This window comes from Bacillus massilinigeriensis (genome assembly GCF_900117315.1).
Lineage (GTDB): Bacteria > Bacillota > Bacilli > Bacillales > Cytobacillaceae > Bacillus_BE > Bacillus_BE massilionigeriensis.
The window spans coordinates 346027-401109 of sequence record NZ_LT630337.1 but is presented as its reverse complement, the minus strand read 5'-3'; the positions used below and the strand labels follow the sequence as shown (position 1 = coordinate 401109).

The 55083-nt window shown below is 35.0% G+C and carries 73 protein-coding genes, 1 pseudogene and 1 riboswitch (2 of these 75 cut by a window edge); of the genes and pseudogenes, 19 read left to right on the top strand and 55 right to left on the bottom strand.

The features are described 5' to 3' along the window. The 3 genes from BQ6100_RS01980 to BQ6100_RS01970 all read right to left on the bottom strand — a co-directional run. Window positions 1-360 carry the 5' portion of a hypothetical protein gene (locus tag BQ6100_RS01980; RefSeq protein WP_075980155.1) on the bottom strand. 285 nt of this gene lie to the left of the window's left edge, so 360 of the gene's 645 nt are visible here — the first part of the coding sequence; its start codon is at window positions 358-360; the stop codon falls past the left edge of the window. Between the two features lie 163 nt (window positions 361-523). After that, a complete protein-coding gene (locus BQ6100_RS01975; RefSeq protein ID WP_075980154.1) occupies window positions 524-757 on the bottom strand; it encodes a YczI family protein in 234 nt (77 codons plus the stop codon). 77 nt (window positions 758-834) lie between these two features. Next, a complete protein-coding gene (locus BQ6100_RS01970; RefSeq protein ID WP_075980153.1) occupies window positions 835-1308 on the bottom strand; it encodes a hypothetical protein in 474 nt (157 codons plus the stop codon). Between the two features lie 281 nt (window positions 1309-1589). Here BQ6100_RS01970 and BQ6100_RS01965 point away from each other — a divergent pair, with 281 nt between their 5' ends. Next, entirely contained in the window at window positions 1590-1850 is a 261-nt protein-coding gene (locus tag BQ6100_RS01965; RefSeq protein WP_075980152.1) for a hypothetical protein, read from the top strand. 64 nt (window positions 1851-1914) lie between these two features. Here BQ6100_RS01965 and BQ6100_RS01960 read toward each other — a convergent pair whose 3' ends face one another. From BQ6100_RS01960 to BQ6100_RS01900, 15 genes are all read right to left on the bottom strand, one after another. Then, on the bottom strand, window positions 1915-2346 hold the full coding sequence (locus BQ6100_RS01960; protein WP_075980151.1) for a DUF4279 domain-containing protein: 432 nt from the start codon (window positions 2344-2346) through the stop codon (window positions 1915-1917). Window positions 2347-2364: 18 nt separating this feature from the next. After that, window positions 2365-2586, bottom strand: coding sequence for a DUF5071 domain-containing protein (locus tag BQ6100_RS21800; RefSeq protein ID WP_084780184.1), 222 nt, complete (start codon window positions 2584-2586; stop codon window positions 2365-2367). Next, window positions 2559-2741, bottom strand: a complete 183-nt coding sequence (locus BQ6100_RS21795) for a DUF5071 domain-containing protein (RefSeq protein WP_084780182.1) — start codon at window positions 2739-2741, stop codon at window positions 2559-2561. Before BQ6100_RS21795 ends, BQ6100_RS21800 begins: the two co-directional genes overlap by 28 nt. A 51-nt stretch (window positions 2742-2792) precedes the next feature. Further along, window positions 2793-2960, bottom strand: coding sequence for a hypothetical protein (locus tag BQ6100_RS21405; protein ID WP_173719803.1), 168 nt, complete (start codon window positions 2958-2960; stop codon window positions 2793-2795). A gap of 27 nt (window positions 2961-2987) precedes the next feature. Beyond that, entirely contained in the window at window positions 2988-3593 is a 606-nt protein-coding gene (locus BQ6100_RS01950; protein WP_075980150.1) for a hypothetical protein, read from the bottom strand. A gap of 45 nt (window positions 3594-3638) precedes the next feature. Continuing rightward, entirely contained in the window at window positions 3639-3992 is a 354-nt protein-coding gene (locus BQ6100_RS01945) for a peptidylprolyl isomerase (protein ID WP_159433120.1), read from the bottom strand. A 146-nt stretch (window positions 3993-4138) separates the two neighbouring features. Continuing rightward, entirely contained in the window at window positions 4139-4858 is a 720-nt protein-coding gene (locus BQ6100_RS01940) for a hypothetical protein (RefSeq protein ID WP_159433119.1), read from the bottom strand. An 83-nt stretch (window positions 4859-4941) separates the two neighbouring features. Then, window positions 4942-5373: a hypothetical protein gene (locus tag BQ6100_RS01935; RefSeq protein WP_235816466.1), complete on the bottom strand. Its 432-nt coding sequence runs from the start codon at window positions 5371-5373 to the stop codon at window positions 4942-4944. A gap of 103 nt (window positions 5374-5476) precedes the next feature. Continuing rightward, entirely contained in the window at window positions 5477-6130 is a 654-nt protein-coding gene (locus BQ6100_RS01930) for a hypothetical protein (RefSeq protein WP_075980146.1), read from the bottom strand. Between the two features lie 36 nt (window positions 6131-6166). Further along, window positions 6167-6646 carry a hypothetical protein gene (locus BQ6100_RS01925; RefSeq protein WP_075980145.1) on the bottom strand — a complete coding sequence of 160 codons (480 nt, stop codon included), beginning with the start codon at window positions 6644-6646 and terminating at the stop codon, window positions 6167-6169. 12 nt (window positions 6647-6658) lie between these two features. Beyond that, the gene (locus BQ6100_RS01920) at window positions 6659-7726 is read right to left on the bottom strand and encodes a DUF1835 domain-containing protein (RefSeq protein WP_084780178.1); all 1068 of its coding nucleotides are present in this window, start codon (window positions 7724-7726) and stop codon (window positions 6659-6661) included. A 55-nt stretch (window positions 7727-7781) separates the two neighbouring features. Continuing rightward, a complete protein-coding gene (locus tag BQ6100_RS01915; protein ID WP_075980144.1) occupies window positions 7782-7955 on the bottom strand; it encodes a Fe3+ hydroxamate ABC transporter substrate-binding protein in 174 nt (57 codons plus the stop codon). Window positions 7956-8074: 119 nt separating this feature from the next. Continuing rightward, on the bottom strand, window positions 8075-8458 hold the full coding sequence (locus BQ6100_RS01910; protein WP_075980143.1) for a hypothetical protein: 384 nt from the start codon (window positions 8456-8458) through the stop codon (window positions 8075-8077). A gap of 165 nt (window positions 8459-8623) precedes the next feature. Then, window positions 8624-10045, bottom strand: coding sequence for a DUF4179 domain-containing protein (locus BQ6100_RS01905; RefSeq protein ID WP_084780176.1), 1422 nt, complete (start codon window positions 10043-10045; stop codon window positions 8624-8626). Further along, on the bottom strand, window positions 10029-10556 hold the full coding sequence (locus BQ6100_RS01900) for an RNA polymerase sigma factor (protein WP_075980142.1): 528 nt from the start codon (window positions 10554-10556) through the stop codon (window positions 10029-10031). Before BQ6100_RS01900 ends, BQ6100_RS01905 begins: the two co-directional genes overlap by 17 nt. 230 nt (window positions 10557-10786) lie before the next feature. Between BQ6100_RS01900 and BQ6100_RS01895 the strand changes: the two genes are divergently transcribed. Both BQ6100_RS01895 and BQ6100_RS01890 read left to right on the top strand, forming a co-directional pair. Continuing rightward, complete coding sequence (locus tag BQ6100_RS01895) at window positions 10787-11353, top strand: sigma-70 family RNA polymerase sigma factor (protein ID WP_075980141.1); 567 nt, start codon at window positions 10787-10789, stop codon at window positions 11351-11353. Further along, window positions 11350-12501, top strand: coding sequence for a DUF4179 domain-containing protein (locus BQ6100_RS01890; protein ID WP_075980140.1), 1152 nt, complete (start codon window positions 11350-11352; stop codon window positions 12499-12501). The genes BQ6100_RS01895 and BQ6100_RS01890 overlap by 4 nt, the downstream gene beginning before the upstream one ends. 359 nt (window positions 12502-12860) lie before the next feature. Here the strand turns inward: BQ6100_RS01890 and BQ6100_RS01885 are convergent. The 8 genes and pseudogenes from BQ6100_RS01885 to pdxR all read right to left on the bottom strand — a co-directional run. After that, window positions 12861-13076 (bottom strand): annotated as a pseudogene (locus tag BQ6100_RS01885) (transposase); the annotation flags it as partial. A 33-nt stretch (window positions 13077-13109) separates the two neighbouring features. After that, a complete protein-coding gene (locus BQ6100_RS01880; protein WP_075980139.1) occupies window positions 13110-13565 on the bottom strand; it encodes a hypothetical protein in 456 nt (151 codons plus the stop codon). Between the two features lie 176 nt (window positions 13566-13741). After that, complete coding sequence (locus tag BQ6100_RS01875; protein WP_075980138.1) at window positions 13742-14386, bottom strand: hypothetical protein; 645 nt, start codon at window positions 14384-14386, stop codon at window positions 13742-13744. Window positions 14387-14845: 459 nt separating this feature from the next. Next, on the bottom strand, window positions 14846-15037 hold the full coding sequence (locus tag BQ6100_RS21560; RefSeq protein WP_075980136.1) for a hypothetical protein: 192 nt from the start codon (window positions 15035-15037) through the stop codon (window positions 14846-14848). Between the two features lie 135 nt (window positions 15038-15172). Next, entirely contained in the window at window positions 15173-15337 is a 165-nt protein-coding gene (locus tag BQ6100_RS21400; protein ID WP_173719802.1) for a hypothetical protein, read from the bottom strand. 24 nt (window positions 15338-15361) lie between these two features. Next, window positions 15362-15559: a hypothetical protein gene (locus BQ6100_RS01860; protein WP_075980135.1), complete on the bottom strand. Its 198-nt coding sequence runs from the start codon at window positions 15557-15559 to the stop codon at window positions 15362-15364. 72 nt (window positions 15560-15631) lie between these two features. Beyond that, entirely contained in the window at window positions 15632-16081 is a 450-nt protein-coding gene (locus BQ6100_RS01855; protein ID WP_075980134.1) for a DUF4362 domain-containing protein, read from the bottom strand. 52 nt (window positions 16082-16133) lie between these two features. Then, on the bottom strand, window positions 16134-17531 hold the full coding sequence (gene pdxR / locus BQ6100_RS01850; RefSeq protein ID WP_075980133.1) for a MocR-like pyridoxine biosynthesis transcription factor PdxR: 1398 nt from the start codon (window positions 17529-17531) through the stop codon (window positions 16134-16136). Window positions 17532-17669: 138 nt separating this feature from the next. Between pdxR and BQ6100_RS01845 the strand changes: the two genes are divergently transcribed. The 4 genes from BQ6100_RS01845 to BQ6100_RS01830 all read left to right on the top strand — a co-directional run bounded on the left by BQ6100_RS01845 (window position 17670) and on the right by BQ6100_RS01830 (window position 20649). Further along, complete coding sequence (locus tag BQ6100_RS01845; RefSeq protein ID WP_084780175.1) at window positions 17670-18080, top strand: DUF2000 domain-containing protein; 411 nt, start codon at window positions 17670-17672, stop codon at window positions 18078-18080. 26 nt (window positions 18081-18106) lie between these two features. Continuing rightward, window positions 18107-19399, top strand: a complete 1293-nt coding sequence (locus BQ6100_RS01840) for an APC family permease (protein ID WP_075980131.1) — start codon at window positions 18107-18109, stop codon at window positions 19397-19399. 142 nt (window positions 19400-19541) lie between these two features. Next, window positions 19542-19724, top strand: a complete 183-nt coding sequence (locus BQ6100_RS01835; protein WP_075980130.1) for a hypothetical protein — start codon at window positions 19542-19544, stop codon at window positions 19722-19724. Window positions 19725-19824: 100 nt separating this feature from the next. Further along, on the top strand, window positions 19825-20649 hold the full coding sequence (locus tag BQ6100_RS01830; RefSeq protein WP_075980129.1) for a hypothetical protein: 825 nt from the start codon (window positions 19825-19827) through the stop codon (window positions 20647-20649). 158 nt (window positions 20650-20807) lie between these two features. Here BQ6100_RS01830 and BQ6100_RS01825 read toward each other — a convergent pair whose 3' ends face one another. From BQ6100_RS01825 to BQ6100_RS01815, 3 genes are all read right to left on the bottom strand, one after another. Beyond that, entirely contained in the window at window positions 20808-21305 is a 498-nt protein-coding gene (locus tag BQ6100_RS01825) for a hypothetical protein (protein ID WP_075980128.1), read from the bottom strand. 196 nt (window positions 21306-21501) lie between these two features. After that, window positions 21502-21861, bottom strand: coding sequence for an MmcQ/YjbR family DNA-binding protein (locus tag BQ6100_RS01820; protein ID WP_075980127.1), 360 nt, complete (start codon window positions 21859-21861; stop codon window positions 21502-21504). 22 nt (window positions 21862-21883) lie between these two features. Beyond that, window positions 21884-22636, bottom strand: a complete 753-nt coding sequence (locus BQ6100_RS01815) for an N-acetyltransferase (RefSeq protein WP_075980126.1) — start codon at window positions 22634-22636, stop codon at window positions 21884-21886. Between the two features lie 317 nt (window positions 22637-22953). On the opposite strand from BQ6100_RS01815, the gene BQ6100_RS01810 reads away from it, so the two are divergent. After that, the gene (locus BQ6100_RS01810; RefSeq protein ID WP_075980125.1) at window positions 22954-23406 is read left to right on the top strand and encodes an AraC family transcriptional regulator; all 453 of its coding nucleotides are present in this window, start codon (window positions 22954-22956) and stop codon (window positions 23404-23406) included. A gap of 106 nt (window positions 23407-23512) precedes the next feature. On the opposite strand, the gene BQ6100_RS01805 is transcribed toward BQ6100_RS01810, so the two are convergent. Both BQ6100_RS01805 and BQ6100_RS01800 read right to left on the bottom strand, forming a co-directional pair. Continuing rightward, a complete protein-coding gene (locus tag BQ6100_RS01805; RefSeq protein ID WP_075980124.1) occupies window positions 23513-23794 on the bottom strand; it encodes a hypothetical protein in 282 nt (93 codons plus the stop codon). 38 nt (window positions 23795-23832) lie between these two features. Continuing rightward, complete coding sequence (locus tag BQ6100_RS01800) at window positions 23833-24180, bottom strand: Holliday junction resolvase RecU (protein WP_159433118.1); 348 nt, start codon at window positions 24178-24180, stop codon at window positions 23833-23835. A gap of 927 nt (window positions 24181-25107) precedes the next feature. Between BQ6100_RS01800 and BQ6100_RS01795 the strand changes: the two genes are divergently transcribed. Continuing rightward, window positions 25108-25401, top strand: a complete 294-nt coding sequence (locus tag BQ6100_RS01795) for a hypothetical protein (RefSeq protein WP_141770128.1) — start codon at window positions 25108-25110, stop codon at window positions 25399-25401. A gap of 61 nt (window positions 25402-25462) precedes the next feature. Here the strand turns inward: BQ6100_RS01795 and BQ6100_RS01790 are convergent, their stop codons facing one another. The 3 genes from BQ6100_RS01790 to BQ6100_RS01780 form a co-directional block, all read right to left on the bottom strand. After that, on the bottom strand, window positions 25463-25891 hold the full coding sequence (locus BQ6100_RS01790; RefSeq protein ID WP_075980121.1) for a hypothetical protein: 429 nt from the start codon (window positions 25889-25891) through the stop codon (window positions 25463-25465). Next, complete coding sequence (locus BQ6100_RS01785) at window positions 25891-26220, bottom strand: hypothetical protein (protein ID WP_075980120.1); 330 nt, start codon at window positions 26218-26220, stop codon at window positions 25891-25893. The genes BQ6100_RS01790 and BQ6100_RS01785 overlap by 1 nt, the downstream gene beginning before the upstream one ends. 118 nt (window positions 26221-26338) lie before the next feature. After that, on the bottom strand, window positions 26339-26854 hold the full coding sequence (locus BQ6100_RS01780; protein WP_075980119.1) for a hypothetical protein: 516 nt from the start codon (window positions 26852-26854) through the stop codon (window positions 26339-26341). Between the two features lie 736 nt (window positions 26855-27590). On the opposite strand from BQ6100_RS01780, the gene BQ6100_RS01770 reads away from it, so the two are divergent. Both BQ6100_RS01770 and BQ6100_RS01760 read left to right on the top strand, forming a co-directional pair. Next, the gene (locus BQ6100_RS01770) at window positions 27591-27776 is read left to right on the top strand and encodes a hypothetical protein (protein ID WP_218921344.1); all 186 of its coding nucleotides are present in this window, start codon (window positions 27591-27593) and stop codon (window positions 27774-27776) included. 351 nt (window positions 27777-28127) lie between these two features. Then, window positions 28128-28433: a hypothetical protein gene (locus BQ6100_RS01760; RefSeq protein ID WP_159433117.1), complete on the top strand. Its 306-nt coding sequence runs from the start codon at window positions 28128-28130 to the stop codon at window positions 28431-28433. 68 nt (window positions 28434-28501) lie between these two features. Here the strand turns inward: BQ6100_RS01760 and BQ6100_RS01755 are convergent, their stop codons facing one another. After that, complete coding sequence (locus tag BQ6100_RS01755) at window positions 28502-29500, bottom strand: hypothetical protein (protein ID WP_075980114.1); 999 nt, start codon at window positions 29498-29500, stop codon at window positions 28502-28504. Between the two features lie 81 nt (window positions 29501-29581). Beyond that, window positions 29582-30019, bottom strand: coding sequence for a helix-turn-helix domain-containing protein (locus tag BQ6100_RS01750; protein ID WP_075980113.1), 438 nt, complete (start codon window positions 30017-30019; stop codon window positions 29582-29584). A gap of 258 nt (window positions 30020-30277) precedes the next feature. On the opposite strand from BQ6100_RS01750, the gene BQ6100_RS01745 reads away from it, so the two are divergent. Both BQ6100_RS01745 and BQ6100_RS01740 read left to right on the top strand, forming a co-directional pair. Continuing rightward, window positions 30278-30673 (top strand): hypothetical protein, encoded by a 396-nt coding sequence (locus BQ6100_RS01745; RefSeq protein WP_075980112.1) that lies wholly within the window; start codon window positions 30278-30280, stop codon window positions 30671-30673. Window positions 30674-30769: 96 nt separating this feature from the next. Then, window positions 30770-31096, top strand: a complete 327-nt coding sequence (locus tag BQ6100_RS01740) for a hypothetical protein (protein ID WP_075980111.1) — start codon at window positions 30770-30772, stop codon at window positions 31094-31096. A 109-nt stretch (window positions 31097-31205) separates the two neighbouring features. On the opposite strand, the gene BQ6100_RS01735 is transcribed toward BQ6100_RS01740, so the two are convergent. The 9 genes from BQ6100_RS01735 to BQ6100_RS01695 form a co-directional block, all read right to left on the bottom strand. Further along, window positions 31206-31586, bottom strand: coding sequence for a hypothetical protein (locus BQ6100_RS01735; RefSeq protein ID WP_075980110.1), 381 nt, complete (start codon window positions 31584-31586; stop codon window positions 31206-31208). A 211-nt stretch (window positions 31587-31797) separates the two neighbouring features. Next, on the bottom strand, window positions 31798-31947 hold the full coding sequence (locus BQ6100_RS21020) for a hypothetical protein (protein ID WP_235816465.1): 150 nt from the start codon (window positions 31945-31947) through the stop codon (window positions 31798-31800). Between the two features lie 165 nt (window positions 31948-32112). Further along, window positions 32113-32352, bottom strand: a complete 240-nt coding sequence (locus tag BQ6100_RS01730; protein WP_075980109.1) for a hypothetical protein — start codon at window positions 32350-32352, stop codon at window positions 32113-32115. A 14-nt stretch (window positions 32353-32366) separates the two neighbouring features. Then, window positions 32367-32579, bottom strand: a complete 213-nt coding sequence (locus BQ6100_RS01725; RefSeq protein WP_075980108.1) for a hypothetical protein — start codon at window positions 32577-32579, stop codon at window positions 32367-32369. A 348-nt stretch (window positions 32580-32927) separates the two neighbouring features. Further along, the gene (locus tag BQ6100_RS01720) at window positions 32928-33509 is read right to left on the bottom strand and encodes a hypothetical protein (RefSeq protein WP_075980107.1); all 582 of its coding nucleotides are present in this window, start codon (window positions 33507-33509) and stop codon (window positions 32928-32930) included. Window positions 33510-34313: 804 nt separating this feature from the next. Continuing rightward, a complete protein-coding gene (gene rlmD / locus BQ6100_RS01715) occupies window positions 34314-35696 on the bottom strand; it encodes a 23S rRNA (uracil(1939)-C(5))-methyltransferase RlmD (protein ID WP_075980106.1) in 1383 nt (460 codons plus the stop codon). Between the two features lie 159 nt (window positions 35697-35855). After that, window positions 35856-36605: a delta-lactam-biosynthetic de-N-acetylase gene (gene pdaA, locus BQ6100_RS01710; protein WP_075983396.1), complete on the bottom strand. Its 750-nt coding sequence runs from the start codon at window positions 36603-36605 to the stop codon at window positions 35856-35858. Between the two features lie 527 nt (window positions 36606-37132). Then, entirely contained in the window at window positions 37133-38677 is a 1545-nt protein-coding gene (locus tag BQ6100_RS01705; RefSeq protein ID WP_075980105.1) for a fumarate hydratase, read from the bottom strand. A 390-nt stretch (window positions 38678-39067) separates the two neighbouring features. Beyond that, the gene (locus BQ6100_RS01695; protein WP_075980103.1) at window positions 39068-39253 is read right to left on the bottom strand and encodes an SE1561 family protein; all 186 of its coding nucleotides are present in this window, start codon (window positions 39251-39253) and stop codon (window positions 39068-39070) included. A gap of 217 nt (window positions 39254-39470) precedes the next feature. Between BQ6100_RS01695 and yfkAB the strand changes: the two genes are divergently transcribed. Continuing rightward, window positions 39471-40595 carry a radical SAM/CxCxxxxC motif protein YfkAB gene (yfkAB, locus tag BQ6100_RS01690; RefSeq protein WP_075980102.1) on the top strand — a complete coding sequence of 375 codons (1125 nt, stop codon included), beginning with the start codon at window positions 39471-39473 and terminating at the stop codon, window positions 40593-40595. Between the two features lie 78 nt (window positions 40596-40673). Here yfkAB and BQ6100_RS01685 read toward each other — a convergent pair whose 3' ends face one another. Then, window positions 40674-41495: a YfkD famly protein gene (locus BQ6100_RS01685; RefSeq protein WP_075980101.1), complete on the bottom strand. Its 822-nt coding sequence runs from the start codon at window positions 41493-41495 to the stop codon at window positions 40674-40676. A 400-nt stretch (window positions 41496-41895) separates the two neighbouring features. Next, window positions 41896-42954: a calcium/proton exchanger gene (gene cax, locus BQ6100_RS01680; RefSeq protein WP_075980100.1), complete on the bottom strand. Its 1059-nt coding sequence runs from the start codon at window positions 42952-42954 to the stop codon at window positions 41896-41898. 274 nt (window positions 42955-43228) lie between these two features. Between cax and BQ6100_RS01675 the strand changes: the two genes are divergently transcribed. Both BQ6100_RS01675 and BQ6100_RS01670 read left to right on the top strand, forming a co-directional pair. Further along, a complete protein-coding gene (locus tag BQ6100_RS01675) occupies window positions 43229-44407 on the top strand; it encodes an MFS transporter (RefSeq protein WP_075980099.1) in 1179 nt (392 codons plus the stop codon). A 267-nt stretch (window positions 44408-44674) separates the two neighbouring features. Continuing rightward, the gene (locus tag BQ6100_RS01670; protein ID WP_075980098.1) at window positions 44675-46603 is read left to right on the top strand and encodes a heavy metal translocating P-type ATPase; all 1929 of its coding nucleotides are present in this window, start codon (window positions 44675-44677) and stop codon (window positions 46601-46603) included. 300 nt (window positions 46604-46903) lie between these two features. On the opposite strand, the gene BQ6100_RS01665 is transcribed toward BQ6100_RS01670, so the two are convergent. The 3 genes from BQ6100_RS01665 to BQ6100_RS01655 all read right to left on the bottom strand — a co-directional run bounded on the left by BQ6100_RS01665 (window position 46904) and on the right by BQ6100_RS01655 (window position 48687). Beyond that, window positions 46904-47734 carry a YihY/virulence factor BrkB family protein gene (locus tag BQ6100_RS01665; RefSeq protein ID WP_075980097.1) on the bottom strand — a complete coding sequence of 277 codons (831 nt, stop codon included), beginning with the start codon at window positions 47732-47734 and terminating at the stop codon, window positions 46904-46906. A 93-nt stretch (window positions 47735-47827) separates the two neighbouring features. Beyond that, window positions 47828-48190 carry a YtxH domain-containing protein gene (locus tag BQ6100_RS01660; RefSeq protein ID WP_075980096.1) on the bottom strand — a complete coding sequence of 121 codons (363 nt, stop codon included), beginning with the start codon at window positions 48188-48190 and terminating at the stop codon, window positions 47828-47830. Then, window positions 48190-48687, bottom strand: coding sequence for a low molecular weight protein-tyrosine-phosphatase (locus tag BQ6100_RS01655; RefSeq protein WP_075980095.1), 498 nt, complete (start codon window positions 48685-48687; stop codon window positions 48190-48192). Before BQ6100_RS01655 ends, BQ6100_RS01660 begins: the two co-directional genes overlap by 1 nt. Window positions 48688-48890: 203 nt before the next feature. Here BQ6100_RS01655 and BQ6100_RS01650 point away from each other — a divergent pair, with 203 nt between their 5' ends. Beyond that, window positions 48891-49115, top strand: coding sequence for a DUF1128 domain-containing protein (locus BQ6100_RS01650; RefSeq protein WP_075980094.1), 225 nt, complete (start codon window positions 48891-48893; stop codon window positions 49113-49115). Window positions 49116-49187: 72 nt separating this feature from the next. On the opposite strand, the gene BQ6100_RS01645 is transcribed toward BQ6100_RS01650, so the two are convergent. Together BQ6100_RS01645 and map are read right to left on the bottom strand one after the other, a co-directional pair. Further along, window positions 49188-50195, bottom strand: a complete 1008-nt coding sequence (locus tag BQ6100_RS01645; protein WP_075980093.1) for an HD-GYP domain-containing protein — start codon at window positions 50193-50195, stop codon at window positions 49188-49190. Window positions 50196-50309: 114 nt separating this feature from the next. Then, window positions 50310-51056, bottom strand: a complete 747-nt coding sequence (gene map / locus BQ6100_RS01640) for a type I methionyl aminopeptidase (protein ID WP_075980092.1) — start codon at window positions 51054-51056, stop codon at window positions 50310-50312. 299 nt (window positions 51057-51355) lie between these two features. Between map and BQ6100_RS01635 the strand changes: the two genes are divergently transcribed. After that, complete coding sequence (locus BQ6100_RS01635) at window positions 51356-51679, top strand: helix-turn-helix domain-containing protein (RefSeq protein ID WP_075980091.1); 324 nt, start codon at window positions 51356-51358, stop codon at window positions 51677-51679. 70 nt (window positions 51680-51749) lie between these two features. On the opposite strand, the gene sinI is transcribed toward BQ6100_RS01635, so the two are convergent. The 3 genes from sinI to motA all read right to left on the bottom strand — a co-directional run bounded on the left by sinI (window position 51750) and on the right by motA (window position 54514). Further along, complete coding sequence (gene sinI, locus BQ6100_RS01630; protein ID WP_084780173.1) at window positions 51750-51890, bottom strand: DNA-binding anti-repressor SinI; 141 nt, start codon at window positions 51888-51890, stop codon at window positions 51750-51752. A 34-nt stretch (window positions 51891-51924) separates the two neighbouring features. Further along, window positions 51925-52018: riboswitch (cyclic di-GMP riboswitch) on the bottom strand. 917 nt (window positions 52019-52935) lie between these two features. Then, a complete protein-coding gene (gene motB / locus BQ6100_RS01625; RefSeq protein WP_075980090.1) occupies window positions 52936-53724 on the bottom strand; it encodes a flagellar motor protein MotB in 789 nt (262 codons plus the stop codon). After that, window positions 53717-54514, bottom strand: a complete 798-nt coding sequence (gene motA, locus BQ6100_RS01620) for a flagellar motor stator protein MotA (protein WP_075980089.1) — start codon at window positions 54512-54514, stop codon at window positions 53717-53719. Before motA ends, motB begins: the two co-directional genes overlap by 8 nt. Window positions 54515-54940: 426 nt before the next feature. On the opposite strand from motA, the gene BQ6100_RS21395 reads away from it, so the two are divergent. Further along, window positions 54941-55083: the 5' portion of a hypothetical protein gene (locus tag BQ6100_RS21395; protein ID WP_173719801.1), read on the top strand. It continues 16 nt past the right edge of the window; the window shows 143 of its 159 coding nt (coding positions 1-143); the start codon lies at window positions 54941-54943; its stop codon lies beyond the right edge, outside the window.

The window sequence follows — 55083 nt, the reverse complement described above, 5'->3', positions numbered from 1 at the left end:
AACCATCCAAATTATCATATAAGATTTAGGGAAAAAACCAGCTACCAGAACTGTGTATAGATAATAACTTCCCACCATTCCTACAAAAAACAAAAAAACATTTATGGCAGACCTAATAGGTGATTTGCTATGCACAGATATTACAACCGAAAGAAAAATCCAAATTCCCATACGTGATAAAAAGTTCCTTAAATCTAATATTTCAAGGAAAAGGGGTAATAAATTACTTGAAGTTGTATCGAGCACCTTAGAAATTACGCCTAAAATAATCCCTGCGATAAATATTAAAGTTGAATATAAAAATTTCTTTGACAGCGATATTTTTATTGGACTACGAATCTTATTTAAAAAATTTATCATTTATTCCCCCCAACATAAATAATCTTTATTTCATTTTTTCTACTGGGCATTAATCCTCAATTTTATATCAGTGGATGAATACCTATTGTAATTTCTTATTGGATAAACCTACCCTACTCATTTAATAAGAAAATGCGATTACTTTATTTTGCAATCGCACCCGTCAACTTAATAAGAACCCTTCAATTGATACATATAACGAAAATAAGAATACAACAATTAGAAACCACCCCGTTACTTTACGTTCTTTTTTAAATTCTTCTAACCCCATAACCAGCATAGTTAAACCTAAGAAGAAAATCATAATATCCCCAAACTTAAAATCTCTCGTAATTACTCCATAAGAAGCAAATAAAAGAGTTATTACTGATAACACATAACGAAGAACTTTTAGCATAAAATCATTCCCTTTCTAATTTTACAAACTTGCTTTGTTACTAACGCACCCCCGATAGTTGAATATGTATCCGCCACTTAATTATTCGATAAAATCACAACATCATCACTTCTTATTACTTCAAATATCAAGTTATCCTTAATACTAAGAACTGAAGAAGAAGTCGCACCTTTTTCATTTTGGCTGGTAAAATATATCCCGTATCCAATATTTTGTGGATATCCATACAAATAACATACAACTTTTTCATCCTTCAAAAAAACAATTTGGTTCATTCCTTCACTTACTGTTTCACTGATATTATCCCATTTATAGCCAACTGTTTCATATATCGTATCTTTTGTTGTATATGGGTCAAAGGAATAAGCTACATCCCATTCAAATGGGGTTATATCGGATAAATTTATTGTTTCAACAGATTGTTCAATAGACAACACTTCTTCTTGCAATAAATCTGCATTAACATCCCATAAGTCCTTCTTTAATAGATTTACTAAAACAAATATAAACACAATAACAACCGCCACTATTGCTAATGTTTTTTTATTCATATCAACTTTCCCCCTCACGTCTTAAACTCTACTATCCGTTAGTTGAAGAAAAAACATAGCTTACATATGCAATATCTATCATAAAGAAAATCTCATTTCTCTTCCTTTCAATAAGAATCTTTAGGATATCTGCTATATAATAAAAGAAAACCATTTACAAGAGGTAATTAACTTGAACCTCCTTACAGTGTTTCCTGCCATCAGGCTCTGCCTGTAATGGTCCAATTTTTCTTTGGGGGACCTTTACAGGCTAAGCCATTTCCCAAGGAGTGTGATGGCAATTGAAACCGTATCAAAAAAATCGAAGTCGTGCCTATTATCGTCACCATCGAAACAGAGTCATTCAACGTAAAACAAAGATTGCAGAACAAACTGGATGGCAATCTCGCTTTACTGGATATTTTGCAAAAGGAAAGGTTCATTGTTCCTGCTGGATGTGTTCTCAAAAGACACATAGGAATGGATTCCCCCATTCACAAATCATTCAATTAGAACGCTTAAACAGTCAATTATATGATTACTTTAGCGAAGGGGAATTTTAATCGTTTAATGAGCAGGGTGATAGTTCTTCCCTGCTCTTTCATTATTTGTAGTCTTACGTCTCCATCAGCTATAAACATAAAGGTCAAAATCCGCCTCCGCCCCTATAGAATCAGCAAAATGAATAAATCTTCTATCTAAGTACATGGCTGGTTTTTCATTATTTTCAATCTGAATCACTATGACAAACCTATAAGCTAAATCATATTTCCTCTTTAATCTATTTAACTCTTCTGCCTTATCCTCCAATTGACTCAAAACGGAATTCAACTGTTCATTAATGTCCAGAGATTCTTCGTAATCCGTTCCTAATTCCCAACTGGTATGTAATCTGTAATGTGTTCCTTTAGATGTCACATTAGGATTAGATGGTCTCTTTACCGCCTCGCCTTTTCTATATGCTCTTGTAGGCTTGATTCCTAACTCATTTGTAAAATCCTCAATAGAAAAATCATCTGCCTTCACTGAAAAATAAACCTTTACATTCGTTTTCTCCATTCATAAGCTCCCTAAAATTCATTCAATCATCTGTAAAATCTCCAGTGCAATTTCATCAAGTTCTTCTAACTTTTCTCCTGCTGTTGGACTTTCAATCAGCCTAATTAAATCACCTTTAAATGACTTCCTTAATTCATTTGGTAATCTTTTGACCAAAATTTCCAAGCACCAATACTTCCAAACGTCATCATTTGTTGCTAAAACATCTTTAATCAGTGGAACAATTTCATTCGGAAGCATTCGTAGTAGCCCTCCCACTCCTCCGCTATCGGCCAATTCATATCGTGAACCCACCCCATTAAAGACCAAAGTTCTGTTTGTTCAACTTTCTTTAATTTAGACACTTTTTCAAAGTCATGCTTATTCCTTGGAGAGTATTCATCGCAAATATTCATTGTTTACCTCATTAATAATGATGACTCTAAATGGTCAATTTTAGGAAATCATCAATGTAACTTATCCTGATTAACTTTTAATATCTCCTTCAATGTTGAATGAATATTAGTAAGTGCGATTAAAATTGCCCCTAACATCACGAATGTTACAATTTCCCTTGTAAAAAAGGAAATAATGCCAAGAACAAAAAAATATAAGGTGTATAATCCATTTTTCATTTTCCTTCACCTTTCCATTTCCTCAAATTAATCCAAATGTACCTCTACCTCAAGACCTGTTGGTTTGTCTTTAAATGGCGTATGGTATTCTTTAAATAACATATCAATCCCTGCAATACTGTCAGGCAATGGTGGTGAAACAATAAAATTATAGGTAATATGTCCCTCAGAACCCCCACCACCAGTCATTCTACAGTCATATTCTTCGTTTTTAAACAATTCCCAAAACGCATGGTGATGGAGTCTATCATCTGCTGTATCATTCGTGGCATCCCAATCAATATTAAAGTTTACAACACTGGCATTCGCAAACTGCCTGACAAAAACGACAGAAAATAAATAACCATCATTCTCAACGGATTTTAAAATCGGGATATGCCTTTGAAATTCTTGTGGCTCTACCATCGGTTTAAACATCTCTTCATTCTTCAATTCCCCAAAAATACTCCATAAAAGTTCTTCGTACAGCTCGTATTTTTCTGCCCAATTGGTTATATACTCAAGTGGAGGAAAACCTGGATTATTATTTGAAATTTCCTTACGCTGTTTTATCAAGGCACAAATTTGTTCATCAATAACTGTAATTCGCTCGTCATAATGCTCGGTTGGTCTTTCAAATGGCATCTTTCTCATTAACCCCACTCCAATATTCTTAATATAGAAAGTACAGGAAAGACATTATAAACTTGAAACATTATCAATCGCTGTCGATTTCCCATTAATCAACACATCAATCACTTCATGTTCTGGGTCTAATGTTAATTTATAAACATGTTGTTCCGTTACATCGTCTTGTTTATTCGTTTCATCTAACTTTACTTTTAATTTATCGCCTTGTGTCTCAAGGTCAGTGGCAACCGTTCCCTTTGATTGATAAATAATATAAGCAATATCTTCTCCCTCATAAATTAGTTGTAGCTTATAGTTTGAATCAATTTTATCTTGTACATTATTTGGAACAATATCAAGTTCACTCATACTTAAAGTTGATGTATTACAGGCTACTAAAATAGCTGTTGTCACCATTAACAAAAGTAATATTTTTCTCAATGAATTGTCTCCTTCCTATAAATATCCCTTTATCTACTATTCAACTGAACTATTTATCTTAGAAAAAAAGCGTTCCTGCTCCATTACAGAAACGCATCTAATGGTTTAATGACCTTTGCTTTTTACAATCAACTAATGCCACCATTTTCATTACAATTAAACTCCACGTCTATCAAATGAGAAGAAGAAATACCGCTGTCAGAATATTTACCACCCACAGTAACCCTATATGAACGACCGTCATTTATTATTGAATAATCATATCCTGTTTGTTCCCAGCTTCCATCCCCCTCTACTTGAGAGGATATAGAGTTCATGCCTGAGAACAGTTGCCTACCATCAGGTGTATTTGAATTTAACTGTGTCTCAAAAGAACCTGAAAAACTAATCGTTCTTACACTTGACCCTATCTGAAATTCTGCTTTCTTTGGTACTAAATCAGGGGCATAAATATCAGTGTTCTTTGACACGATAATCTTAGCATTAGCCCTGTCTTTTGCCATCTTTTCAAAATCCTTTACTTCAATCCAATATTCATCAGTAAACTCGTCAATAGACTCAATTTCCAAGTTTGCGTCATACTCTGAATTTACTTTCTCAACAACAGTAACATACTCCTTGTAATAGCTTTCTTTTTGCTCCTGAGTTAAATCTAAGGGAGTTACTGACATCTCTTCTCCTTTAACAGTATCAGATACAGCCTCACCCTCTACTACTTGTCCGTTAGCTAAATCCTTCTTTATTTCTTCTCTTACTTGTCTTTCCGTTTCGTCATTTACATTACACCCTGCTAACACGACAGTTCCAAGCAAAATTCCTGCATATAAATATTTCTTCAACATTCTCACTCCGTATAAAAGATTGTTAAGTTATTACTGCTGTTAGTTTATATTACTAAGATTATTACATCCTTTCTGATTGAACAGAGATATCAAGTTTCATCTTCTTGCAGTTCTTGTTCTATATCAAAATTCATTTTCCCATCACGAAACGTGGCAAAAGGGTCATCTTCTTCGATAATCCATGCTTTTCCTTCCCAAATATCTACTGTTTCTGACCGTTTAAAACTTTCTCCATTTTGCTCAACATTAAGTGAAATTTCGAGGAAAAATGTATGCCCATCTTCATATCTAATGTTTTTAATTTCGTAATCCTTGATTTTATAATTTTGTTCCTTTAAATAATCGACCTTCTGCAAATAAAACTTTCTCGCCTCTTCCCTGCTCAATATCGTGCCATCAGTAGGATGTCTATCTTCTGTATAATCATATAAATACAGTTGTTTAAATGCTTCTTCATAATCTTCATCTATAAGAGCATTATAATATTTTTTAGCAACACTTTTTGCCTTTTGTTCCTCCATAAAATTACATCCAATTAACATAAGGCTAAGTGTAAAAAACAATATAATTAAAATAGACTTCTTCATGTCTCACCCCAACCGATATAACGCCTTAAACACTGACCTATAAAGTTCGTGTTTTCTTCCCCTCAATTAATTTAAAATGAATACCATTCGATGTTCCTCCGTCAATGTGTTTAGGAACATCTGATAAGTCAAGTAATTCTTTCAAATGGATAGACTTTTTACGGTTTGCTTCTATCGTAATATTGTATGGACCAGCTAAATTCATAAGTGACTCCATTCGTACTCCATCTTCCATGAAAAAGGAATCCAAAAATTCCAATTCAAATGATACGTCTTTACCGCTTCGATTATGTAACACAAAATTACATTCCCCATTCAATAAGTCTTCGCTTACATTCTCAAAATTGCAATTGCCCTTACCATCGTATGAGATAGCTTTAATGCCACTTGCTAATGTTTCCTGATACATTGTAATTAGAAAATTGGGTAAAACTGCATATATAATTGTAACTATAAAAATTGACCGAAGACGGTATTTCTTCATGCCATAGAAAAGCAAAATCATGGCGATTATAAACAAAATAGACCCAATTATACCAAGAGGAATAAATCCATCTTGATTGCGGATTGGAAATGACATGAATGCGGAACGTGCTTCCAACATGACATTATTAGGAAACGGGAAATATAAATACATACATATACTTAAAATAACAACTGAACTAATAAGTGCCACTTTACTTCTTATCATCATATTCCTCCTCTATTTAATTTCGTTTACAAACATTCATCTCACTTCCAAAACAAAGGCATAGAAAGCATCGCCATTTGATACATTAGCTTCTTTTTTGTCCATCCACCACACACCGTATGAATAATAATAGACTCCTTTTTCCATAGGTGCGGTAAAATGATTATCTTCCATCACTATCTCGGTTTCATTGTTCTCATTTATTTGTATAACATGAAATTCATTGGGTTTTGGTTCATAATCCATCTCAAACGTTATTTCTTCACCAGCTTTTACTTGGATAGGATTCTCGTTCTTTAACAGTTCGACTGGTCCAGCAGTATCGACACAGGTACTTTTGTTTCGCAATGTCCAACAGTACGAACCAAGTTTTGTTAAAAAGGTTTCCTCGCCAATCTTAATCATGGCTATGGGTGGTTTGCTTCCAGTCATCTCATTAGTTGAACTCTCACTTTTTGAACACCCAACAATCGTTATCACTATCAAAACGATAAAAGACAACAACCATTTATTCATTTGAATGCCTCCTTAGACCTTTGTCAACCTCACACTGTAATATCTCATAGCCTTCAAATTACCTTCCATCTCAAAAACACCCTTTTCTATCAACTTTCTTAGCCGATACTCGAAGAATTCATCCCCCATATATTGGTCTAAATGCCCTATTACTTCTCCTATTAATCTTGCGGATTTCATAAAAGGTTCAGGTTCTTGCTCACGTTCTCGCTCAATTTGAAGTTTTTTCGCCATATTTATCATATATTGGTCGTAATAATCCTCTTTGACATTATTAATCTTTCCATTTCTCCAGATACGCAACGTTTCCTTCGTATCAGCAAGAGCCATCCACTCTTCTTCAAGTTCCTTTCTTTCGTTTTCTGATAAAGATTTTGAATGGTCTTTCTCATATATAACTTGTAGTTTTTCTGGTGAGATTTCTCCTGTTGATAAGGGACTATATAGAATATCTGGTCGATTAAACTGTTCAGCATATGCCTTGGTTGTATTAATCACTTGGATTTCACTCGTTTTGTTCCGCAATAAATATAGAACAAATCTCAACCCTGTCTGCTCATGAGAATTATCAGCCACCCATATCGTAATTGGCACGTTCTCTGGGATAGAATGTATTTGATTGACGGTATTATAAAGCCCCTGTTGGTAATCTTGAAAATCACCATCTTCGTCATTCACAACTTTTTTCATCCATTGAAATCTTGCTTCTTCTCCATTACTTTCATGTAATCGCTCAATGGGACCAATCGAAAAGATATCCCAAAAGGAAATCACCTTTTCCACTGGATATACTCCCAATTCCTTTAAAGCCACTTTTAATGTTCCTGCACCAGAATCCCCAAACAGAATATGCACCTTTTGAAAATTTTCTTCTTCCTTCGCCTTCGACCGTTCTTTCGATAATTTAAATACCGTTTCGTATATATTTCCCAAGTCATTTATAAAATCTATCTCTGAATAATCCGTTTCTTTTACAAGATTCATCCGTAATAAAATATGAAACAGCAGTGACTTTACTTCATTTTCAGGCAGTTCATCAATGGATTTTTTCAGTTCCCCAATTTCCTGAATATTACTCATAATTATCCCCTTTATTCTTTTCAATCTATATAGCAATACGTCTACATGGGAAAAACTAATTATCCCTTTTATTAAAGCAATCCTCGCAAATTAGTTTCCCTTCATTTTGTAGATATGCTTTTATTTCCGTCATTCCTTTTCTTTCTGGGTAACGCATCTTTACAAAAACCACTTCATTTCCTTTAATCTCTTTTTCGCAAATTGAACATTTAGGCGTTATTTTGAACACAAATATTCCTCCATAATTTTCATTTGACTATTTGCATATTAATTAAAGCAAATCCGCATTAATCCTTTATCGACAAATAGCCATTTGTTTATATACGGTTGATTACTCGATAATGTTTCTTAAATTTCAATTCCTTCACTTATCGGAATCTGAAATATCACATACTTCCCTGTCCATATTTCGCTTTCAACAATTAATTCTTTACTTTGCTTTTGAAAAATGAATCCAGCACCCATTTGTTCTTTATATTTCCAACCCTTCTCTTCCATCATCTGTTTTAATTGCTCATATGCTTTTCCTTGATTCATTTTTGAAATGTACCATACGTAACCATTTTCTTCTGTCAGGTATATTATACTTTCATTCGAGTCATTTACTTTTTGAATAACCTCACGTTTGGATACTGAATCTATCGGTAAGGAAGGGTAATAGATTTTGGAGTAAAATAAAGCCCTCGATGAAATTGCAATACAAACTACAACAATGATAATCCATTTCTTCAACCGTTTGCTTCCTCCTCTCAAACAGTAATTATATAAAGTAAGAAAGACCACCCTTGTCCAGTAAGGTGGTCTTCTCGGTGAACCGCTTGAATATTCTATTCTTGTAGCTTCCATTATACCATTTTCTTTCTGGATAAGGATGTATTTGTCGAAAGACTCTTATAACTATCTCCATATATCTATAAAGTTAATTTCTAAACCATCGATATCGATTGATTCAACCTTTGAAATATCTAATGGCAAGGAAGATAAGAACTTAACTTTGACCTTTTCATTCTCACTAAAACTGAACATAGAATCAAATGTTTGAACACTACCGTCATTCATCTTAGCACTTACCACTATTTTACTCGAATTTTCAAACTCACCGTTACCATATAAAGTTACTCCTAATGGTGAAACGGTCATCCTCTTTGCTTTCCATGTACCAAAATCTTTACTAAAGGTTACACTTTTTTCTTTGCCAACAGACTGTATTTTAAATGTGGTATTCCAGTTACCTACTGTGTGATTACCATTAGAAACGAAATCACCCAATAATCTTAGCTCACTTAAGTTGTTATTTGCGTCAAAGATATATTCCCTATATTCGTTTCCATAATCAATATTACCTGATTTATCAATTCCAAAAGAAATATTAGAAGCGTGAATTTTATCTCCCGAAGAATTAACAAAATAAAAATTCCCATGACTATCAATATCATCCCCTGTCCACTTCGTTAGAATGTGAAGACGATTATCAATAAAACCCATATTAGAGATATACATAAAATCTATCTCTGGAAGGTAAAGTTTGTTTCCACCTGGCTTTAATACCTGAATTGTTCCTTGTTCTTTTAATTCGTTAAAAGACTTTCCACCGCCACCAGAAATGTTATTTAAATCTAATGATATGGTTTGAGGCGTGTTGTTTTTTACTTCCAACAGATTCGTATTGACCTTGACTGCTTCATATATTTGTTTATGACTTAGGAAAGAATTGATATGAAACTTAATTTTTTTATTATTAAAGCTCTCGCCTCCGTTGGCTTGAATTCGTAACGTAGCGGTTTTAGAAGTTTCATCGTAATCAACTATTTGGCTATTAAACATATGTCCTTCAGTCAATGAGTAATCATAAATATCAAGCGTTTCATCTATTCTATTGCCTGTTAAATCTTGCATAGTAACATAAATAACAGCCATTTCATCATCATTCATCGCCCCAATTACATTCATTTTAATGCCTTTATCCTCACTACTAACGTCTATAGACTGAAGAAGCAACGCAATTTTGGGACTAACAATTGATAATAAATGATTAATACCTGGAATGGTGGCCGCCCCTACTCCAACAGAAAACATCAGAAATAAAGATGCTACCAATGGAATCACTACTGTCTTTTTCATTTTTCTTCTTGAGCGTTCCGACTTCGCCCACTTTACATTAAGTTTTCCCTTATCTTGAAATCCTTGTGATTCTATTTTTTCAATATCAGTGAAGATTCGCTTTTTCAATTCATGTTTTTGATTTTTCCTCCACATAAAATCAGAATTCAATTTCTCTAAGGAACGCTCAAAATCAGTATCCTCAAATTGTCCTTTCATTCAAGTAACCCTCCTTTTTTAATTGTTTTTTCAGCACTGGGATAGCTCTAAAGAGTGTCGATTTGACTTTACTCTCTGACCAACCTAAGATGTTTGCTGTATCCTCAATAGAAAAGCCCTTTATTTTCCTTAGAATAATCACCTTTCTATATGTATCTTTGATTTTCCCTAACGCTTTATAAAGTTCATATGATTCCTCTTTAATTTGAATAATTTCTTCAGGTAATGGTCTATTATCTTTTTGCAAATGAAATATTTCCTTCATGAACGTGGTAGGTTTACGCTTCCTTAAAAAGTCAACCGTAAGATTATGCCCAATACTAAATAGCCATGTCTTTTCACTGGAATAGTGTTTAAAAGAATCATAATATAGATAGGCTTTAACAAAGGTATCGTGAGTTAAATCTTCTGCTTGTTGATAATCCTTAACCATTAATAAAATAAAACTTAAAACGGATTTACTATGTTCGTCATACCAATTTGCAATTTCTTCCTTTCTATCCCCTAACAATTAACCGCCCTCCTTTCTTGAATGTTCAATACTTAGACGTAATAACAAAATAAAAGTTGTGATATATTTAAAAATTTTACCACGCAAAAAATTGCCGAAAGATTTCTTTATTTCTTGCTATGATAGACTAATAAAATTTAAGAAATTTATATAAATTGCGAGAAAAAGTCTTTTTCAATTCGTTGTATAAGGTGTAAAGGCCTTTACAAAAAAATAAGGAGAATTGCTACATGACGTCAAATGAAACCAACTTTATACAGCGATTAAAGCGACAAGAAGAAGACGCATTGGAATTTATAGTGGATAAATATTTGCCATTAATCAAGGGGATTACTCATAAAGTCCTCAATCCCCTTGAAAACAAAGGTGTCATAGAAGAATGTATCAACGATATTTTTCTTTCCATCTGGAATAATGCGGACAAGTTTCATGGAGGTTCAAATGATTTCAAGAAATGGATTTGTGCAATTGCTAAGTTTAAATCTATTGATTATTACAGAAAGGTGACTAAGAAAATAGAAATCACCTCCAATGATATGGATTTGAATGTAGAAAAATCAGCAGAAGATGAACTCATAATGCAAGAAGATAGAGCCGAACTAATCAAATTAATTAATCATTTAGAACCAATTGAACGAGATATCTTTATCATGAGATTCTTCTTAGGATTAAATACTGAGGAAATTTCATTAAAACTTGGTTTGACCAAAGCCTCGATAGATAATCGGATATATAGAGGAAAAAAGAGGCTGAATAAAAAAGCTACCAACCTTAAGTTAAAGGAGAATGGCATATGAAGGACATTTATGAATTACTAAACGATATCGACATAGACGAAGATGAATTTGAAGAGATGGAAGTTAGTGAACTCGAAAAAGCTAAAGTAAAGAATACACTGAAAAATTCAATTAATAAAAAGAGAAAAAGGAAGAGTTGGAAAAAGAATGTTGCAGTAGCATCCATTTTAGTCGGCTTATCAGCTACAACATTGGGATTAACATTTCCAGCTTACGCTAAAAACATCCCTGTGATTGAAGATATTTTTCGATTTTTCGATAACGGAAGGGCTGATACCTCAATCCAAGGTCACACTTCTAAAGATAAAGAAAAGGAAAAAGGATTGTATTATAACTATAAGCAATTCTCGAACGAAATCAATCTTACGAAAGAGAGTAACGGAATCAAAATCACAGTAAATGATGCAGTTTTTGATGGAAAGACAGTATCTATAACATATTCAATTGAAAGTGAACAAGATTTAGGTGAACACGCAGGAACTTCTTTGCCAAAAATAGAAGGGATGAATGCACTGGGAGGAACGGATAGAACTACAAAAATAGATACAAATAAATATGTAGGCATACTAACGGTTAGTAATTTGGAGGATAAAACATTAGATGTTGCTAACATCAAATGGAATATTGACAGCATTCAGAACCCCGATAATCAGACGGAGATAAAAGGAGCTTGGAATTTTGATTTTAGTCTAAATGCTGTTGATAGCACAATGCAATTAAGTGACAGCAGTTCAGAACAAAATGGTGTGAAAGTAAGCATAGAAAAAATATCTGTCACCCCTATGTCCTTTATTGTTTATTATGACCAAATAGTTTCTGAGAAAGTACGAAATAAATGGGATGGAGTCGATGTTGAATTAGAAGTTAAAGACGATTTAGGTAATGTTTACTCAGGACAAGATAATGGTGGAAAAGGTACAGATTCTTATAATATAGGTAGGAGTAAAACATTTGAAAAGGTTGACCAGAATGCAACAAAACTTATCATGACTCCTCATATCACCTTACGAGATTACAATTCTGATAATTATGGTTCTGTAGAAATATCAAAAGACGGAGAAAAAAGGGAAATCACACTACCTGAGAAGTCAGGTAAAGGAAAAGAAGAATTTGTATTAGAAGATATCGTTATTGAATTAAAGAAATAACATAGTGGGCTCAAAGGACTGACCATTTTAAACATAACAGGTTCTCTTTTGAGGTGCAAAACACAAAAAATCATATTAATTAACAAAATAAAAGGCAGGGGAGGGTCTGCGTAAAATTTTGTGTAGGTAATATCCGACAATCTTCGCAAGGCAAGAAATAATAGGTATAGAAAAAACATCATTTGTCAAAAATATAATTGGCTTTTACCATAAAACAGGATAGGGCAATGCAGAAGTGCAACCCGAGCGGTTTTATGGTTTTTCCCTAAAACGGACGGATCTTTTCTGTCCGTTTTTTTAGTCCGTTTTAGGGAAAACAAAAGCGCTAAACTTCAGGGGTTTGGGGACAGAGTCCCCAATTAGGATGTTTGATTCAAAATCTCAAGCTGACTCAAGATCATGTCCCAATTCCGATAACGCATGGTCCATTTTTTCGTAATGTTTTGAGAGGCCAAGAAAAGCATTTTTCTTAGGCTATCATCATTAGGGAAAATGGACTTCGTTTTGGTTACTTTTCTAAATTGGCGATGCAGCCCTTCAATAATATTCGTCGTATATATTATTTTCCTNCAGGGGAATTCGTATATGAATTCACCCGCCATTCTCTTTTACTGAATAATGACATTCCCAACATACTGAGCATTTCCACTATCCGCATCAATGTCAACTACAAGCACATACTCGCTCTTTTCTTTTGGTAGGTTGAAGGATTGGTCATTTTTTTGATATTCCAAATCAATCTTGTTTTCTTTTTGCCAAACTGAAACGCTTATTCCGTTTGGGTTGAAATCTCCATCTTCCAGGGTAATTTCAACTCGCTGTCCAGAATTAAAGTACATTTTGTTTTGTTTTTTTGCTAATGATTGAATATCCTTCGTTTCCTTGTTATATTTTTTATCATAACTCCAATCTATGTTTGCTTCTGCTAATTCTTCCTGTTCGTTAATACCATTTGGAGTAAACAACGAAATAGTAGGTGGAGAAAAATCATAACTCTCCCCAAAACATCCTGTTAAAGATAAAACGAAAATCAATCCAACAAGCAGTTTCCAAAATTTGTTCATATAAGTTTCTCCCCCATACATTTTTCAATAATGCTTAATAAAGCAGACCATTTGCTGTATTTTTCTTTCATTCGTCTCCCTCCATACCCCAACGTTTCAACAAACTTGCTTTGTTAGTAAAAAAGCGACTGCCCTTTTTGAACAATCGCATCCTGTTAATAGGTGAAGATATCTAATTAAAACTCTTTACTCCATTCATCATCTAAAATAACACCATTTTCAGCGATAAATTCCATAACAACTGAACCATGTTGTAATTTATCTTCGCTTTTTAAATTATATATGAACTCACTAACGATTTTTTCATCTTTTTCGCTTCTTTTTCGAGGCACAGTAATACGGATGGTTGGTGAAATATCAAATTCTTTATAACTTCTGGGGTTAAGAGGGTCAATGCCCAATTCTTGACCAATATTTTCATCGAGAAAGAAAACGAAGAAATCAGTTGTTTCTCCAAAATTCTCTTTAATAAAAGGTCGCATTGCAGTTTCTAAATCATCCTCCCATTTATCAGCAATGTAAGTGTCAGCCATTTGGTTTGTTTCATCATCATGGTAAACTAAAAATTGTGTATTAGTTTTTTTATCTCTTACTTTGGCCGCATATTCAAACTCAAAGTTTCCCATATTATCATACAGAGTGTCATATATCTCGAAGTTATCATTAAATTTCTCTTCTAAATATTGCTCTGCTTGATTCTTTATCTTGTCCTCTTCGTCTTTATCAGGCTTCATTTCTAATATAAAGGTAACTACAAGTAGTCCAATTCCTAATATGATGACTCCTAAAACGCTAAGTGTGATTTTTAGAAATTTATTCAAAAACAGCTCCTCCCCATTAATAACTTACCATAAAAAAACAGAATGCCAATTATAGTAACCTTTTACGTTACCTCAATAAGATAAAACAAACCCCTATATAAGAGCCAACGGAAAAATTGAGAAAAAGGCTACTGGAAAAATAATAAAAAACCAATTGAATCCCTGTAAAATCCTTATCAAATAACTTGTATTTTTTTCTTTATATTCCCTAATGTATAAAAGAGAACCTAAAGCTATTATTGGTGCTAATAAAGCGAACGCCCCATAATTGGGCGGTGGGAGAATGTTCATCAAATCTACAAGCATATAAGAAATCAAAACAATATTAATCAAGAATAATATCAATGGAATCCATAATTCGAATTCTTTCGACTGATTAGTCATTTAACATTTCTCCTTCCTCTTAAATCATTCCAAAAGAGAAAAAGGTGTTTCTAATTATTCCAGAACGCCCCTCAATTAGTTGAAATATTTTACGCTTAAACTCATGTAAATCAATATTGAAATGACAATAAACCCTGAAAAAAATAACCCCTTGTTGAGTTTTGACCAGTTTTTCATCCAGCCCCATCTTTTCTTATCAACATCAAACCAAAAGCAGTCAGCCAAAACAGCTAATATAATGATGAAAAGTGCTATAAAAGGACTCATTTATATTCTCCTCCATTTAATTATATATACGATTTATTTAGAAATGGGTTTCACTTTATCTATAAATAAACTGCTTACGGTGGTACAAAGAAGTGATGGTTCAACAAGAACATTCGTACACATTACTTGGATGAATTATGGGGCAAAATTTTGTACAACATCCCTGATAAACATAAATCCACTAATAAGAAGCAAAATCAGTATAGCTGATAATATTAAGACTGCCTTTTTGTTCTGTCTTTTTAAAAAAATCAAAATGGTTAATGCAATAAGAACTATAAAAAATAATAATAGATACATATAACTCCTCCCCCTCGTATTTAATTAACAAGAGCCATCATCTACTTTTCTCAATTTAACCAAATTCCCAATAACCCCTATAAAACCTGTAACTGCAAATGCTATGGGAACAACTAATGAATTGACGGGGGCTGGAATTTCATTCACTAAACGATAGAATCCAAAAAGGCATATAATAAGAGAACCAATTAATCCAATAATCAATTTTGTCTTTTGTTTCATATCAATACCTCCAAATAACAACTCGTTTCCAACATATATAGTTCATTGTATATTTTCTAACCTAAATTCGATTTACCTGCCTTGAACTTCGTTTATCACTACACGAAAAAGAAAATGGTCTTGTTTTTTTGAACAACCACTAATCAAATATTCAACTTCATCTTGTTCATTTTCCTTTTCAACAATTTCTGTACAAACATCCGTCTGTACTCCCTTATCATTTCCTGCAAATTCATCATTTGAATTGTCATAACGATATTGAATGACCTTTCCATCAAATTGCAAATCCTGAAATATCGGGTCTCCTTCGTGCGTATAGCCAGTAACTCGTATCTTGTCCTCTTTGTTATTAGATAGGTTATTTAAGAACTGTTCAAACCTTTCTAAATTGATGACTTCATTCTGATAAACAACATCACCTCTTTTAATGGCTTCTTCTGACCCATATGCCTCATTTTCAGAACAACCAGTCACACTTATAACAAATAAACACGAAATGACAAGAAATAATAATTTGTCCAAACTATTCCACCCCCATTATTCAAGTATATAACCCTAATAAAATGATATTATTTTAATCTCTTAAAATTATTCTTGTTCGGCAAACCCCTTCTTCTATTTCTTCTTCTCTTAAATTGCCATAGCCCAGTATTACTTTATTTACGTGTCTGCCTTTTTGGATAGTATGGTGTTCTACGGGATACACCTTGACATTGCTTTGATAGAGTCTTTCTATTAACTTCTCTGTAAACCCAACCTCTTTAAATTCTGCAATAAGATGTAGACCAGTAGAGTCACCTAAAATATCCACTGATTGTCCAAACTCACGAGTCAATGCTTTTCTTAATACTTCCCTTCTCTTCATGTAAACTTTTCTCATTTTACGAATATGACGGTCCAGCAATCCTTCTTCAATAAAACGTGCAAGGAGCATTTGATTCAGTGATGGAGTGTGAAGGTCATGAAACCATTTAAGACTTCTGCAACGCTCAATGAGGGCTTGAGGAAGCACCAGATAGCCCATTCGTAAGGCTGGAGAAAGATTTTTGCTAAATGTTCCAACATAAATTACTCTTTCAGAATCCAAACCTTGAAGGGAACTGATGGGTTCGCCATCATAGCGAAATTCACTATCATAATCATCCTCGACAATATAACACTCGTTTGCTCTTGCATACTGAATGAGTTGAATTCTGCGTTGAATCGGCAAAATACTGCCTAATGGAAACTGATGGGATGGTGTTACAAAAATGAATTTTGGTTTTTCACCAACTGAAAGCAAGTCTGTTCGCATTCCTTGTTCATCAACAGCTATCGGGATTAGAGTTGCCCCAGTCGATGTAAAAATAGTTTGAATTTCATTTGTAATAGGGTCTTCAATAATAACCTTATCATCCTGAGAAAGCAGGAGCTTCGTTATCAAAGAAAAGGCTTGGGTCGCTCCTGATGTAATAACGATTTGGTCTGCATGGCATTTTACCCCTCTTGTTCTTCTTAGATATTGTGAAAGAATCTTTCTTAATTCCAAACGCCCTTCAGGATGGTCATATCCAAAGGTATAATCAGGAGCTTCTAAACATACTTCTTTTGCCAACCTCCCCCAATCCTTTTTTGGAAACATGTCTAAGGCAGGTATCCCTGACCGAAAATCAATCACACCTTTTTCCTGCATACCCTCTTCTGAAATTTCCAGAGTTGTTGTTTGTTCCTCCTGCATTTGCTCCAAAAATGTCCCTTCGGCTACAAAAGTACCTGAACCTTGATGCCCAACGATATATCCTTCCGCCAATAATTGCTCAAACGCCTCAATCACGACATTGCGTGAGATTCCCAACTGAGAAGCACATTCACGAGTAGCAGGTAGCTTGTCTCCCGCTTTTAGCTCACCATTTAAAATTAATTTTCGTATGTATTCATAGACTTGCCTCTTTAAAGGAATATCCAGTGTACGGTCAATTGGAATCCAAAGCATACATTTCTCTCCCCTCAAAATTGGTACTTAAAAAGTCATCCTAAATTGGCTCTTATTCTAACCATTTTATCATGATACCGTAAAGGAGAATCACAATTTATAAACAATTGAACAGATTATAGGAGGTACATAACAATCATGGAGAAAAAATGTGTAATGGTGATTGACTCAGAATTGCCACTTGGGTTAATTACCAATACTTCGGCAGTGTTAGCTTTAACATTAGGAAAGAAAATTGAAGGAATTATTGGCTCTGTTGTAGTCGATGGTGATGGTCACACTCATGAAGGGATTACAACCACTCCAATCCCAATATTGAAAGGTTCGGGAGTAATGATTAAAGAATTACGGGAAACTATAGCTTCCGATTATCCAGACTTATTTCTTGTCGATTTTTCCAATATGGCTCAAATGACTAAGAACTATGATGACTATATGAATAAAATCGCCTCTTCTTCTTCTGGTGATATTCAATATCTGGGGATTGCGGTTTATGGAAATAAAAAACACGTCAATAAATTAACAGGAAGTCTACCGCTTTTACGCTAATCTGATAATTAAAAGGAGACATTTGAATGCAGTTACAAAGGACATTAGGTTGGAAAGAAGCGACTTCTCTTGGAATTGGTGCAATGGTAGGAGCAGGGATATTTGTTCTTAGTGGAGTTGCAACAGGAAAAGCAGGACCTGCAGTTATGGTTTCTTTTATTTTAGCTTCCTTACTCGCCATATTATTAGGGCTATGCTATGGTGAATTAGCATCACGTTATCCAAGGGCTGGTGGTTCATATGAATATGCACGAGAAACGATGGGAGGTTTCATTGGAACAATTGTTGGTTGGGCATATTGGGGAGCTTGGTTGGCCGCCAGTAGTTTTGTCTCACAAGGCTTTGGTCATTATTTAAACGCTCTTACTGGTGCTCCACCAAAGTTAAGTGCAGTGCTTCTACTCCTTGGTTTAGGGTTATTAAATATAGTAGGAATTAAATTCAGCGGAAAACTGCAAGTTGGTATTGTATGTACAGTGATTGCTGTCCTCATTGGATATTTTATCCTGGGTATTAAGTGTGTTGACTTGTCATATTATCAACCTTTTTCCCCTTATGGGTTTTCTGGAATATTAGAGGCAACATTAGTGGGGTTTCTCTCCATTGTCGGTTGGGATGCGATTGTTGCTTCGGCTGAGGAAATACGAAATCCAAAAAAGACGATACCTTTAGCTATTTTTACATCAATAATCGTTGTTCTATTTCTTTATTTGGGGCTATTGTTTGTATCCATAGGGGTTTTACCTTGGCAAGAATTCGGAGCTTCTGATGTTCCTGTTGCTTTAGCCAGTCAACAATTTTTGGGAAACCTTGGCCCAATCTTTATTAGTCTGGTCATTGTTTTAGCGTTACCAGCTACATGTAACGCATTTATCATTACCATTTCAAGAACTGCATTTGCGATGGGAAGAAATGGCTTATTACCGAAGAAGATAGCCTATGTTCATCCACGCTTTCAAACCCCTATTTGGGCGATTACACTTGGAGTCGGTATTCAAATCGCCTTTACAATGATAAGTTCGATAAACATAGCTGTAACCGCTACAGGATTTTTATACCTATTAACTTTTATCTTTACAATGATTGCATTTTTCATCTCAAGGAAAAGAATCACCACAATAGATAAAGAGATACAATTCTACGTTCCGCTTTATCCTGTTATTCCTATTTTAGCATTAGTTATCTGTTTGGGCTTATTGATACCCGTTGGAAAGTCTGGATTCTTAACAGGGCTTGTATGGATTTCCTTTGGAATAGGTATCTATATATTAAGATTGAGAGCTATTACAAATACTGAAAAAGTTAGTCTCCATAATTGAGCAACAAATTCGTAGGCGGGTTCAAGTGTCAAACCTGCTTGTTTTCTACGTTTAGTCAAATTATTGACAAATAACCGAACTGAATCTTTCCCCAATATTTTCCGTATATAATATAAATAAGAACAATAAGGAGGGGCTGAAAATGTTTAAATTGAGAAATATTTTAATTGTATCAGGTATTCTTCTTATCGTTTTATCTGCAGTTGGTGCTATTTTTAACTTTTTGCCTGATAGTTTAGACAGTTACTATTTGGCAAGTACAGGGACAGTTTTTACCGCTTCAGGAATAATCATCAAGAAAAGAAAACCGCTTGATAGAAGTTAAATTACATTGAATAATCATTAAGCAGTTAATATCCATCCTCCTTCCACAAGGGAGGTTTTCTTATATATAAAATATACTGAATTGAAACGAGGACACTTCGATGACGAAAGTCAATTTGGCATTAACTCTGTTAGGTTTAATGGACTTGGTGCTGATAATTATGCATCTAACAGGCTATTTTATTCTTGTTTTGAAACCAACAGGGTATGTCATTCCTTTTGCGATTAATATTATTGTCTTATCTATAATCTGCTTCCGTAATTCCAGTAAGAAAAAATTTATGGTCTACATTGGCTTGTTCCTTTGTATTCCTATCATGTTGATACATAGTTTTATGGTTTGGTTAGCTGATTACAGCTACATAAAAGTTGACTCTCCACATAATCAACAATCTCTTGTCATTGAATATCGCCACTTCAGTCTTGGGGAAACGACATATTTTTATCATTTTTATAAAACAAAGTTCGGATTTATTGGCAAGTTTCTTGATGAACAATCGTTTAATATTATTGTCCAAGGTACGGAACATCCTGGATTTAGTGCTGAAGATATTTTAGGAATAAACAATCCAATATGGATTACTAAAGATATTGTTCGTTTTCAAACATGGAAAGGAATAAAAGATATATATTTAAATCCCTCTCATTTACCAGTAAATACAGAGGAGATTGAGGATTTCATAGATAAAGCAGAAAGCAACATTGATGGAGAAACAATTACCATCAACGGTAATCGTTTGGTAACACGCTATGATGAATTATCGGGTCAAAGTTGGATTGATGTTACAAGTGATAATGATGAAGGTGCTATTCCCCGACAGCAATGCTCCCGAATCGTACGAAATGATGAACGCAGGTATTATATGTTAGAAGAATGTACACATAAATGGGAATATCCACTGTATCCTATTATAGAGAACAAGTAACTTAACCTCTAAATTTTGGATAGGGTTCGCATTAGTTGGAGGGTTAAATAATTCAGAAAGTTTTACTATGGGCAGATTCAAATGTCGAACCTGCCTTTCCTTTCATTTCAAAGGGAAAATCCGAGTAACGATATTTATTATAGTAACTAATGAAAACATCAATTTATTTCAATAGACTTATCGCTTAAAGGAATGGCGGAATTCGTCAGAGTAGAGCCAAAAACTACTTTCCATTGTCCATTTTCTTTACCAACTGCATGATTTTGTGTAAGACTAAAATGTTCATGCTTGACCTCAATTTGTACAATAGCAAACATATCAGATATAACTTTTATTCCCTTTGCAGTGACCTCAGGAATTGGCTCTTCACTTAGAGCTTTAAAATGTTTTTCTAACCTATCCTGATTTGTTTTAGTGGGAATTATGATATATTTTTTTATCTCAGTTAAATCCCCTGATTTTAAGGCTGTAGAATAGCCTTTTATAGCCTTTTCTACTTCTTCCGTATTCTTGTCCCTATTCGACTTAGTTGAAAATTCAATATTAAGAGTGCTTGTTGTTTCTATCATAAATCCATTTATCGAATTGTCTTTGTATTTTTCGTATGTTCCTGCCGACCCTTGCTGGGCAACGTATATATTCTGTATCAGTTTCATAGCCAAATTCAATTTTTACAATCATTATTACAAACTCCTCATTCATTTATCCTTGACTTGATAATAACAGATACTTCAAAAGGTTCTAAGGACTGGCTCTTCTAAATATCAGCAAAAAAAAGAACCCATATGAGTCCTTTTAAAAGTGTCTAACTCAATAAAAAAAGGTTTAGCTCAATAAAAACAATAGATTCCTTTACGATGGACTAATCTCTCTTTGTATTTTCTTAGGTAAACTTTGTAAAACAAGTGAATATGAATGGACTATTAGTTTTTCAACTAACTCGCTTGATAAATTTGAATCAAAGTAAATTGAGTTCCAGTGTTTTTTGTTCATATAGTATCCAGGTATAATCCTATCATGATTCGCTCGTAATTCTTCTGAAAGATTTGGGTCACATTTTAAGGTTAAGATAGGTTTCCCTTCTGAATCACCACCAATCATTGCATACATTTTGTTTCCAACTAAAAAGCGAGTAGCTTCCCACTCTTTTTTATAATCTTGAATAGTTCCTGTCAGATTCAAACAAATAGTTTCAATGGAATTTTTATCCATAATTAACCATCTTCCTCTTTTTCTATAATAGTTTTGATAATAATCTATCAAATTTGTTTGGACTGATTATTTCGTGTGTAATGAATTCGCCATTATAAAACAAACCAAAAGTTGTCCATATTGTTGGTGCATTTTGTGCTTCTTCCTTAGTGGTTATCCTACAGGTTTTAAACGGGACACTTTTGTTTTCTGCTATTTTTCTTAGCTCTTCTAATATCCCAACTGCATAAGGACACTGTGCTGTATAATAAATGGATATGCCTTTATCATCTGTTAAAGTCTTTACCTGTTTTTTAAACGAAGGTACAACAACTTGTTCATTCCACTTCAATGCTACTAATTGAAAATACGGTTCTGCTTGGTCAACTATCTCAAATCCCATATATTCAAAGAAACGCTTTTCGCTTAAATACGGGTAATTTTTCTTACCAACAATATGTACAATCCCATCCATGCCACGATTGATTGCATCTTCTTGGCAATAATTTAACAATTGCCTTGCATATCCGTTATTTTTATATCTACCTGAAACCCATAAACAGTTGATATACATAAAATTTGGTGCTTGAATTGGAAGCCACGCCATTTCAGCAGGTAAGTATTCTATGAATACTTTTGCACGTTCATCTAAGCGATAAAAAACTAACCCTTCATCCATTCGTTCTGTAAGCCACTTCTTTTTCTCACTTACGGCATTTTCATATTGTTTTGCCCCCAATGCACAGCATATATGTTCAGTTTCAATATTACTTTTTGTGATTTGAACAAACCTCATTTCCTCCACCTCCAATTCGATTATTAAATTTTACTTTGTAAAACGGGCAAAAAGACGCTTAATAATTATACGTTCTGATAGATTCATAGGTTTCGTTAATTGGAAATAGACAGCCTTCCACAATCATTTTGCTGATATATGAAATGTTGCTTCTATGTTTAACAATATCCATTATTCACCCATATGGATTCAATTATTTACCTCGTTTGTTAGATAAGAAAATGATAGTTTTTTAAAAACTCAAATGTTTATATTTTTAAAGCATGTTACATTCAAAATGTACCAATTAAAAAAATAAAGAAAGGATGAAAGAATCTATGAAATTTAAAGTCGAAACACTTCCTAACTATCGAATCGCATATGTACGGGGAGTTGGGCCATATGGTCCCGCAAATATTAAAGTAATGGAGAAGTTAAAAAAATGGGCTAAAGAGAAAAATCTTTTTAAATCGTCAGTCATATTTGCAATTCCACAAGATAACCCTGAGACAACACTTCCTGAAAACTGCCGATATGATGCTTGTATTGTGATTTCAAAGGACTATCAAATCGATGATTCAATTTGCGAAAGTGAACTCTCTGGTGGAAAATATCTTATTCACCAAATCAAACATACAGCAGAAGATATTCAAAAAGCATATGCAGATATCTTTCAAGCTCTACAAAGCACTGGATATCAAATTGATAACAAACCCATTTTGGAAAGATACACTAATGATATGGTAAATAACGGTTATTGTGAAATATGTGTACCTGTAATACCGTTGTAGTTTGGAACTGTACACAAGCCGATATTAAAACATGGTGAAAGGCTCGGTAAATGCCGTAAATAATTCTATAAAGAAAATAGAAGCTCCTTCACAGGGGCTTCTGATACTATCCTATTTCTCTTTCATTTACATAATCAACTTCACCTTCATACTTCTCTTTCACCTTGCTAAAATCGCCTGTAAATGACTTTAGAGTAAGCCATACTTCCGTATGGTAGCATTTAAATTCTGTCAGCCTGTACATTTCCTCATTTAGCTTAATAACCCTTTCTTTTCTATACCAGCCTACAAATTCTGGTTTTTCGTCTACTTCCCTTTTAAGGATTGACCATAAATTATGATAAAACTCCTCTTCATAATTTCTTTCAATTTCAATTGTTTTTCCCACTTTTCCATTCCTCCGTTTCTTTAATATTCAGCTTAATTTTAACAATTTAATAGATTAAATAAATCATATTGATAGCGAGTTCTCTTTAACTTTTGTGGAATAAGAATCCCATTTTCCTTAGTCCATTCTAATGAAAAACTCTTGCGTTCACCGTTATGGTAGAACTGATAGACTGTTACCACATCTACGAAATAAGTTTCCTTTACATCTCTAAAGTTGAATACAAATCCTGCAACCACTCCATCCATCGAACTGTAACGATACAATGATTCAATTTGGTAAAGCTGTATAGCCCCGAAAGGAATTGATTTACCTTTATGGCTCTTTAGCTCTAACAGATAGATATTCGGAATCTTGTATAGAATAAAATCGCAGGGGTTTTTCACGTTGGCAAATCCTAAACTATCATCTTTCAAACGGTAAAAGAATACATCTGTTGGAACAGAAGCATAAAAGTCCTGCTCGAAACTTTTACCAGGATTTTGCCTTTTCTCCTTTCTCTTGGTTTCTTTTGTTACGGTTGCTATAAACCCTTCACTCCTTTCTCACAGTATCTCTATATGATAGAGATTCATTGATAGTATGATAATGATTCCCCTGCCTTACCACTGATTACATAATTTTGAGCCACCGCAATTACATGGTCGCATATCATTTACACTGATAGCATTAACAACTTCACCCGATACCTTTATTTTACCGCCATACAGCAGTTGCTCCAATATCATAACGGTTCTATGCTGTCTTACATAAAATTCCCCATTGCATATTTTCAGTTAAATCTTCAACAAATTGTTAGTACGTATAACCAGTGTTGTTGCAACTGTTTTCGTTAATTCTGTTGTTTATATATAACTGAGATTCTTCTATGAATGGGGTTGAAGCGATTGAATGGCTATTATCCTTTTGGCAGTGTTTTTCTTAATACGACTTTTCAAAAGAAATGTAGTCCAACCAACTGGTTTTGATTATATGTCATGATTTTAGAAACCATAGATTTATTTGGAAGGGCTTTTCTTAAAACAGCTTGGCTGTTGTTAAAAGTCCAAGGTTTTTTTGTAGTGTAATATCGACATTTTTAATAGACAGGGGTTTTGAAAAGTCCTTTGACATTTAAAAAGAACCTTTTATTTCATTTTGCAAATGAATTTCAGATGTTTTTTTAGACTATATAGGTTTATGTATTCCGAAAGTTGGTCGAGTGCAAAACCCTTTCGTATCATGGTTTGAAGCCTCTTAACGAACAAATTGGATTTTTATTTATAGATAAGATATAGTCATTAAAAACGGTCAAAAAAGGGAAGTGATACCAGTTGATTAAAGCAGGAGAGTCATCAAAGTTGTTTCTATTTGAATTGCACTACAGACCATCCGACATCTATTATCACGACAATAATCAGGAGTTCTGGACTGATTGGAGTGAATATTACCTTGCTCGAAAGGAGGAAGTGATTGCAAGAGGGAAAGTTACCGCCTATAACATTGCTAAAGAACGTGCCAATCAATATGCCAGGGAGTTAGGGACTCAGTTAAAATTTCGAGTATCAACAGATGATTCCGAGTTTTACTATACGAGTAATGAATATCTTACCAAAAAGTACGGATAATCCAAGTTCACTATTTCAATTTGAATATAACTCTAAAACACAAAAAGAACCTGTATGATTGCTACAAGTTCTTTTTAATATGCTGAAATCGTTTTTTATAATCAACAGCACGACCCCGATTCACCTTAGACAAAGCCACTTCCAGCTCCTTCTCGTTCTTTTCCTCCTGCCTTCTCTCCTGCTCTTTTTCCCTTGCTTTCATTCTGCTCTCAATTACTTGCCCACGTTTGCCAAGCCTCTTTCTATTAAACTCTGCCATCTTTCCGTACTTTCCCTTGGATTCCGCAAACTCCTTTACTTCTTTTGCCTGTTCAGGAGTAAATAATCGCTGACCGTTAATTACAAATGGTTCTGGTATCAATCGTTCTTTGCCATTATCAGAAAGTATATCGTTGTACTTGCACCATTGAGCAATTGTGGCAGGGCTACGATTTACATATGCTCCCAAATCGCCTGTAGTAAAGTACCTTTGCCCATCAATAATTCTCACTATTTCTCCCCTCCTTCTAATCTTGCAAGTTTTTTCCTCAATTCCTTATTTTCTTTTTTCAACTTCTGATAGGTTGTATGTTTTGTTTGGTATCCTTTTAAATCACCTCGTTTTAATCCTATAATCCCAGACCTAATCTCTTTTACTTGCGATTGCTTAAAATGTTGAACATTATTTATCTTTGTAGCATTGGGTAAGAAGCCATCCTCTCCGTTCTCTTTCATCTGGCGGTCTATCTTTATATAGTTGAACAGAGTTTGAGGGGAAAGGTTGATTAAATATGCAACCTCTTGAACCTTGTAATACAGCTCCCCATCTTTTCGTTTCAAAGTTACCTCCTCCTTCCTGTTTTTTGGATATGATAGGGTTTTGGTATTAAATTTAATACGGAAACTATTAGGTTTTCTTCATTTGGACAAAAGTTGGAAAGGTGTTTTAATGCCAGTTTTATAGGTTAATAGGGTTTTTATCTTTAAACTGTGCAATGATTTCATTGATTAATTGATTTTTCTTCTTGTTGTGAAAAACACAATACAGCTTGATATACATATCATTGTCTGGATAAAGAAAGACAGTTTGCTGAATCCTATCTATTCCATCATTACGTTTTTCCTTATTTCCTACAACCACTACTATTTCTTGGACTACTGTTTTTTTATCCTCTCTGCCTTTTTTAATTTCATAACAGTTTAAGCAATACGTATCGAAATATGCCCTTTCTTTTCCTGCATTGCACAGCTTGTACGTTTGGTTTATATCAATCCACGCCCCATCCTCTAACCTGTAAACGGAATGCCAATGATTGCAGGAAGAACAATAAATTTGAAGCTCCTTTAAATCCTCAACATATCGATGGTTCACGACTGTCTTCCCTCTTTTCTCTAAACTAATTTGATACGGGAAAGGCAACGAAAGTTCGACACCTTCAATTTGAACATCTTTATCTTTCAGTTTTAAATCCATTAGCTTTTATAACCTCTCTTTCAATTTTATTTTCTTATTATTATAGATTGTGATTAATCACTTATTCCTTAACACCTGTTTTAATACAATATTAGAACCCTATTTTATGGAGATTTTTATATTACTAAAATGATATTTCGTCACGAATAGAAAACTTCTGATAAGGGAAGGTAAGAACATTTTCATACTGTTTTCGTAATTGCTCCCAATAATTGCGGAACAAGTATGATGAATCAAGAACTGTTATGAAATTGTTTCGTACTTCTTTTGCAAACCTTCAGATATATTTATGTAATAAACACCATTTGGGCGTTCAGTTCCTGCAAAATTAAAGGAGGTAAAGGAGTCCGAATGAAAAACTGGGGACAAATCAGGAAACAGGGAAAGACACGTTTTATCTTCCTGTATGGATTGGTGATTTCATTGCCACTGCTGATGGACTATTACATCGTTAAATTTTTTCTCAACTCCTTCCGATTGGCATTCACCATTAAAGAATGCTTAATCGTCTGGATAGTTTGCCTGTTACCATCTATTTTTCTTGGAATATATGCTTGGAATAGGATGGAGAAGGATTGGAAAGTAAAATGATTTTTTATGTCAGAGATTTTGGTAATGATATTTCCGACTTCATATTCTTCATCTTTCAGGTTAGTATCGAAAAGCTCCTAAAATGAAACTAAATAAATTCTTGAACGTAAATACTTTAAATAAAAGTTATAGGGGGTTGATGAATATGAATGAACAGAAATGCTTTAAATGTGGCGGTGTTGAATTTGCAGAAGGAACTGATTTCATGCCTATTAAACCATTAAACAAAAAACTTTCATTTTCAGGTTCTAATAAAATATTTACTTTTTGCTTAAATTGCGGAGAAGTCATATCTACAAGAATCGAAAATCCGAGTTTATTCAAAAAATAGCATCTAACTCTCCAGCCAACAAATATTTATATGTATCTTGAAAGTTCTGGGGTTATTTCATCATTTTATTGAAATGGGTTGAGCCAAATGAAGGAAGGGTGGCATAGAAAGAAAAGCAAAAAGAGTAAACGTAAGACAAATAGCGATAATTACTCGATATTGGATTTCTTTCTTGATGTTTTACTTTGGATACCAGAATTAATTTTCTTGCCTTTTAGGTTAATTTTCTGGTTGCTTAGAGGCATAGGAAGATTCATTGGAGGTATATTTGATTTTGTATAATATGAAAAATGTGGCTTGTTTTTCTCCAATTATTCTTAAGATATGGGGATGTTTATCGTGAAGGTTAAAATGAAAAGATGTACGGATTGTAAAACTTTAGTGAGTAATTCTGCAAAGGTATGCTCCAAGTGCGGAAGTAGACAATTGGAAAAAGGCGTTTATACAGATGAAAAGAAACAAAGTGTCATTTATAATAAACACCAACATCTAATCATTGGTAAGCAGTCGAATAATGGTATTCGCAGTTGCCCAACATGTGGTGCAGGAGTTTCTACTACATCAGGATATGGTGAATGTAGTTTTTGTGGAGATGAATTATCAAGCGATGGTAGCTCATATTGCTTGGATTACATTGATAATTTATATGATAAATGAATCTCGCCATACTTATGCTTATACTAAAATAAGGCACTGGATTAACCCAATGCCTTGTTCCTGCTTATTTAAAGACTATATTCAAATTCCTCTTCCCACATATCCTGTTTTTCTTCCTCTCCGTATAGAACGTCATTTGTGAACCCCTGGATAAATTTTTCAGCAACCGTTACTAACCTATCAACTATTTCTTTCATATTTTGTCCTTTTGATTGAAAGGAGTAAGATATTGTGTGCTTATCATCCAAAAATTCGAGCTCCTCCCCAATGACTTTTCTCGCCTTTTCCTCACTTTCCTTAATTCTGTAATAGATTGGCGGACTATCTTCGGTAAATCTCAACTCTACGAAAGCACGATAACGCATATCTTCCACAGTTATCATCAACGAGACCCCTGATTTTCCAAATCCGCATGGAATAATTCTTAAACTATCAAGATTAGACTTCTGTCTTTGGAAGGATAGAAAATAAGGAATTTTCTCCTTTAATTGTTTTAACAAATAGTTGTTTACGTCTTCTCTCTTAGTAAAATCCCAACTATCTTTTTCCCTATATTCCTTATTACCATGAATCGGGTTAATAATGCTTATATCCTTTAGCAATTGAATAGGATTAGAGATTTCACTGAGAATATGAAGATTTTCAAAGACCTTTAGCTTATGTGTTCCGCTATTCAATAGGTCAATTCCCTGAAATAAATCAGGATTAATCGTTACAAAATAAAGGTTAATATCTTTTCCAGAATCCATTATTTTATCCCTTAACTGTTTGACGTACTTTTCTTTAAATGCCACAGCTTGATAAATAATAACCCCTTTATCTATTGCCTCTATCAATTTTAGAAGTCGATATTGATGCGAATAATCGGATTTCAACAATAGGTTCTCTACGAATACTTCCACTCCTAAATCCTGCTCAATACCGTACATGTCAATTTTTAATCCTGCAAATTTGGGTTCTAATTCAACTCCTGCCAATTTCAAATTCAGTTCTTTTTCTAAAACAGATGTGTTCTCCTTCAAGAACAAGCTAAAGATGAATTCACGTTCTGAACAATTTTTAGACATATTCTTTCTTTTCCCCCTTAAAATACAGAAAAAGAGAACCATAAAAAATTACAGTTCTCCTTTTCCAACCTTTTTGATGTACTATTTTTTCAGTGACCTTAAAAAAATATCAATCTTGTTTAATATTTCAACACTGTCCGTATGTTTACAATGTTCCTCCCAATCGCAGTCCAGCATCGTTTGGATAACCGATAATAAGTTTTCTCGCACCTCTGAAGAAGGTAACTTTCCTTTGATAAGATATTCTGTGAATACCAGCACCTCTTGAACACTACGCAACGGTTCATTTTCTGGTAATTCAATGTCAATAAGGTCTGTAATATCGACTTTTAGAGCAAATGCCAACTTCTGAAGGATTGGATATGAAGGAGCACGTCTAATTCCATTCTCCAATTTATTGATATATCCAGCATCAATCCCAGTAATGCGTTGAACATCCTTCAAAGAATATGACCTTTCAAGCCTATAGAATTTGAGTTTCTCTGCAAAGTTTCGAGACATGACTCTGTCCTTTCCCATATGAACTCCTCCTGTTCAATCTGTCTAATCCATTTCGATAGATTAGAGCTTCCTGTCTTAATAGTTTCTAAAATAGAATCCTTTTGTAGTTTATTAGAAACTTGCTATATTATAGTTTTAACCCTCTCAGAATATTCGATGATGGAGCATGATAAAACAGGATTAAACAATAAAACAGGTTAATCTTTGCTCTCTTGAATAATGCTATTAATGGAATTGCCTTATAGTATAATACTGGTAAAGGGGGATTATAAATCTATGAGAATTATTAGTACGTTCATGCTATTATTGCCTCTTTTTGTAATTACAAGTTGTTCGCAAAAGACAGTAGAAATGCCTGATAAAATTGTGATTGAGAGAATCAACAGTGAAAATGACACCTATGAAGTCATTAAAACAGTAACCGACAAAAAGGAAATAAGTGATATTATCCAACTGGCGGAAAGTACAAATTGGGAATATGGGCAAATGCAAGTAAGTATGGCACGACCAGCAGATTTTAAGATAAATGATACGGATTACTTCCTATGGATTAGTCCATCAGGTGATAGGTTTGAAGTGGTTAAAGAGGCAGAGAGCAAGTATGGGAAACTATCAAAAGGAAAATCAGAAGAATTGTACTTTCTAATGACAGGTGAAAAGTTCGATGAATAATCAATTAACTTTTTCTTAAAGCCATATCTTGGCTTATAAACTAAGCTAATCCCTCAAGCGACTAATATTTAACTTTATAGAAAGTAGGTTTGTTTTATGGAATTTGATTTAGTGGTAAATGACGAAACTATCGAGCGTTGTTTTTTAGTATATGATGAAGTTGGCTACGGATACGATGAAGATGAAAATGGGAACTATATTAATTTTGCAGAAGCCACCGTTTTAAAAGTGACCTGGTATAAAGAAGATGACGATTGCGATGTAGATGATATTGTTACAGTTAGGGTTGCAGAGGTCTATAATTTTCCCCTACCCAATGTAATTGTCGAATGGCATGACGAAAGTTTTAAGAATGATATTAATGCGGTTGGGCTTTTAAATGAGGCTAAATCCGATTTGCTAAATGAGTTTGAAAATAAATAGTTTCTGACCCTATGCGATTTCTGCTTTATTCAAGTCTTTCCATTCCTTTTTGGAATAAGAACGAGGGAATTAAAAGTTTTGTTCCAATTCCCTCATGTTTCAGAGAATATTAGTTCCCTTTATGTTTTTTTGACGTTTTTTGCTTTTCTTTTCGAGATTCTTTATATTTCGACTCATATTTCATGACATAATCCAAATCAAAAAGTTCAATTGGAATGTCTTCGCTGTATGTCTTAACCGTTATCCCCTTAAAGAAGTTTGGGTCGTGGTCTATTCCATCCTCTATTTTTGATTGGTCTAATTTAAACGCATTAATCCGAAAGCAAACAATATCTTCTGCATTGCTATTGCCTGTAAGGTCCACCCAATTAACGCTATGAGCCTCCTGGGTTGTAAAATAAATCTCTCCGCCTATTCCTCTTTTAACTACACCGTCTCGGATGATTTTATAGTAATTACTTAATTTTGTTGCATGGTATAGAAATATCATTTTTTAATCTCTCCTGTATAGTCTTTGATGTAAGTGTTTATTTCACTTATTTTATCGGCAATTTCCTATAATAAATTTAACACAAATATTCAAGCGAAAATTACCAATTATTTTAAATATATTCCTAAAACAGTTAGTCGAGAAATTTCCTCATTTCCTCGGATGTTAAATCTTTCGGCTCTACCCCACATTTTTCATACTGACAGTAATCTCACAAGGCTCTAACCTTAACCCTTGCTTGATTCGGGTTTCGAGGAACAGCAAAGGCATCCTCGAACTCCTCAATTTCCTTAACTAATTTTTCATCAGCTTTCATTTCCTCACCAACTTTTTTATTACAATTATTTTCCTTCGTTATCATTCATTATGTTATAATTTACATAACCTTCAGTATCTTGTCTGATGGGTTTTTAATGAGATGGAGAAGTGGGTTAGCCTCGGAAACCTCCCTCTTCTTCCTTTTTTGAAAAATCCCCCCTTTTAAATTAAGATAGCTGTTTGACTGAACTGTAAGAAATGGGTTTTTCTAATCTTTTTCACTCATTTCACTTAACAAATCTTCCAGTTCCTTAATGGACTCTAATGGGAGAATATCTAATAAATACCTCAATCCAAAACTTGTTAAATACGTCAGCAGTACAGCCCTTTTTTCACTCTCCATAAAAATAAATTCCCCATCAAACAATTCGGTCAATTTCTCTGGAAACTGTTCAATATCTGCATAAGTTATTTTTTGCCCCTTTGCTTTCGGAATTAGGTTCGGCATAGTCTCACTCCTTGTTATCGTTCCATTAAATAATCATGGGATATTTCATTTAGTATGGCTGAATACTCCTCTTCCCTGTCTACCTCGCTAAATCCGTAATCCTGTATTTGTGCCAACTGTGTTTGTTGCAACCATTCCCGAATATCATTATCCATTTCAACGTCATCCAACGATATAGCGTCAACCATTTCTAAAATATCAACATCATTATCTAATACGTTACTCATTTCTTAATCCTCCTATGGTCATTTGATGTTTGTCTTTAATTCCTTTTAGCCAATTCTTTATAAAGAGCATAAATTTTCATGCAATCACATCACTCCTTTCAATAGCGTTTGGTAACAAACAATATGAAAAACGCCCAGTCCTGTGACTGAGCGTTCGTTGTATGTTGTATGGAATTTTTAGCAAGAGCACTATATCTCTTCATATTGCACCAATCCCTATTTTTTAACTGACTATTATTTCAATTACATCATAACATTCTTTCCGTCTATTTCAAGATGGATGATAAGCAAACTTCAAATAATCAAAGCTGGTTCAAATAAAAAACAAATAAAACAAAGTTAAGTCATCTAATTTATTTGGTATTGTGAACCTATAAAGCCCTCAATATGTGCTTGTGTTATAAGAACGAATCTTTTTAAATCTTCATTTGAAAGAGGGACACGAACAATCTTCTCTGCTCTGTTGCCCACATATTTCGGAACGATTAAACCTGTTTCTGTTTCTTCTCCTGCTCCTTCTTCTGCTGATATTATCCAAGGTAATTTTTCACCTGGGGTTAATTTCATCTGTCGAGATAGGCTTTTCCCATCAGAACGTGCTTTGCCACGTTCAATCAATAACTTTGCGGATATACCACCTAAGTCTAACCAAATTTCCTTAGAATACTTAAACCCTTTCTTAATTTGCTCTTCTCTTGCCATCTTCCCTAACTGATTCATTCTGCCTGTTAATACATCATTTCCGAAAAGAAGTAACTTATCTATATCCACATAAATATTAATTTGTTGTTTAATACGGTTTCCTTTATCAGCAGTCACATCATATTCAATAAAATTAATCTGAACTTTCCCGATAACGAACGCACTGTTCATTACTTCCAGAAAGGTATTCCTTCCATCTAATCGAATGATTTGACTATGTTCTTTCATTTTGTTTCCTCTCTTTTTTCATAATGTAAGGCTACACTTTTAGTGTAACTAACATTAGTTTGCATTAATCCACCTTTCCTATACCAACCTAATAGTATTCTTCAACCGATGAATTTCTATGTAAATTATTTTTTACAAATCACTACTCCCACTATACATTTCATTTTTACCAACTCTCATGAAAATTTTGTTAATACATAGTGATGGAAATAAACAATAACACGTTACCCCCTCCTGCATTTCCCTTTCCCCTAAAACCTAAAAAAGAGAAACAGGAAGTTCTCCCATTTCTCATAAAAATTTTTGTTTTTTCTGTTTCTCTTGAAACTGTTCTAACTATGTTCAGAAATATTAATGTATTGCTACACTCATTTTCTCAAACCCTTGTCATTCCTGCATTCTTTTTTCCGAATATTCACCTATTTAAAATAAAATCCTGCACTAATCACTCATTTTCCCGATTTTTTTCTCCACTTTTTCTCCCACAACTTTATTTTAAATCAAAATAATGTCGTGCTAAAAGGACAGGAATTAGGTTGATAGGGACAAGGGTTTTCTCCTGCCTTTTTTCATGCTTTTGGGGTTCGTAAGAATCCCTCACACGTTCATTCAATCATTGATGGGGCAAGGTTTTACGTTTTTCCTCATGCCTTTTTTCGGGCAAAAAGGATGGGATTCCTGTTTTCACTCTCTTTATTCTTTCTTTTTTTCCTGCCTTTGTCCACACGTCTTTCACAGGCATATCAGAACTTTAAATTGATTTTGCTATGGATTTGTTTTGTGGCACAGGAGATTATTATTGGGTTACACTTTTAATTTTATCAACGCACAGCACTCCACGTGTGCCGTCTGCGGAAACATATCCACCGGCTGAATATACTTCACCTGGTACTTCTCGGAAAGCACTGCAATATCCTTCGCAAGAGTGGAAGGATTGCAGGATACATAGACAATTTTCTTTGGCTGAGATTTGAGGAGAGATCTGAGTAGTCCCCCGTCTAGTCCCGTACGTGGCGGATCGACAATTACCACATCTGGTTTCCAGCCTTCCTTTGCCCATTTTGGGAAGACTTCCTCTGCTTTACCAGTGACATAGTGAGCATGCTTGATTCCGTGCCGGGCTGCGTTTTTCTTCGCATCATCAATGGATTCACGAATCACATCCATGCCACGTATTTCAGCGGCTTGGTCAGCTACCCATAAACCAATGGTTCCAACCCCACAGTAGGCATCGACCACCTTTTCTTTTCCTTTTAGAGAAGCGGCCTTTTTCACTTCATCATAAAGCTTGATGGTTTGTTCAGGATTTAATTGAAAAAAGGTTCTTGCTGATAGCTCGAAGGATAAATCTCCAAGAGACTCTTGAATGTATTCTCTTCCTTCTAACGCAATCGTTTCCTTTCCAAATATTAGCGACGTCTTTTCTCCATTAATATTTTGAACGATTGATTTTACCTCAGGCATGCGCTTTTTGATTTCTACCACAATTTGATCCTTATGGGGTAGCTCTTTCTTCGTCGTTATTAAGACAATTTGCAATTCCCCGGTCTGCACACCAACACGAGTGACAATGGTTCGCACAATGCCCTTTTTCGTTCGTTCGTTGTAAATAGGAACATTTAATTTTTCGAGAATCTTTCTAACCTTCCCAGTAGCTTTAGTTGTTTTTGGATGCTGAACCGCACAGTGATCAATATGAATCAGGCGATGAGAGTTCAACCCGTAAAGGCCCGCCAACACTTTTTCATCTTTTTTCCCAACTTGAAATTGACTTTTATTTCGATAGTTCCACGGATCCTCCATTCCAATCGTATCCCTTATATCTAGTGATTCCACAGGTAATTTTGTATGCCTCTCCAAGGCCTGAATGACAATATCCCTTTTTTCTTTTAGCTGAATATCATAGCGCAGATGTTGAAGCTGGCACCCTCCACATTCCTCATAAACTGGACACGGTGGTTGAACACGGTATGGTGATTTTTTGCGGATGTTTTTGATTTTTGCCTCGGCAAATTTCGGGTGGATTTTTGTTGTTTCAACAACGACCTCCTCCCCAGGCAAGGCACCAGGAACAAAAACGACCTGCCTTTTAAAATACCCGACCCCTTCGCCATTGATGCCTAACCTCTTAATCGTAAGCGGAAAGGTCTGATTTTCTTTTATTTTAATCGATTGTTCGTTTTTCACTTTTTTCACTCCATTATAGAACTGCCTTATATAAGTTTCCCCGTATTATAGCATTTTTCCTCATTCTTTTACATGTGGGTCCTACATGTATGTTGCCTATGGTGACTGACACCCTGCTATCCAAAAACCCCGAACGTTGCCATTCGGGGTTAATCAATATTATTTTTTCCTGGTCTTCATATAGTCATCCAAGCTTTTAAATGTATAGCCCCTTTTTTTCAAATCCTGAATGACCTTTTCTAGAGCGTCAGCATTATCCTTTGAAACCGTGTGTAAAAGTAAAACCGCACCAGGATGGATCTGCTTCATGATATTGTCATATGAGTATTGCCACCCTCTTTGAGCATTTACATTCCAATCGACAAAAGCCAGTGACCAGAATACATGGGTATACCCGGCTTTGTTAGCTAATTCCATCGTTCTTTCACTAAATATTCCTCTTGGAGGACGTAGATAGGCCATCTTCTTTTGACCAGTGATTTCTTCTGTTTTCGCCCGAACCATTTCTAATTCATTCCATAATTTTTCATCGTTCACCTGTGTTAAATCTGGATGATGCCAGGAATGATTTCCGACGATATGACCTTCATCGACCATTCTTTTGACTAATGGAGCTGCACTGTCCAAATAATGTCCAGTCACGAAAAAGGTCGCAGGTACCTTTTCTTTTTTTAATACATCGAGAATTTGGGCTGTATATCCGTTTTCGTAGCCGTTATCGAAGGTGAGGTAGATATCCTTTTTCGTTACATCAGCCTTATAAAAAGCATTGTATTTCTCAAGTAAATCGTCCAGTTGTTTACCAGCTTCGGCGGGTTGTTCGTTTGCCCCTTTTTTCATGCCCCAATGAATAGGTGTATTTGGTGCAGCAAAACCGCTAGGAATTTGTAGAAAAAGCAAAATAACCATTATGTACAATACTCTGGAAGTCTTCAAACATACTCCTCCTAAATAACATGTTTTTCTTAGTTTTTGTGTTCAATAGGAAAACATTCTAATTGAAAGGAGGTAAAAAAAGGATAGAAGGAGGCTCTGCCCTTCTATCCCTTTGGAAATTACATAAAAAATGAGGCTTATTCGCGATTTTTCTACTTTTATTCGCGAAATTTAAAATTTATTCGCGATTTTACACTTTTTATTCGCGAAAATGATGGATTTATTCGCGAAATTATTTTTTATTCGCGAACATATGAGCTTTTTCGCGAAATCCCTGAAATATTCGCGAAAATCCAAGTTTATTAGCGAAATCCCTGAAATATTCGCGAAAATTCAAGTTTATTAGCGAAATATCAGAAATATTCGCGAAATCTCTCTGGATTTATTTGCAAACCAAGGAAGTCTTATCACAATATCTCGATTTATCCTCGAAACAAGCTTGTTGTTCACAATGACCTATCCACTATTCTCGACTACCCGAACCAAATGAAATCTATAAATTAAAACACTCTTTCCTTAAACTGAGCCAATTTTTCCAAAGATGACTGATCGACATCCTTATGCAAGCTGTTTCCATGAGAATCCATCGTCACAACTGCTGTGAAGCCTTCCACATTTAAATGCCACATAGCTTCTGGTACACCAAATTGCATTAAATCGACGCCATCTACAGACTTGATACAATCAGCATAGTACTGGGCTGCGCCACCAATAGCATTAAGGTAAACTCCACCATGCTCTTTCAATGCAGCTAGAGTTTTTGGTCCCATTCCGCCCTTACCGATAACAGCACGAATACCAAACTTCTTCATGATATCGCCTTGGTATGGCTCCTCACGAATACTTGTTGTTGGACCTGCCGCCTTCACATGCCATTTTCCTTCCTCATCCTTTAACATAACCGGTCCACAATGATAAATAACTTGACCATTTAAATCTACTGGGGCATCATGGTCATTTAAATAATGATGAATCGCATCACGACCTGTGTACATTCTGCCGTTAATTTGAACGACATCTCCCACCTTAAGGCTTCGAATTTGTTCTTCTGTAATTGGAGCTGTTAATGAAACGACACGATTTTCTTCCTTGTTTTCAGAGGCGGCAGCTGCTTCATTTTCAGCAGCAAAGTCAATCTTTTCTCCACCTTGATAGAGCCATTCATTAATCTCACCATTTTCCGGATTTACAAGAACCCCAAGGCGGCGATAAGCCCAGCAATTGTAGGCAACAGAAACAAAGAAGCTTGCTGGAATACGGTTCATTGCACCAATTTTACAACCTAAAAGGGTGGTTTCTCCGCCAAAGCCCATGGTACCAATTCCTAATTTATTTGCATTTTCCATAATGTATTCTTCTAACTTACGGAGGTCTTCATTTGGATTAACGTCCTCGACTTCACGGAATAATTGTACTTTTGCAAGGTCATATCCAGCGGAGCGGTCTCCTCCAATGCCTACTCCAATAAAACCAGCGCTACAACCTTGACCTTGAGCTTGATAAACTGAATGAAGGATACATTTACGAATACCATCTAAATCCCGACCTGCGCGGCCAAGGCCATCAAGCTCACATGGCAAGCTGTATTGAATGTTTTTATTTTCACAGCCACCGCCTTTTAAAATCAATCGAACATCAATATAATCCTTTTCCCATTGCTCAAATTTAACAACTGGAGTACCTTCCCCAAGGTTATCCCCGCTATTTTCACCTGTTAATGAATTAACCGAATTGGATCGAAGCTTCCCATTCTTTGTGGCAAGTGCCACAGCTTTTCTAATCGCCTTTATCATTTCGATTTGATTGGCGCCAATTGGTGTTTTAATTTTAAAAGTTGGTAAGCCTGTATCCTGGCAAATTGGTGAAACATGATCATCTGCCATTTTAATATTTTTTGTGATTGTTGCTAAGCTCATAGCTGATCTTGTTCCAGCATTTTCACGTTCCTTGGCTGCTTTAATTGCCCGACGAACATCTTTGGGCAAATTGGTTGATGTTTCAACAATTAGCTTATACATGCTTTCCTGGAATTTTTCAATATTCATTTTTCGCTCCCCTTTCCCATTGCACCCCGAATTGTTGATATCTATTTTGAATATTACAACTTTTTTCTCTAATCATTATACTCCTATCATGATTTGATGAAAAGACAAAGGTGTAATCGGTTGCAAGCTGATGATTGATTGCTGGTTTTGTTCAGTTTTTATTAGAGAATACACGTTTTTATTATATTTCTTGGCAAAGAGGGGGTTTGAGGCCACTAATCTAGAGTAAATTCCAATGTCCATTTTGAGTAAAAATAGTATATCCGCGGGTTTTGTGAATATTTCCGCAGTGAATGATGAATTGATTGCCCTTGGAAGCAAAGAACCGTCCCCACGCTTCCCCAACAGCGTTCACAACACACAAAAAAAGAGCCCCACAAAAAGGCTCTCCTATTCTTCACGATGATTAAATTCGCGGCATTTCGATTCGATTTCATCTATCATTTCAATTAAGCGATCAATGTCATCAAGATCTGCATTTTCTGGCTCAATTGCCTCTAATACTTCCATGAACATATTTAGTCGTTGCTTTAAAAAGACCACCTGTGTTTGTTTATCTGTAATTGGACTACCCAAAACTCTCTCTCCTTTCACTTCCGTAATTCATCCTACTGAAATATTCGAAATAAGGCAATGCTTTTTTCCTTTTATCATGTAATTTTTCAATTAACCCATACATATATTCGTTTAAAAGTATTCCCCCAAAATAGCACAACTACTAAATATTTAAATTGACAGAATTCTTCAGTAAGAGAATAATGGGCAAAGGAGAATAAGTGAGGAGAAAGTAGAAATGATTACGAAAAAAAAGACATTAATTACGCCAAATAATGACCCATGGGAAGCTTATTTTGACATGGAGCAATATGGTAGACATACCTTAACAAATATAGAATTCACTACGACATATTTGTGTAATATGCGCTGTGAGCATTGTGCTGTTGGATACACCCTGCAATCGAAGGACCCAGAGGCATTACCGATTGAATTCTTACTAAAAGGTCTTGATGATATTCCAACACTGAAGTGCCTTAGTATTACGGGTGGCGAGCCGATGCTTTCAAAAAAATCAGTCGAGAATTATGTTTTACCTTTATTACAATACGCATCTTCACGAGGGATACGGACCCAAATCAACTCCAATCTTACCCTGGATTTGGATAGATATCTAAAAATATCTCCATACTTGGATGTACTGCATATCTCTCATAATTGGGGAACGGTAGATGACTTTATTGATGGTGGATTTGCCATGATGGATAAGAAACCGACAAGAGAGCAAAGAGCCTCCCTTTTGTATAAAATTATTGAGAACAGTCAGGCTCTTGTTTCAGAAGGGGTCATAGTGTCTGCTGAGACCATGATGAATAAGCGCACCCTCCCGCATCTTGCAAATATACATAAGCAAATTACAGAAGAGATGAAGTGTCAAAGGCATGAGGTGCATCCAATGTACCCTTCCGACTTTGCTTCGAACCTTGAGGCATTATCATTGGAGGAAATTCGGTCTGCAATCCACCATCTTTTAGATATTAGAAATGAAGATGTTTGGATGTTGTTTGGAACTCTTCCATTCTATCCTTGTAGCGATAATCAAAAGGACCTTGATTTAATGGAACGTTTATATTCCGCAAAAAACGTTACCCTTAGAAATGATCCAGATGGTCGATCTCGATTAAATATCAATATCTTCACGGGAGACGTCATTGTAACAGATTTCGGTGATACCCCACCGTTAGGAAATATTAAAGATCGTTCATTAACTGAAATGTTTGATGCTTGGCTGGAAATGGATCTTGCCAAAAGCTTGAGCTGTCATTGTCCATCCGTTCAATGCCTTGGTCCAAATGTACTTGTGAAAAATAAATACTATCCACAGGAAGATTTTTCAAAAAGGAAAAGTAAGATTTGTAGATAAATTTGCTTTTCTAACCCTTCATAAACAAAGCCCCCTGAGCAATCAGAGGGCTCGTTCTTTTCTTAAGGGCTTTTCTTTTTATCTTGGACGCTCTGTTGCAGCAAATCCAAAAGAAACATGGTCTTGTACAGGAATCCATGCTCCAATTCCCTGAGATGTTACATTTTTAACGATGATCATTTTTTTATTCCCTTTTAACATTAAATACACTTCTCCGTAGGTTACCTTCCCCTTTTCGTTTACTGCCGGAGCATATCCAAATAAATAACCTAGTCTCTTAGGAGGAATGTTATAGACTTGATCTTTTTTCGTTCCACCACCGATGACCGTCTCAAAAGCAAGGGGAAGACCGGATTTCTCCATTGCCTTCAATAGCATCATTTTTTTCACATCATCCGCATTAGCGATTTTTGCCGTTAAGCCTCCACGTACGATTTTCTGAGTCTCCTGAACATAATGAATTTGATACGGAGACTTCCCACCGCGATTATCATAATAGTTTGTATTAACCTTTTGATACTCCCAATTTGGTGAGGTCTCACTAGACTCATAATGAAGTGGCCATTGCCCTAAATAAATAGTAGCTCTATACCCAATGGCAAAGGGGGTACTATTCACATTTGTTTCGTTTAACATTCTTATTAGTTCTGGGTTTTCAATTTTTACTTTCGACGAATCAATTAATTTCTGGGTTAGTTCGCTAGGTTGTAGCTTTGGTATATCCTGCGTTGGATTCGGATAAGTATTTTCCTTTGTTATGTTCATCACTGAGTTTGGTATTTTCACTTGTTGAGATGTTTGTGGTTCCTTCTTATCCTGTTGCTTCTCTCCGTATACATAAGTTAAAGAAGAGAGCATAAAAACAAAACCGACAATAAAGACGAAAACATATTTCTTCATGATGTCGAACTCCTTTCAGCTTTACAATATATGTTTCTAATATTTTTTTCGGAGTCCATAAAAAATATCCATTCAATGTAATTTTTCTCATAAATATTTACGTAATATTAATTTAATATTTAGAATATTTACAAATCTAATTTTTCGGTTTATAATAGGGATAATTAAAATAAAAGGAGGGCAGGATATCAATCGCTTTTATCAACGGATAGAGGAGGTAGAAAGTTTATCTTAATTGCACAACTCTCATTTCTTTATTGCAATTGATTTTTATTCGAGAGGTGGTTGATAAACTTATAAAAAGCGTTTGAAATCGAAGTTTTTTATATGATGAATAAAAAAGTATACTTATAAAAAATCGGATCTGATTAAGAATCACCAGATCCGATTTTTTGTTTCATTATAATAAATAAAATCCAATTCCCATAATCACATATGCAGCTAATAAGGTAGCACCCTCAAACCAGTTCGTTTCCCCATCATTTGATAAGGCAATGGTAAGTAGGACTGCTGTTATCATGGCAATTAACTCTGGCAATGTAAAGACGAGCGGCATAGACGTTGGCAAGAAAAGTGAAATTAGAACGAGTAGTGGTGCAACAAACATCGCAATTTGCAAGGTTGAACCAATCGCAATTTCTACTGCAATATCCATTTTGTTTTTAAATGCCATAAGTATTGCTGAAGCGTGCTCTGCTGCATTTCCGACAATCGCAACAATAATTATCCCGATAAATAACTCGGACCAACCAAATTGTTCGGCAACTGTTTCAAAGGTGTGAACTAAGTGCTCAGAAATATATGCTACACATAACGTCGCAACGGCTAATACAGCAATTGCAACTCCCTTACTCCATTCCGGTTCTTCTTCTTCATGATGACCTGTTTCATTCATATGTTGATATACCCCACGATGAGTAACGAGTTTAAAGAGTAAAGCAGCCAAATATAAGACAATAAGGATGATAGAAATCCCAACACTTAAAGAAAGTGTGTCATTATCATTCATAGTCATCGTGAAGACCTCTGGAATGACAAAAGCAAGAATAACAGCAAATACTAATAATCCTGAATTATGTCTTGCATCATAAACGTTAAAACTTTGACGTTTGAATTTCAATCCTCCAATAAAGAATGATAATCCCGCAACTAAAAGAAGGTTACCTAAAACAGAACCTGTTAAAGAGGCAAGAACCACCCCAACTAACCCTGCTTTAAGTGCAAATATGGAAATGATTAATTCAACAGCATTTCCGAATGTTGCATTTAACAAGCCACCAATTCGAGGGCCTGCAACAATTGCTAAACTTTCAGTTGCTCTCCCCATATAACTTGAAAGGGCAATAATGGTTAAACAATAAATTACAAATAGCATGATACTTGGCCAATGCATAAGCGAGCCAATTACGGATAATGGTACTCCAATAAAGGTAACAATCATAAATATTTTATTTGCCATTTTTGTTTGTTTCCTCACTTTCTTATTTGATAAAAATTAGACTTATGTATGTGTGCATAAACGATTGTCCACTACAAATCCCCTACATATAAATTTTCCCCTAAGCTTACTCCCGTGGCAAATCTTACCTCGAATGCCTTTATAGGGGATTATACTCTATTTCTTTATTAAGGGAAACTTGCCATTTCCATTAAAAACAAATCTGTTTCATTGTTCAATAAAAATAGGTATGATAGAAGAAATGAAATTTTGAATATAAATGAGGATTTAACAAATGAATAACAGTCAACTTCGTTTTTGGATTTTGGTAAGTATTGTGGCTATTTCTGGGTTTAGCCAGGGGATGCTTCTTCCTTGTATCGCAATTATCTTTGAACATAATGGATTATCCTCCTCACTCAATGGACTAAATGCTGCTGGACTATATCTTGGGATTATATTAATCTCCCCTTTTATGGAGCTTCCTTTGAGAAAGTACGGTTATAAGCCTATCTTGATTGTTGGGGGGCTTATAGTATTCCTGTCTTTAGGATTATTTCCGCTTTGGGAGTCTTTTTGGTTTTGGTTTGTTTTACGGTTAATGATCGGGATAGGTGATCACTCTCTGCATTTTGCAGCACAAACCTGGATTACCTCTTTTTCACCCATGCATAAGCTCGGACGAAACATATCCTTGTATGGACTATTTTTTGGAATGGGATTTGCTGCGGGACCACTAATGACCCCTTTAGTTAATACCAATCCTGCCTTACCATTTATCATTTCTTCTATTTTTTGTATGATTGGATGGTTATTTCTCTTTATTTTAAAAAATGAATTTCCTCATCAGGAGGTTAAAGAGGATTCCTTTATGCAAACGGCGAAAAGATTTTCCGAGGCTTGGAAATATGCTTGGGTGGCCTTTCTTCCTCCTATGGGTTATGGCCTGCTTGAAGCTTCATTAAACGGAAGCTTTCCTGTCTATGCTCTTAGGAATGGGATAGAAGTAAACAATATATCGGTTATGCTATCAGCTTTTGCCATTGGAAGTATCATTACACAACTTCCACTAGGTATGCTTAGCGATAAATATGGCCGAAGAAACATTCTGATCTTCGTCATTTTTTTGGGATTTCTTACCTTTGTAGCAGCCAGCTTTTTGGAATCGTCTACTTTCGGCTTACTTACTTGCTTTTTCTTTGCAGGATGCTTGGTTGGATCTACTTTTTCTCTTGGGATTTCGTTTATGGCAGATTTAACTCCAAAAGAACTACTACCAACAGGAAATTTATTATGCGGAATGTTTTTTAGCATCGGTAGTTTAGTTGGCCCTTTTATCGGCGGACTATTCATTCAATACTTTGATAATATTAGTTTCTTCCATATCATTAGCACGGTATTATTTTTAATATTTACCGCCTTGGTTTATTCAAGTAAAAAGGCACCCTATCAGTCAAAACAACCTATTTCTTAAATGGGAAAAGAACATTTTAGACAAAAATATTCCAGCCATTCCTTTATTACCGTTTGCAAAAAAAATGTGGTAATTTTGTTAACAACCTCTTTTAGCAATTTTAAGTGTGTGGTAAAATATAGGTAACATTGATTCGTTTATCCTTTACAAATAGTCTTTTCTTGCTTTCCTGCTGTCATCTTTATTGATGACAGCTTTCGTCATTTTTAGGGGGAATGACGATGATTATTTTTCTCAATTTTCAAACAAACAAAGGGGGGCCTTATTATGCTAGAAGAGGCCAAAATATTAGATAACGTTAAGGTTACTGAAAAAAACACCCGTTTTCTTCAGAATATTAAACCTTATTCTGAATTAATTGCCGCAATCATCTGCGGTATATTAATCACATTTGGGTGGCTATTACATCGGTTCAACATAATTGAATGGTCGATCGCCTCCTATATACTTGCCTATGTAATCGGGGGATTTGCCAAGGCAAAGGAAGGGATAATAGACACAATTGAAAAGAAAGAGCTCAATGTTGAGATGCTCATGATTATGGCCGCCATTGGTTCTGCAATCATCGGTTACTGGACTGAAGGAGCGATGTTAATTTTTATTTTTGCCGTTAGTGGAGCTTTGGAAACCTACACGATGAATAAAAGTCATAAGGAGCTCTCCTCCTTAATGGAACTTCAGCCAGAGGAAGCTTTACGGGTTAATGCGGGAAATGAGGAACGTGTTCATGTATCAGAGTTAGTCGTTGGAGATCTTATATTAATAAAGCCTGGAGAAAGAGTCCCTTCTGATGGAAAAATTATCAAAGGGCAAACCACTCTTGATGAATCGGCTATTACTGGTGAAGCCATTCCTGTTTCAAAATTTTCTCAAGAAGAAATATTTGCTGGTACGGTAAACTTAACTGGCTCGATTACGGTTGAAATCACGAAACCAAGTAATGAGACCCTTTTCCAGAAAATCATTCAACTTGTACAGTCCGCACAAAGTGAAAAATCACCTTCTCAATTATTTATTGAACGCTTTGAGGGAACCTATGTGAAGGTAATCCTATCGATTGTCCTTGTGATGATGTTTCTCCCACACTTTTTGTTGGAATGGAGTTGGAATGAAACCTTTTATCGAGCAATGATTCTTCTAGTTGTTGCTTCACCCTGTGCCCTTGTTGCTTCCATCATGCCAGCAACACTCTCAGCTATTTCAAACGGTGCTAAACATGGGATTCTATTTAAAGGTGGAGTTCACCTAGAAAATCTAAGCAACCTAAAGGCTATTGCTTTTGACAAAACTGGAACCTTAACCAAAGGGAAACCGACAGTAACAAATGTATTAATTCACGAGGAATTTTCCAATGAGGAGATACTTAGAGTAATTGCTTCAATTGAAAGCCATTCAAACCATCCATTAGCACAGGCGATTGTTCAATTTGCTAAAAATGAACTTCATTGTGAACTCTTTGATCCAGAGAGTATTGAGGATGTCCCTGGCTGGGGTGTGAAGGCCTTCTTTAATAATAGTGAATGGTTGGTAGGAAAGGCTGGTTTTGTTGGGGTTGAAGAAGCAGAGATCTTTGCGAATGGTCAGGCAAAGGAATTAGCTAGTGAAGGAAAAACGATTGTATTTCTAAAGAAGGATAATCATATTATTGCTTTAATCGCCTTAAAGGACGTTGTCAGAGAGGAAACAAAGCTTGCGATTGACCAGTTAAAAGAAAAAGGTATTTATACCATTATGCTTACAGGGGATAGTCAAAAAACAGCAAAGGCGATTGCCGCTGAATCCCATGTCGATGATTATGTTGCTGAATGCCTTCCAGAAAAAAAGGTAGAGGAACTTAAAAACCTAAAAAACAAGTTTAATACAGTGGCAATGGTGGGAGATGGAATTAACGATGCCCCCGCTCTCGCTACTGCAAATATAGGAATTGCCATGGGCGAAGGTACAGATGTTGCATTAGAAACCGCAGATATTGTGCTTATGAAAAATGACCTACCAAAGATTGCGGAAGCCATTCATCTATCAAAAAGAATGAATCGAATCGTTAAACAAAATATTGTTTTTTCCATATCCGTGATTATGCTTTTAATCTCATCCAATTTCTTGCAGTTTCTCGAGCTTCCTTTAGGTGTTATTGGACATGAAGGTAGTACCATCTTAGTTATCTTAAATAGCTTAAGATTATTACGGTCAAGATAATTATTAAAGGCTGTCTTTAAGGTGCTAGGCACCTATGACAGCCTTTTTTTATTATCTAGTGATATCCGTTAGATCCATTTTGTGATCCGGAGGTTTTCTTTTTAGGATTGCTCTTATTACCTTTTTGCTTTGTATTCCCTTTACCCATATGGTTTGTCTCCTTCATAACAATATAGTTTGCAGCCAGAAAAAACTTGCCACATGTATGGAGTCCCATTTATCCTAAATCAAAAAGTCTCCACAACCCATATTATTTTCGGGGCCATTCCTTTTTATCAGAGGAAACATTTAGAGATTATTTTAATTACAACTTTCATCCTTTAGCCTGCTTGAGAAACCGTTTATTTCTCCACCTAAGATGATAATCACACCTGTAATATAAAACCATACCAAAAGCACAATGATTGCCCCAATACTTCCATACATAGCTGAATAATTGCCAAAATTTCCGACATAATAGGAAAATCCTAAGGACGCCAGCACCCAACCTACTGTAGCAAAAATCGCACCGGGAAGAACGCTCAAGCATTTGATTTTTTTATTAGGGGCTATCCAGTATAGGCATAGAAAAACGATTAATAAAATAAGGGAGCTGACAACCCACCTTAAGGTATTCCAAATGACAAGAAATTCACTTGATAGGCCCAATTCTGAAAAAATAAAGATGCCAATCTTTCTTCCAAACACAGGCAATAATAAAACGACAATAAAGACAAAAAGCATGGCTAATGTAAGTAAGATTGACATTCCTCTGGCTAAGAGAAAAGACCTCGTCTCTTGGACATTATATGCCTTATTGAAGGCTCGAACGATTGCGTTAATTCCATTAGAACCTGACCAAATTGTTCCGATAATCCCTAAGGACAACAGCTTTCCATTTCTCCCGCTCATAATATCCTCTATATTCGTCTCTATAAGCTGAATCGTCTCACCTGGGGCGAAATCCTGTATAAACCCTAATAAATGAGTTTCAGTTATAGGCAAATAAGAAATAAGGGTAAACAAAAAAATCAAAAGCGGAAATAGAGATAATAGAAAGAAGTAAGCTAATTGGGCTGCTAATCCAAAAACATCGTCTTCTAAAATTTGTTTTAGAATTCTTGGAAAAGAGACTAATATGCTTTTACTCATTCCATCACCTCTTTTGATAAAAGAATATGAAGAACTACCATTTCGGTCTCAGTTCTCCTATTTATTTATTTTCTCTTTTATCACCAATATTTATTAAAAAGGTTTGTTTTCAGTTTCAGTTTCAATGTCATCACTAGTATGATGAAAAGCCTCTTGAGTATCTTTAACAATTTCTGTCACTGCAGGGGTCATTTCCTTTAATTCCTCTACCTTTTCAGCGATGAAGGATACATCATCACTCACCTGTTCTATCGTTGATTTTATTTGGTTTATTGTATCCTTTACTTGGTCTACAACCACATTTGGATTCTTTATGTAATAGGCCATATTACTTCCTGCACGTTTCACATTCCCTACAACCGTACTTCTCGTTTCTTTATCAAGTAAAGTGATTGCCCCTCCAACCATTGCTCCAAAAAATACTCCTCGAAAAAACCTTTTACTTTCATCTTTCATTATAAGTCAACCTCCCTTTTATCAAGCCTATATTTATTCTTTATCTCCTCTAAAAGCTGTTTACAGCCTTGCTCAACGAGTTCATACACCTCTTCAAAATTACCTGTAAAGTAAGGATCTGGAACATCCTTTACCTTGATATGATGGACATAATCAAGCAATCTCAAGACCTTAGTCTCTGTTATTGGCTTGTCCATCATAGCTTTAATATTTTTTACATTTTCGGAATCCATTGCAATAATATAGTCAAATTCATTTAAATCCTTTTTCTGAATTTGACGGGCAAACAGGTCGGAACCGTCGATTAAATATTTCTTTAATATTTTTCTTGTTCCTTCATGAGGGGGCTGACCAATATGCCAATTTCCCGTACCTGCAGAATCAACATGGATTACTTGATTGAAACCTTCCTTCATCACCAAATCACGGAACATAGCCTCTGCCATCGGGGATCGGCATATATTTCCTAAGCAAACAAATAATACCTTAACCTTCATATATGTATTCCTCCTTACAAACATTTTCTTCGATTACATATTCATCATGCAACAGTGATTTTGATTTTATCTTTGAGTGTCTATAAATAACATAGTACGCATATACTTAGGTAAAAAAATTATACCTTTTGTTCTCCATCTTATCATTGACTTTTAATTATGAACATGGAAAGATTAAACCATTGAAAAGAAAGGGTGACGGGATGAATTTAACTGAGAAATCGTCAGAAAATGTGGAGTTTATGATTGAGAAAATAAAAGAGAAATTAAAGGTTCTTAATCTTGGGGCAATTAAGCCTTCCCACTTTGATGAGAATATGTATGATGAATTAAAGGAAATATACGAGCTTGTTATGAAAAAGAATTCATTTAGTCCAAATGAAATGCAGGCATTAGCAGAAGAGCTTGGAAATTTAAGAAAGCTTTAGTTTTTACATAATAAAGGGGCTATCCCAAAAGTGAAGGTGTCTTGCACCTTGCTTTTGGAATAGCCCTCCCGATTAACTTTCCAAACTAAATAAATCCATTCCTCGATCTATCACTTTAGAAACTAACAATGTATGATGATTGGCAAGTGATATTTCTTCGCCGGAATCAAGGTAACGGATATAAGGTCTCTGAAGATTATCTATTATTTTTGTAACGATGGCTTTTCGATTATTGTTTAAAATAACTCCGGTTCCAGGTATATATAAAGGAACCCCTTGGACAAATTGATTTACCAAATCTGGTGAAAAGAGTGTTCCACTTTTCGTCATGATGTACTCCATCGCTTCATGTGGTGGCATTCCCTCCTTGGAAATAGCATTTTCATATACATTTGCGATGGCACAAATTTGTGCAAATAGATGTATTTGTTCCCCTTCTAAACCTCTTGGCCTGCCACTCCCATTTATGGCTTCATGGTGCTGAAAGCATACATGGGCAGATAACAAATTAACTTCCCGTATTTTTCGTAAAAAGTCAAAACCAACTCGGGGATGATCCTCCTCATCATTTGTTAACAATTTTCCAATATCATGCAAAAGAGTTCCCAATGCTAATTCCTTCAATTGCAACTGTGAAATATTCATTTTTTTTGCAAGCTGTAAGGATAATAAGGTTACATTGACCGCATGGGCATACATCCGTAGCTCCTCGGGGAGCGAACTCGAAGGGATAAGAAACAAGGCCTTTCTCTTCCCAACCTCATCAACTAGCTTGACTACAAGCCTTTGCAGCTCTCTTAATGGAAACTCCTCTTTTGTGGAAACATTTTTTAAAGCTTCCCTCATTACCTCAATAGAATCCATCCACGTTGGTACGTCCACCATCTCTTCCATAGATATACCAAAAGAAACAGCATCTTCAACAAATAAATATCGAATATCCATTGCCTCTAATTTTTTTAAATAAATGGGATGAATCCGTCGACCCGCAGCCAGAAGGACCCTTCTATGCTTATCAAAAACCGGTCTTGCTAGCTGCATAAGCTTTGGACTATATTCCTCAATACTAATTAATCTCATATGCGATCCCTCATTATTAAACAAGCAAAGAAATTGGTAAAAAAAACTAGCGTAGTTCACCTAAACCTTTATTATTAACGTATTACTTAATCACTATATAGTGATTATACTTTATTATTGTTCTGTTAAGATAACTGGACCATCTTTTGTAATCGCAATGGTATGTTCGTATTGAGCAGAATTTTTTCCATCAATGGTTCTCGCAGTCCAACCGTTATTATCCATTTTTGATTGATATCTCCCTACGTTGACCATTGGTTCAATCGTGAAGACCATTCCTTCCTTAATTCTTGGACCCTTTCCTGGAAGACCATAATGCGGAACATCTGGCTTTTCGTGGATGACTGCACCAATACCATGACCAATAAAATCTCTTACCACAGAGAACCCTTCCCCTTCAACATAGGTTTGGATGGCATGTCCGATATCACCAATTCTATTGCCTATCTGCGCCTGCTCAATTCCTTTATAAAGAGCTTCCTTCGTAACCTCCAATAATTTCCTTGATTCATCTGAGACCTCCCCAACGGCATAGGTCCAAGCTGAATCGGCTAGGGCGCCATTTAAGTTAACAACCATATCAATGGTAACGATATCTCCGTCCTTCAAAGGCTGCTTACGGGGAAATCCGTGGCAAATTTCATCGTTAATGCTAGCACAGGTTGCATATTGATACCCGTTGTAGCCCTTCTGTTCGGGGGTAGCACCATTTTTCTCTAAAAATTGATCAACAAACTGATCAATTTCCCATGTTGTAATTCCCGGCTTAATCATTTTTGCAATTTCTCTATGACAAGCTGCTAAAAGTTCTCCAGCCTCTTTCATTTTTTCTATTTCACGTTCAGACTTTAATACAATCATTTTGATCCTGCCTTTCCTTCATTTAATTACTAATTTCGTATCTCTCATAATATATATTATCGTTGATGAAGAGGTTTATCAAAAAAATTGTATAAAGAATTTCACTAACTACATTATTTCAGAGGTATAGACAAAAGGCTTGTACATTTTCAATCCAATTTTTACCTTCGATTTTAAAAAATACCATCGCGTAAATGATAATTCAGCCTTAAAATGAATTGTTCGAAATATGGAACATCTTTTTCATATTTGATATAATCATTTTGTTAATATATATAATAATAGGGTGTGGGGACCGAATGATTGGTGAAAGAGTTAAAAAACTACGTCTTCAAAAGAAATTATCAATAACAGAATTAGCTGATCAAGCTGGAGTAGCAAAATCGTATCTAAGTTCGCTTGAGAGAAACCTTCAAACCAATCCATCTATTCAGTTTCTTGAAAAAATTGCAATGGTCTTAAAAGTACCAGTTGATCAAATCATTCATGAACAACCGGATAAAGAAGATTTGGATTCTGAATGGTTAAATATTGTAAAGGAAGCTATGCAATCCGGGGTATCAAAAGAACAATTCCGCGAGTACCTGGAATTTAATAAGTGGAAAATAAAGAATAACCAATAATCTGAACTTATACTAATAATAAGGAGTATTCTTATAAATATTTGTAAGAACCTCCTTATTTTATTTGAATTCAAGGTTTTTCAATGTCTGGACCCTCTTCGACTTCTTGTCTTAAAAAGGTGAGTATATCTTCTTTGTTCATTCCTATTTTTTTTGCTTCTAATATCATTTCTATCCATTCATTGTCCAACTCATCATAATATGTATTCATCTTTTCTTATCCTCCCCAAAATACATTCAGTATTCCAGGCAATCCAGCCATCCTAGAAGGGTCATCAACCTTCCCTTAGATCTGTGACTTTGCGCCCTAATTTTTCAATTAGTTTGCCTTTTTCTGAGACTAATAGCACACATTATTTATTACTGTTTCTATAGAATAATTCTTTTTTCTCAAAAAAGGTGTAAATATTTGTCAACAAAAATTAATAATTAAATGATATTTTCTAACAAACTCTGCCAAAAGTCTACACAAAAAAAAGCTTATAAGTATAAATTTATCATTTTTTGTTTTCTTTGAATTCCCTACTAATTCAGGTGTAAATATCATTATTGAATATTGTGTATTAAATAATTCTCAGCAATTTCTTATACTTTCTCCTCCTTTTTTCCATTAATATTCAAAAGGCAGTAAATTATGCGTTTTTTTATTTGTCAATATATATTTTTGAATATTTTTTGAAAAATATTTGTCAATTTTGTGACCAATCAAATATAATAGTAACAAGATTCCTTCTGGAAATTTTTAGTTTATTTGATTGGAGGGTTGTTAAAATGACATTCTTTCATATCTTAAATTTTGCCGTACCTATCTGTTTCATTGTATTCGCAGGTTTCATGCTTGATCGGATGTGTAAACCTAATGAAACAAAACAAGAGGTTGAGTAAGCTCGTTGTAAGCGCTCCCATAAATACTTAACAAAAGGGGCTGACACAGTCACCCTCTTTTTTATGCATTTTTATTAATCGGTACCACAGTCATTACATCTTCACAAAACAGGTCCACTTACTTAAGCAAAACCAAGAATTAATAAAACCCATACGATGGGATGAAATTGACCGATTTTAAATTTTAAGTTTATTCATTCCCTGCCTTACTAGGTTCAATTCCAAATAATATCAAATTTCCATGACTAGAAAATGATTTTGTTTTGTATCTCTTTCCTAATTTAACATACAAAAAAACAGATTATCCTCCAAAGTGTTTGATCATTTCCTAAATGAATTCAAAACGCATTGGATTTGGATAATCTGCCTTTTTAAGGTTGATTTTGAGTTCCCTTTGGTAAAATCAGGATTTCTACACGCCTATTTTTAGCACGACCCTTTTCTGTTTTATTAGAAGCAATTGGTTGAAATTCTCCAAAGCCCTTTGCACTAAAAAGCTTCGGATCCAACTTATCGTTATCTAGTATAATTTTCATGAAATTAACTGCACGCATTACGCTAAGTTCCCAGTTTGATTCATACTTAGAGTTACTAATAGGTATATTATCAGTGTGTCCACTAATGATTACACTACGCGGAAGGTCCATGACCAAAAGGGCTGAAATTTCCTTTGCTATCTTAACATCTTGCTTTCTAACATCAGCACTACCTGATTTAAACAATACATTACTTCTAATTGTTACTAATAAACCTTCACCTGAAAGAGAGGTATCGAGTTTATTTTCTAAGTTATTTTCTTTGATATACTGTTGGACCTTATGTTGTACAACGGCTAATTGCTCTCGCTCAGACTGTTGTAGCTTATTTTTATTATCTTCATCCTCTTTATATTCATTTTCACCTTTGTCTGTCTCTGGATCATAGGATTGTGCATCCTTCTCAGGCATAGGGCTTGGAAAATTCATAATTCCTGTTCCTGATGAAAAGACTTGACTAAAGGCTGAGGAAAGTGACTGAAACTTTTGGGCATCTACCGAGCTAGATGCAAATAATACAATAAAAAGGGCTAACAATAATGTTAGAAGGTCAGCATATGGAAGAAGCCAATCCTCCCCCATATGTTCATCATGATTCCCTTTCTTTTTCCTTTTTTTACTCATCCTTCTTCACTTCGCCTTCTTCAAGGAATTTTTTCCTTTCACCAGCAGGTAAATAGGAAGCAAGCTTCTGCTCAATGACCCGTGGTGCTTCCCCTTCAAGAATGGACAAGATCCCTTCAATCATCATATGTTTAATTTTTGCTTCTTGCTTTGACTTTCTTTTTAATTTATTGGCAAATGGATGCCATAGCACATACCCTGTTAAAATCCCGAGAAATGTCGCGACGAAAGCTGCACTAATTGCGTGACCCAATGTATCCGTATCGGCCATATTTCCTAGTGCCGCTATTAAACCTACTACGGCTCCGAGTACTCCTAGAGTTGGTGCATAGGTTCCTGCTTGAGAAAAAATTAATGCCCCAGTCTGATGTCTTTCCTCCATTGCATCAATTTCTTCTGTAAGCACATCTCGAATATAATCTGCGCTTTGCCCGTCGACAGCAAGAGATAAACCATTTTTTAGAAACTCATCTTCAATTTCATTTGTTTTCACTTCTAAGGCTAGTAGACCTTCTTTTCTAGCAAGCTGAGCCCAATCTGAGAACATTTTGATTAGTTCTGTTGGCGGCATTAACTTTTGTTCTTTAAATACAATTGATATCAGCTTTGGAACCTTTTTAATTTCATTTGTCGGAAAAGCGATTGATACAGCTGCAGCAGTCCCCGCAAGAATGATCAGAATAGCCGCTGGATTCGTAACTACAACTGTTGGACTTACCCCTTTTAAAAACATTCCATAACCAATTCCTATAAGTGCTAAAATAATCCCAATAATCGATGTTTTATCCATATATTGTCACCTGTCTTGTTTTCAATGTTTTAAAGTACTTCCCATTTCTTAATAATAGTCTAATAGTAAAATAGTTTTCAATGATTTATAGACTTTCTATTATTTATTTCGACAAAAACCCCTTAAAAATGAAGAGGTTATACGAATATTATTTTGGTTTATTGTCCATTTTCACCCAACTGCCTTTGAGAAAATAGAAAAATGCCCATTTAATTAATTCGGGCATTCTTCTAAAGATAAAATTATATGGTAAAGTGTTCGATTTTTTTATTAAGGGAGCTAGATATACCATTAATCTCCTCTATATTATTATTTATTATGTTTGAGCTGGTGAAAGTTTTTCCCCTTTTGAAAATTGAAATACTTTTAAACACATAAATGCATGACTTTTTTGTAAAAATAAGCCTGAGAAAGGAGCGTGGCAAAATGGGACGTGGCAAACACTTAAACCATAAGAAAAAAGGGCATCCTGGGAACTTCCCTGAAAACACTCTAGTTGAAAGACATACAACTGAGGCTCAGGAAGATGAGGAATTATTAGTTACTCAGGAAGCATTTAAAAATCGGAT

Excerpts from the sequence above, each read along its gene's own strand:
- BQ6100_RS01975 (WP_075980154.1), bottom strand. The coding sequence starts at position 757 with ATGCTAAAAGTTCTTCGTTATGTGTTATCAGTAATAACTCTTTTATTT.
- BQ6100_RS01970 (WP_075980153.1), bottom strand. The coding sequence starts at position 1,308 with ATGAATAAAAAAACATTAGCAATAGTGGCGGTTGTTATTGTGTTTATA.
- BQ6100_RS01960 (WP_075980151.1), bottom strand. The coding sequence starts at position 2,346 with ATGGAGAAAACGAATGTAAAGGTTTATTTTTCAGTGAAGGCAGATGAT.
- BQ6100_RS21800 (WP_084780184.1), bottom strand. The coding sequence starts at position 2,586 with ATGCTTCCGAATGAAATTGTTCCACTGATTAAAGATGTTTTAGCAACA.
- BQ6100_RS21795 (WP_084780182.1), bottom strand. The coding sequence starts at position 2,741 with ATGAATATTTGCGATGAATACTCTCCAAGGAATAAGCATGACTTTGAA.
- BQ6100_RS21405 (WP_173719803.1), bottom strand. The coding sequence starts at position 2,960 with ATGAAAAATGGATTATACACCTTATATTTTTTTGTTCTTGGCATTATT.
- BQ6100_RS01950 (WP_075980150.1), bottom strand. The coding sequence starts at position 3,593 with ATGAGAAAGATGCCATTTGAAAGACCAACCGAGCATTATGACGAGCGA.
- BQ6100_RS01935 (WP_235816466.1), bottom strand. The coding sequence starts at position 5,373 with ATGGAGGAACAAAAGGCAAAAAGTGTTGCTAAAAAATATTATAATGCT.
- BQ6100_RS01930 (WP_075980146.1), bottom strand. The coding sequence starts at position 6,130 with ATGATAAGAAGTAAAGTGGCACTTATTAGTTCAGTTGTTATTTTAAGT.
- BQ6100_RS01925 (WP_075980145.1), bottom strand. The coding sequence starts at position 6,646 with ATGAATAAATGGTTGTTGTCTTTTATCGTTTTGATAGTGATAACGATT.
- BQ6100_RS01920 (WP_084780178.1), bottom strand. The coding sequence starts at position 7,726 with ATGAGTAATATTCAGGAAATTGGGGAACTGAAAAAATCCATTGATGAA.
- BQ6100_RS01905 (WP_084780176.1), bottom strand. The coding sequence starts at position 10,045 with ATGAAAGGACAATTTGAGGATACTGATTTTGAGCGTTCCTTAGAGAAA.
- BQ6100_RS01895 (WP_075980141.1), top strand. The coding sequence starts at position 10,787 with ATGACGTCAAATGAAACCAACTTTATACAGCGATTAAAGCGACAAGAA.
- BQ6100_RS01890 (WP_075980140.1), top strand. The coding sequence starts at position 11,350 with ATGAAGGACATTTATGAATTACTAAACGATATCGACATAGACGAAGAT.
- BQ6100_RS01880 (WP_075980139.1), bottom strand. The coding sequence starts at position 13,565 with ATGAACAAATTTTGGAAACTGCTTGTTGGATTGATTTTCGTTTTATCT.
- BQ6100_RS21560 (WP_075980136.1), bottom strand. The coding sequence starts at position 15,037 with ATGAGTCCTTTTATAGCACTTTTCATCATTATATTAGCTGTTTTGGCT.
- BQ6100_RS21400 (WP_173719802.1), bottom strand. The coding sequence starts at position 15,337 with ATGTATCTATTATTATTTTTTATAGTTCTTATTGCATTAACCATTTTG.
- BQ6100_RS01860 (WP_075980135.1), bottom strand. The coding sequence starts at position 15,559 with ATGAAACAAAAGACAAAATTGATTATTGGATTAATTGGTTCTCTTATT.
- pdxR (WP_075980133.1), bottom strand. The coding sequence starts at position 17,531 with ATGCTTTGGATTCCAATTGACCGTACACTGGATATTCCTTTAAAGAGG.
- BQ6100_RS01845 (WP_084780175.1), top strand. The coding sequence starts at position 17,670 with ATGGAGAAAAAATGTGTAATGGTGATTGACTCAGAATTGCCACTTGGG.
- BQ6100_RS01840 (WP_075980131.1), top strand. The coding sequence starts at position 18,107 with ATGCAGTTACAAAGGACATTAGGTTGGAAAGAAGCGACTTCTCTTGGA.
- BQ6100_RS01835 (WP_075980130.1), top strand. The coding sequence starts at position 19,542 with ATGTTTAAATTGAGAAATATTTTAATTGTATCAGGTATTCTTCTTATC.
- BQ6100_RS01830 (WP_075980129.1), top strand. The coding sequence starts at position 19,825 with ATGACGAAAGTCAATTTGGCATTAACTCTGTTAGGTTTAATGGACTTG.
- BQ6100_RS01825 (WP_075980128.1), bottom strand. The coding sequence starts at position 21,305 with ATGAAACTGATACAGAATATATACGTTGCCCAGCAAGGGTCGGCAGGA.
- BQ6100_RS01820 (WP_075980127.1), bottom strand. The coding sequence starts at position 21,861 with ATGGATAAAAATTCCATTGAAACTATTTGTTTGAATCTGACAGGAACT.
- BQ6100_RS01815 (WP_075980126.1), bottom strand. The coding sequence starts at position 22,636 with ATGAGGTTTGTTCAAATCACAAAAAGTAATATTGAAACTGAACATATA.
- BQ6100_RS01810 (WP_075980125.1), top strand. The coding sequence starts at position 22,954 with ATGAAATTTAAAGTCGAAACACTTCCTAACTATCGAATCGCATATGTA.
- BQ6100_RS01780 (WP_075980119.1), bottom strand. The coding sequence starts at position 26,854 with ATGGATTTAAAACTGAAAGATAAAGATGTTCAAATTGAAGGTGTCGAA.
- BQ6100_RS01770 (WP_218921344.1), top strand. The coding sequence starts at position 27,591 with ATGAATGAACAGAAATGCTTTAAATGTGGCGGTGTTGAATTTGCAGAA.
- BQ6100_RS01760 (WP_159433117.1), top strand. The coding sequence starts at position 28,128 with ATGAAAAGATGTACGGATTGTAAAACTTTAGTGAGTAATTCTGCAAAG.
- BQ6100_RS01755 (WP_075980114.1), bottom strand. The coding sequence starts at position 29,500 with ATGTCTAAAAATTGTTCAGAACGTGAATTCATCTTTAGCTTGTTCTTG.
- BQ6100_RS01750 (WP_075980113.1), bottom strand. The coding sequence starts at position 30,019 with ATGGGAAAGGACAGAGTCATGTCTCGAAACTTTGCAGAGAAACTCAAA.
- BQ6100_RS01745 (WP_075980112.1), top strand. The coding sequence starts at position 30,278 with ATGAGAATTATTAGTACGTTCATGCTATTATTGCCTCTTTTTGTAATT.
- BQ6100_RS01740 (WP_075980111.1), top strand. The coding sequence starts at position 30,770 with ATGGAATTTGATTTAGTGGTAAATGACGAAACTATCGAGCGTTGTTTT.
- BQ6100_RS01735 (WP_075980110.1), bottom strand. The coding sequence starts at position 31,586 with ATGATATTTCTATACCATGCAACAAAATTAAGTAATTACTATAAAATC.
- BQ6100_RS21020 (WP_235816465.1), bottom strand. The coding sequence starts at position 31,947 with ATGATAACGAAGGAAAATAATTGTAATAAAAAAGTTGGTGAGGAAATG.
- BQ6100_RS01730 (WP_075980109.1), bottom strand. The coding sequence starts at position 32,352 with ATGCCGAACCTAATTCCGAAAGCAAAGGGGCAAAAAATAACTTATGCA.
- BQ6100_RS01725 (WP_075980108.1), bottom strand. The coding sequence starts at position 32,579 with ATGAGTAACGTATTAGATAATGATGTTGATATTTTAGAAATGGTTGAC.
- BQ6100_RS01720 (WP_075980107.1), bottom strand. The coding sequence starts at position 33,509 with ATGAAAGAACATAGTCAAATCATTCGATTAGATGGAAGGAATACCTTT.
- pdaA (WP_075983396.1), bottom strand. The coding sequence starts at position 36,605 with ATGGTTATTTTGCTTTTTCTACAAATTCCTAGCGGTTTTGCTGCACCA.
- BQ6100_RS01705 (WP_075980105.1), bottom strand. The coding sequence starts at position 38,677 with ATGAATATTGAAAAATTCCAGGAAAGCATGTATAAGCTAATTGTTGAA.
- yfkAB (WP_075980102.1), top strand. The coding sequence starts at position 39,471 with ATGATTACGAAAAAAAAGACATTAATTACGCCAAATAATGACCCATGG.
- BQ6100_RS01685 (WP_075980101.1), bottom strand. The coding sequence starts at position 41,495 with ATGAAGAAATATGTTTTCGTCTTTATTGTCGGTTTTGTTTTTATGCTC.
- cax (WP_075980100.1), bottom strand. The coding sequence starts at position 42,954 with ATGGCAAATAAAATATTTATGATTGTTACCTTTATTGGAGTACCATTA.
- BQ6100_RS01675 (WP_075980099.1), top strand. The coding sequence starts at position 43,229 with ATGAATAACAGTCAACTTCGTTTTTGGATTTTGGTAAGTATTGTGGCT.
- BQ6100_RS01670 (WP_075980098.1), top strand. The coding sequence starts at position 44,675 with ATGCTAGAAGAGGCCAAAATATTAGATAACGTTAAGGTTACTGAAAAA.
- BQ6100_RS01665 (WP_075980097.1), bottom strand. The coding sequence starts at position 47,734 with ATGAGTAAAAGCATATTAGTCTCTTTTCCAAGAATTCTAAAACAAATT.
- BQ6100_RS01660 (WP_075980096.1), bottom strand. The coding sequence starts at position 48,190 with ATGAAAGATGAAAGTAAAAGGTTTTTTCGAGGAGTATTTTTTGGAGCA.
- BQ6100_RS01655 (WP_075980095.1), bottom strand. The coding sequence starts at position 48,687 with ATGAAGGTTAAGGTATTATTTGTTTGCTTAGGAAATATATGCCGATCC.
- BQ6100_RS01650 (WP_075980094.1), top strand. The coding sequence starts at position 48,891 with ATGAATTTAACTGAGAAATCGTCAGAAAATGTGGAGTTTATGATTGAG.
- BQ6100_RS01645 (WP_075980093.1), bottom strand. The coding sequence starts at position 50,195 with ATGAGATTAATTAGTATTGAGGAATATAGTCCAAAGCTTATGCAGCTA.
- map (WP_075980092.1), bottom strand. The coding sequence starts at position 51,056 with ATGATTGTATTAAAGTCTGAACGTGAAATAGAAAAAATGAAAGAGGCT.
- BQ6100_RS01635 (WP_075980091.1), top strand. The coding sequence starts at position 51,356 with ATGATTGGTGAAAGAGTTAAAAAACTACGTCTTCAAAAGAAATTATCA.
- sinI (WP_084780173.1), bottom strand. The coding sequence starts at position 51,890 with ATGAATACATATTATGATGAGTTGGACAATGAATGGATAGAAATGATA.
- motB (WP_075980090.1), bottom strand. The coding sequence starts at position 53,724 with ATGAGTAAAAAAAGGAAAAAGAAAGGGAATCATGATGAACATATGGGG.
- motA (WP_075980089.1), bottom strand. The coding sequence starts at position 54,514 with ATGGATAAAACATCGATTATTGGGATTATTTTAGCACTTATAGGAATT.